At 46.6% G+C, this 42,668-nt stretch carries 40 protein-coding genes and 1 pseudogene; 21 read left to right on the top strand and 20 right to left on the bottom strand.

Annotation, left to right across the window (positions count from 1 at the left end; translation table 11 throughout):
* Window positions 1–93 precede the first annotated feature (93 nt).
* Window positions 94–1,452 carry an FAD-binding oxidoreductase gene (locus tag QUA42_RS22475; protein ID WP_333140208.1) on the bottom strand — a complete coding sequence of 453 codons (1,359 nt, stop codon included), beginning with the start codon at window positions 1,450–1,452 and terminating at the stop codon, window positions 94–96.
* 145 nt (window positions 1,453–1,597) lie between these two features.
* Window positions 1,598–2,347, bottom strand: coding sequence for a methyltransferase domain-containing protein (locus tag QUA42_RS22470; protein WP_333140206.1), 750 nt, complete (start codon window positions 2,345–2,347; stop codon window positions 1,598–1,600).
* Window positions 2,348–2,650: 303 nt separating this feature from the next.
* Here QUA42_RS22470 and QUA42_RS27860 point away from each other — a divergent pair, with 303 nt between their 5' ends.
* The 6 genes from QUA42_RS27860 (at window position 2,651) to QUA42_RS22435 (ending at window position 10,056) form a co-directional block, all read left to right on the top strand.
* The gene (locus tag QUA42_RS27860; RefSeq protein ID WP_445301351.1) at window positions 2,651–4,120 is read left to right on the top strand and encodes an adenylate/guanylate cyclase domain-containing protein; all 1,470 of its coding nucleotides are present in this window, start codon (window positions 2,651–2,653) and stop codon (window positions 4,118–4,120) included.
* A 251-nt stretch (window positions 4,121–4,371) separates the two neighbouring features.
* Window positions 4,372–5,784 carry an adenylate/guanylate cyclase domain-containing protein gene (locus tag QUA42_RS22455; RefSeq protein WP_333140204.1) on the top strand — a complete coding sequence of 471 codons (1,413 nt, stop codon included), beginning with the start codon at window positions 4,372–4,374 and terminating at the stop codon, window positions 5,782–5,784.
* A 215-nt stretch (window positions 5,785–5,999) separates the two neighbouring features.
* Window positions 6,000–7,304, top strand: coding sequence for an adenosylmethionine--8-amino-7-oxononanoate transaminase (gene bioA, locus QUA42_RS22450; RefSeq protein ID WP_333140202.1), 1,305 nt, complete (start codon window positions 6,000–6,002; stop codon window positions 7,302–7,304).
* A 17-nt stretch (window positions 7,305–7,321) separates the two neighbouring features.
* Window positions 7,322–8,365 (top strand): biotin synthase BioB, encoded by a 1,044-nt coding sequence (gene bioB / locus QUA42_RS22445; RefSeq protein ID WP_333140200.1) that lies wholly within the window; start codon window positions 7,322–7,324, stop codon window positions 8,363–8,365.
* A 233-nt stretch (window positions 8,366–8,598) separates the two neighbouring features.
* The gene (locus QUA42_RS22440; RefSeq protein ID WP_333140198.1) at window positions 8,599–9,210 is read left to right on the top strand and encodes a class I SAM-dependent methyltransferase; all 612 of its coding nucleotides are present in this window, start codon (window positions 8,599–8,601) and stop codon (window positions 9,208–9,210) included.
* A 171-nt stretch (window positions 9,211–9,381) separates the two neighbouring features.
* The gene (locus QUA42_RS22435) at window positions 9,382–10,056 is read left to right on the top strand and encodes an SDR family oxidoreductase (RefSeq protein WP_333140197.1); all 675 of its coding nucleotides are present in this window, start codon (window positions 9,382–9,384) and stop codon (window positions 10,054–10,056) included.
* A gap of 153 nt (window positions 10,057–10,209) precedes the next feature.
* On the opposite strand, the gene QUA42_RS22430 is transcribed toward QUA42_RS22435, so the two are convergent.
* Window positions 10,210–10,689 (bottom strand): hypothetical protein, encoded by a 480-nt coding sequence (locus QUA42_RS22430; protein ID WP_333140195.1) that lies wholly within the window; start codon window positions 10,687–10,689, stop codon window positions 10,210–10,212.
* Window positions 10,690–10,771: 82 nt separating this feature from the next.
* On the opposite strand from QUA42_RS22430, the gene petN reads away from it, so the two are divergent.
* The 5 genes from petN (at window position 10,772) to QUA42_RS22405 (ending at window position 12,547) form a co-directional block, all read left to right on the top strand.
* The gene (gene petN / locus QUA42_RS22425) at window positions 10,772–10,861 is read left to right on the top strand and encodes a cytochrome b6-f complex subunit PetN (protein WP_071883976.1); all 90 of its coding nucleotides are present in this window, start codon (window positions 10,772–10,774) and stop codon (window positions 10,859–10,861) included.
* A gap of 92 nt (window positions 10,862–10,953) precedes the next feature.
* The gene (locus QUA42_RS22420; protein WP_006631014.1) at window positions 10,954–11,553 is read left to right on the top strand and encodes a DJ-1/PfpI family protein; all 600 of its coding nucleotides are present in this window, start codon (window positions 10,954–10,956) and stop codon (window positions 11,551–11,553) included.
* Complete coding sequence (locus QUA42_RS22415) at window positions 11,550–11,792, top strand: DUF167 domain-containing protein (RefSeq protein ID WP_333140192.1); 243 nt, start codon at window positions 11,550–11,552, stop codon at window positions 11,790–11,792. The genes QUA42_RS22420 and QUA42_RS22415 overlap by 4 nt, the downstream gene beginning before the upstream one ends.
* An 84-nt stretch (window positions 11,793–11,876) precedes the next feature.
* Window positions 11,877–12,065: a CsbD family protein gene (locus QUA42_RS22410; RefSeq protein ID WP_333069342.1), complete on the top strand. Its 189-nt coding sequence runs from the start codon at window positions 11,877–11,879 to the stop codon at window positions 12,063–12,065.
* A gap of 302 nt (window positions 12,066–12,367) precedes the next feature.
* On the top strand, window positions 12,368–12,547 hold the full coding sequence (locus QUA42_RS22405; protein WP_333140190.1) for a hypothetical protein: 180 nt from the start codon (window positions 12,368–12,370) through the stop codon (window positions 12,545–12,547).
* 40 nt (window positions 12,548–12,587) lie between these two features.
* On the opposite strand, the gene QUA42_RS22400 is transcribed toward QUA42_RS22405, so the two are convergent.
* From QUA42_RS22400 to QUA42_RS22390, 3 genes are all read right to left on the bottom strand, one after another.
* Window positions 12,588–14,576 carry a calcium-binding protein gene (locus QUA42_RS22400; RefSeq protein ID WP_333140188.1) on the bottom strand — a complete coding sequence of 663 codons (1,989 nt, stop codon included), beginning with the start codon at window positions 14,574–14,576 and terminating at the stop codon, window positions 12,588–12,590.
* Between the two features lie 6 nt (window positions 14,577–14,582).
* A complete protein-coding gene (locus QUA42_RS22395) occupies window positions 14,583–14,759 on the bottom strand; it encodes a hypothetical protein (RefSeq protein WP_333060313.1) in 177 nt (58 codons plus the stop codon).
* A 280-nt stretch (window positions 14,760–15,039) separates the two neighbouring features.
* On the bottom strand, window positions 15,040–16,173 hold the full coding sequence (locus QUA42_RS22390; protein WP_333039380.1) for a cob(I)yrinic acid a,c-diamide adenosyltransferase: 1,134 nt from the start codon (window positions 16,171–16,173) through the stop codon (window positions 15,040–15,042).
* Between the two features lie 227 nt (window positions 16,174–16,400).
* Between QUA42_RS22390 and fraC the strand changes: the two genes are divergently transcribed.
* The 4 genes from fraC to larE all read left to right on the top strand — a co-directional run bounded on the left by fraC (window position 16,401) and on the right by larE (window position 20,135).
* Window positions 16,401–16,928, top strand: a complete 528-nt coding sequence (gene fraC / locus QUA42_RS22385) for a filament integrity protein FraC (protein WP_333140186.1) — start codon at window positions 16,401–16,403, stop codon at window positions 16,926–16,928.
* Window positions 16,925–17,923 carry a DUF5357 family protein gene (locus QUA42_RS22380; protein WP_333140184.1) on the top strand — a complete coding sequence of 333 codons (999 nt, stop codon included), beginning with the start codon at window positions 16,925–16,927 and terminating at the stop codon, window positions 17,921–17,923. The genes fraC and QUA42_RS22380 overlap by 4 nt, the downstream gene beginning before the upstream one ends.
* A gap of 254 nt (window positions 17,924–18,177) precedes the next feature.
* A complete protein-coding gene (locus tag QUA42_RS22375; protein ID WP_333140182.1) occupies window positions 18,178–18,951 on the top strand; it encodes an ABC transporter permease in 774 nt (257 codons plus the stop codon).
* Window positions 18,952–19,307: 356 nt separating this feature from the next.
* A complete protein-coding gene (gene larE, locus QUA42_RS22370) occupies window positions 19,308–20,135 on the top strand; it encodes an ATP-dependent sacrificial sulfur transferase LarE (RefSeq protein WP_333140180.1) in 828 nt (275 codons plus the stop codon).
* Between the two features lie 475 nt (window positions 20,136–20,610).
* Here larE and QUA42_RS22365 read toward each other — a convergent pair whose 3' ends face one another.
* Window positions 20,611–22,482, bottom strand: a complete 1,872-nt coding sequence (locus tag QUA42_RS22365; RefSeq protein WP_333140178.1) for a polysaccharide biosynthesis/export family protein — start codon at window positions 22,480–22,482, stop codon at window positions 20,611–20,613.
* Window positions 22,483–22,812: 330 nt separating this feature from the next.
* Here QUA42_RS22365 and QUA42_RS22360 point away from each other — a divergent pair, with 330 nt between their 5' ends.
* Window positions 22,813–23,514 carry a class I SAM-dependent methyltransferase gene (locus QUA42_RS22360; RefSeq protein ID WP_333140176.1) on the top strand — a complete coding sequence of 234 codons (702 nt, stop codon included), beginning with the start codon at window positions 22,813–22,815 and terminating at the stop codon, window positions 23,512–23,514.
* Window positions 23,515–23,521: 7 nt separating this feature from the next.
* Here QUA42_RS22360 and QUA42_RS22355 read toward each other — a convergent pair whose 3' ends face one another.
* The 3 genes from QUA42_RS22355 to QUA42_RS22345 all read right to left on the bottom strand — a co-directional run bounded on the left by QUA42_RS22355 (window position 23,522) and on the right by QUA42_RS22345 (window position 24,552).
* A complete protein-coding gene (locus tag QUA42_RS22355) occupies window positions 23,522–23,878 on the bottom strand; it encodes a DUF4864 domain-containing protein (protein ID WP_333140174.1) in 357 nt (118 codons plus the stop codon).
* A 46-nt stretch (window positions 23,879–23,924) separates the two neighbouring features.
* The gene (locus QUA42_RS22350; RefSeq protein WP_333140173.1) at window positions 23,925–24,293 is read right to left on the bottom strand and encodes a hypothetical protein; all 369 of its coding nucleotides are present in this window, start codon (window positions 24,291–24,293) and stop codon (window positions 23,925–23,927) included.
* A gap of 148 nt (window positions 24,294–24,441) precedes the next feature.
* Complete coding sequence (locus QUA42_RS22345) at window positions 24,442–24,552, bottom strand: BrnT family toxin (RefSeq protein ID WP_333140171.1); 111 nt, start codon at window positions 24,550–24,552, stop codon at window positions 24,442–24,444.
* A 63-nt stretch (window positions 24,553–24,615) separates the two neighbouring features.
* Here QUA42_RS22345 and QUA42_RS22340 point away from each other — a divergent pair, with 63 nt between their 5' ends.
* The 4 genes and pseudogenes from QUA42_RS22340 to QUA42_RS22325 form a co-directional block, all read left to right on the top strand.
* Window positions 24,616–25,254: a histidine phosphatase family protein gene (locus QUA42_RS22340; protein WP_333140169.1), complete on the top strand. Its 639-nt coding sequence runs from the start codon at window positions 24,616–24,618 to the stop codon at window positions 25,252–25,254.
* Window positions 25,255–25,399: 145 nt separating this feature from the next.
* Window positions 25,400–26,167, top strand: a complete 768-nt coding sequence (locus QUA42_RS22335) for a YebC/PmpR family DNA-binding transcriptional regulator (protein ID WP_190738112.1) — start codon at window positions 25,400–25,402, stop codon at window positions 26,165–26,167.
* Window positions 26,168–26,287: 120 nt separating this feature from the next.
* On the top strand, window positions 26,288–27,790 hold the full coding sequence (locus QUA42_RS22330) for a hypothetical protein (RefSeq protein ID WP_333140167.1): 1,503 nt from the start codon (window positions 26,288–26,290) through the stop codon (window positions 27,788–27,790).
* 183 nt (window positions 27,791–27,973) lie between these two features.
* Window positions 27,974–28,123 (top strand): annotated as a pseudogene (locus QUA42_RS22325) (YebC/PmpR family DNA-binding transcriptional regulator); the annotation flags it as partial.
* Between the two features lie 9 nt (window positions 28,124–28,132).
* On the opposite strand, the gene QUA42_RS22320 reads toward QUA42_RS22325, so the two are convergent.
* From QUA42_RS22320 to QUA42_RS22285, 8 genes are all read right to left on the bottom strand, one after another.
* Entirely contained in the window at window positions 28,133–28,735 is a 603-nt protein-coding gene (locus QUA42_RS22320; protein WP_333140165.1) for a Uma2 family endonuclease, read from the bottom strand.
* A gap of 119 nt (window positions 28,736–28,854) precedes the next feature.
* Window positions 28,855–30,729, bottom strand: a complete 1,875-nt coding sequence (locus QUA42_RS22315; protein WP_333140164.1) for an adenylate/guanylate cyclase domain-containing protein — start codon at window positions 30,727–30,729, stop codon at window positions 28,855–28,857.
* A gap of 159 nt (window positions 30,730–30,888) precedes the next feature.
* Entirely contained in the window at window positions 30,889–34,197 is a 3,309-nt protein-coding gene (locus tag QUA42_RS22310) for a PAS domain S-box protein (RefSeq protein WP_333140162.1), read from the bottom strand.
* A 375-nt stretch (window positions 34,198–34,572) separates the two neighbouring features.
* Entirely contained in the window at window positions 34,573–37,692 is a 3,120-nt protein-coding gene (locus tag QUA42_RS22305; RefSeq protein WP_333140160.1) for an AAA family ATPase, read from the bottom strand.
* 64 nt (window positions 37,693–37,756) lie between these two features.
* Window positions 37,757–38,098, bottom strand: a complete 342-nt coding sequence (locus QUA42_RS22300; RefSeq protein ID WP_333140158.1) for a type II toxin-antitoxin system PemK/MazF family toxin — start codon at window positions 38,096–38,098, stop codon at window positions 37,757–37,759.
* Window positions 38,091–38,366 (bottom strand): hypothetical protein, encoded by a 276-nt coding sequence (locus QUA42_RS22295; RefSeq protein WP_333140156.1) that lies wholly within the window; start codon window positions 38,364–38,366, stop codon window positions 38,091–38,093. Before QUA42_RS22295 ends, QUA42_RS22300 begins: the two co-directional genes overlap by 8 nt.
* Before the next feature lie 232 nt (window positions 38,367–38,598).
* The gene (locus QUA42_RS22290; RefSeq protein ID WP_333140154.1) at window positions 38,599–39,708 is read right to left on the bottom strand and encodes a hypothetical protein; all 1,110 of its coding nucleotides are present in this window, start codon (window positions 39,706–39,708) and stop codon (window positions 38,599–38,601) included.
* A gap of 213 nt (window positions 39,709–39,921) precedes the next feature.
* Window positions 39,922–40,218 (bottom strand): hypothetical protein, encoded by a 297-nt coding sequence (locus QUA42_RS22285; RefSeq protein WP_333140152.1) that lies wholly within the window; start codon window positions 40,216–40,218, stop codon window positions 39,922–39,924.
* Between the two features lie 148 nt (window positions 40,219–40,366).
* On the opposite strand from QUA42_RS22285, the gene QUA42_RS22280 reads away from it, so the two are divergent.
* A complete protein-coding gene (locus tag QUA42_RS22280) occupies window positions 40,367–40,906 on the top strand; it encodes a cyclic nucleotide-binding domain-containing protein (RefSeq protein ID WP_333140150.1) in 540 nt (179 codons plus the stop codon).
* A gap of 81 nt (window positions 40,907–40,987) precedes the next feature.
* Here the strand turns inward: QUA42_RS22280 and QUA42_RS22275 are convergent, their stop codons facing one another.
* Window positions 40,988–41,401: a hypothetical protein gene (locus QUA42_RS22275; RefSeq protein ID WP_006631038.1), complete on the bottom strand. Its 414-nt coding sequence runs from the start codon at window positions 41,399–41,401 to the stop codon at window positions 40,988–40,990.
* A 114-nt stretch (window positions 41,402–41,515) separates the two neighbouring features.
* Window positions 41,516–42,376, bottom strand: a complete 861-nt coding sequence (locus QUA42_RS22270) for an FAD-binding domain-containing protein (protein ID WP_333140148.1) — start codon at window positions 42,374–42,376, stop codon at window positions 41,516–41,518.
* Window positions 42,377–42,668: the final 292 nt, after the last annotated feature.

Below are 42,668 nucleotides of genomic sequence, written 5' to 3'. Positions count from 1 at the left end.
GTCGCTTTTATCAACAAGGTATGGGGGCTGCAACCCTTATTCGGTCTATCTCCTAGACCTTTTTGTCACCCCCCCAGCTAAAAACCATTCCCCTTAATCCCGTTCCAACCACCCCCGCATTTTACCCGGATTAAGCAAACCGTAAGGATCGACCAACTCTTTAAACTGCAACTGTTCCACATTAATACTTTTCATCCCTCCATCTTCCAATATATAAGTGTGAGGATTAGCAATCAGTGCGCCTTGCTCTTCGTGATAGCGAATAATTTCATTGAGCCGTGATTCCGTAGTGTAGCGAACTATTTGCAAAGCAGCCGCGATCGCCCTGCCATTCATCCGCAAAAACTCCAAGTGCATCATCACCTCATCCCCATAATAATGGTACAGTTCCTCAATTAACTTCAAACCTTTATCGGGGGGAAAAAGCGTCTGCAAATAAGTCAGAGATGGGTCAGCGCTGCGAGCGTGCAGAGTTGTATGATTCCAAGTAAATTCAGCAATTGCTGCGCCTTTGCTCGCTGCTTGCGCGTTTTTTTGATAGCAAATTGTGCCACCATATTCGCGCACCAAATCTTGCAGCGGTTCCAGACAAGATTCAGCTACCATTAACAAAGCGCAGTGCTTACCTTCAGGAATCTCCTCGCGGAAAGCAGCAAAATAAGCAGGAATCGGCCAAGCACAAACACAAATTAGTTTTTTGATAATTCCGTCAGCATCGCCCAAAGCTTTACCGAAGTTAGCCGATGTCATAAAATCGTCAAAAGCGACGATGATTTCCGCCCAAGGATAAGCAGGGGCGAGGGGAATTTCTAACTCCGTAATAATCCCATTTGTGCCGTAAGCGTGATTGACTTTTTGCACTTCATCGCCGCGCAATTCGATGACGCGGGGATCGTCTTCCATTGTAACGACTCGAACGGCATGAAGATTTCCTCGATCGCGCAATTGCCCGTAAGTTATCGAACCAATTCCCCCGCTACCGCCGCCGATAAATCCCCCAATCGTTGCGGTGCGATAGGTTGAGGGAACCATCCGCAATTCCCAACCCGTTTCTCGCGCTTGTTTGTCGAAAACCGACATTTTCACCCCTGGTTCTACGCAAGCTAAACCCGGTTTGATCCAGCGGATACTGTTCATTTTGCTGGTATCTAAAATGACGCCGCCCTTGAGGGGAATGCACTGCCCGTAATTGCCCGTTCCTGCACCTCTAACAGTTAGCGGAATTTTGGATTTGACGCAGGCTGCTGCAATCCGCAAAACTTCGGCTTCGCTGGCGGGACGAACTACTAAATCTCCTGTTTTATCACTTAAGAGAGGTTGCAAAACTGGACTGAAGTGATAATAGTCTTGAGATAGCTTGACAACTTGCGCGCGATCGCTAATTATTTCAATTCCCGAGAGTTCCGAAGAAAAAGCATCCCAGTCAATACTTTGAATCGCAGTTGCAGTCATTTTGTTTCCTCCATGCTGGCAGTATTATATATTTTATCAAGCAGAAATTAGTAAGATAAAATACTAACTGCAATCTTTATTTAAGTAGTAAGGTGTGCCGAAGCGCACCCTACATATAGAAGTTCTGCCTCCAAGACTGCTTTTTTCAATTAACAAATCCCCCAAACACTGCCATACCGTAGTATTTCCAAGGAACTGCAACAGTCTCAAACCCTGCTTTTGCCAGCATTTCCAAATGTGCCGAAAGTGTAGCTAGGCGATCGGGATTAGAATACCCGTAAGAGACACTCGTCCCCACATTTGCGCGAATTTGTGCTAAGGTTTCCCCCTGATTTCGCGCCCAATCTTCTCGCGCCGCTTGATAAATATCTTTCATTGCTGCCGATTCTGCTAAAAGAGGATCGGCATTCCAAAAACAGCCACCAGCATTTAAACTTTCGCGAATGCGTTGAAACAATTTCAACTTCATCTCATCCTCAAGATGATGAATTGCCAGAGAGGAAATGCAAGCATTGAATTTATCGCCCAAGCCTGATAAATTTGGATTGTTTGCCCATTCTCCAAAATCCATTTCTAAACCAGTCCACCGGGCTGCGTATCCTGCCGACTCTATTTTGGCGCGGGCAAAATCAAGCATTCGCGGCGAGTAATCGACAGCAACTATTTCCGCCGATGGGTAGCGTTGGAGAACTTTTAAAGTGAGTTCCCCCGTCCCGCAGCCGAGTTCTAAAATGCGATGGTTTGTGTTAGCAATGCAGCCTGCTAATACATCCAGCATTTCGTCATATTTAGGTAAAAGTCGCCGAATGCCGGTATCAAAATCAGCAGTATTGACGAAAACTTCTCCCGGAAAAATTTCCTTGTTAGTAGGTGAGACAGTAGAGTCAGAATTCACGATCGCCAACTATAGACTACAATTGCTATCCTAACCGAAATAGAACAAAAAATGCGTGAACTAGGGACACGGCACTGCCGTGTCCTTACACGATCATCTGTACTTTACTTAACAGAAAACCACTATCAAGTTATGCGTATTCTTACGGATAAGCGAAACACTCGCGGTAATCAATAATTAACCATCCCTTGCACTCTCCAGTCTGGCTTTACCCCTGACGCCAGCAAAACACTCTGAACAAGCAGTGTTATGTTAGTAGTGCATAAATTCCAATCAAGATTAAACCTCACGCTTGAGGATACCATGCGCCAGTTGATTTCTAGAATTCCGGCTGCCATCAGCCAATTAATTTACAAGCGAATTCTGCTTGCGGTGACAATTTTATTTTGTGTAGGTGTAGGAGTAGCGATGGCAAATATGTCTCGTCTTTCCTCAACCCTAATTGAATCGCAAGCCCTCCAAAATGCCACCCTCTATGCCCAAGCTGTTAAAGAAGCCCGCACCCTTTATAGTTCGGATGTTGTCAATCCTCTCAACACCGCTAAAGCAATTAACTTTACTCACGACTACAAGCCGACAAAAGTAACTATTCCGGTACCGGCAACTTTCTTAATAGAACTGGGCAACCAGATCACTAACAAAAATCCCGAAGTGTTACTTCGTCTATACAGCGACTACCCGTTTCCCTGGCGGCGAAAAGAAGGCGGAGTCCGAGACGATTTTGAACGGCAAGCTATTACCTACTTGACGAAAAATCCGACACAAAAATTTTTCCGAGTTGATAATTATCGCGGCAAGCCAGCCTTTCGATATGCCGAGGCAGATATTCTAAGTCCTAGCTGCGTTAACTGTCACAATACTCACCGCGACAGTCCTAAAAATGATTGGAAAGTGGGCGATGTACGGGGAATATTAGAAATTATTCAACCTCTCGATACCATAACTAAAACTACTCAAAGTGAACTTAAAAACCTGTTTTTACTGTTAGCAGGACTTTCATTTTTAGGAATCACAGGATTGACTTTATCGATCAGCAGGTTGCGCCAAAATGCTAAACAATTAGAACAGCGCGTCAGGGAACGCACGGCACAATTGCAAGAAACTAATGTAGAATTGCTGAAAGAACAGGAAAAGAGCGATCGCCTGCTGCTCAATATTTTACCCGAATCCATTGCTGCCAAGCTAAAAAACGGTCAAAGCAGTATTGCTGACGGCTTCGCAGAAGTCACGATTTTGTTTGCGGATATCGTGGGCTTTACGGTGCTTTCATCACAAATATCTCCCGAAGAATTGCTCAAGTTTCTCAACGAAATTTTTTCAGCCTTCGATGGTTTAACGGAAAAGTACGGCTTGGAAAAAATCAAAACAATTGGAGATGCTTACATGGTAGTGGGAGGTTTGCCAAATCCCAGCACCAACCACGCGGAAAGCATTGCGGAAATGGCTTTAGATATGCAGGAGGAATTAGCAAAATTTAATCCCAAACATCATACAGAAATTAACATTCGCATCGGCATCAATACCGGGCCTGCAATTGCGGGGGTTATTGGCACTAAAAAATTTATTTACGACCTCTGGGGCGATGCCGTCAATACAGCATCCCGCATGGAATCCCACGGGATTGCCGGGGCGATTCAAGTCACACAATCAACTTACGATATCTTGCAAAATAAGTATCTGTTTGAAGACAGAGGAATTATCCACATCAAAGGTAAGGGCGATATGAATACTTATCTGCTTGCGGGCAGGCTAGTCAGCGCAGTTTCGGTTTAATTTGTTTATTATATTATTAAGGGGTATGCTACTTAGTCCGAAGTCATCAGTCATTCGTTGTTAGTCGTCAGCCAAGAACTAACAGTTAATAACTGCTGGCTGTTGACTGCTGAACATTACAGGAATTAAACAGGGGATGTGAGAAACCCGGTTTCTGCGCGGTTGCTTCATTGACACACCCAAAATTGATTACCAGAAACCCGGTTTTTTTCCTATGTCCTACATTAGCCATTGGCAAAATAGTAAATTTTATGCGATCGCGGATTTTATCATTCTTAAAATTTTTCCAATCTCGCTTGTCTAGGCAAATAGCTTTGTGGGTATTTGCTAGCATTCTTGTCATAGAGGGAATTATTTTAGTTCCCTCTTATTTTCGGCGAGAAAATGAACTTTTAAGTCAACTAGAACAGGTATCTCGCGCGACTGTTGATTCCCTAGAGTTTTTGCTTCAACAAGATATTTCCGATCGCACTTTCTTGCAAGAAGAAGTAAAAAATATTATTAAGGATTCTCAAGTAGTATTAGGACTATCTATTTACCAAGCTAACGGTCAGCTAATATATACACTTGGCGAACCCCCAGAAATCAGTTTAAAGCAACTAAAAAGAGCTCGTATAGTTCACAGTCACAATTTCGATGGCAAGCGCTACGATATTGCTTGGACAGAGCGACATTTTGGAGGCGATTACATCTTAATTGTTCGCCACGATGCTTCCACCGTTCAACCGGAACTCTACGCATTTATCGGGCGGATTGCCGTTCTAGTCATCATTATATCAGCCTTTGTCACTTCTGTTACTATGTTTTTTTTAGGGGTGACAGTAATTTCACCTCTCTTGAGATTGCGCGATGACTTGATCGCCGCCGGAGACGCTTTGAGCAAAGATCGAGAACAACCTGATTTCTACTCTCTGTCTGTCAAACGGGATGACGAGTTAGGAGAACTCATGGTCGCATTTAATCAAATGTTTCACCGAGTTTACAAGGAAATCGCACAGCGGAAACAAGCTGAGGAAATATTGCGCGCCGAACAAGAAAAGTCGGAACGTTTATTACTAAATATATTACCGGTAATGATTGCCGATCGCCTAAAACAAGGTCAGATAAATATTGCGGATGGATTTGCCGAGGTTACGGTTTTGTTTGCTGATATTGTGGGCTTTACCGAAATATCTTCGCGCACGTCTCCTGAAGAATTAGTAGAATTACTTAACAAAATATTTTCATCTTTCGATAGGTTGAGCGAACAATACGGCTTAGAAAAAATTAAGACGATAGGCGACAATTATATGGTAGCAGGCGGTTTGCCACTTCCCTGTACAAATCACGCTGAATCTATTGCCGAAATGGCTCTGGAAATGCAGCAAGAAATTATGAAATTCCGCGACGAATGCGGTAAACCTCTCAATATCCGCATTGGCATTAATACTGGGCCTGTTGTAGCAGGTGTTATCGGCACTAAAAAGTTTATTTACGATTTGTGGGGAGATGCTGTCAATACAGCAAGCCGCATGGAATCTCAGGGACTTCCGGGTAAAATTCAAGTTAGCAACTCAACTTATGAGTTGCTGTGCGATAAGTATTTGTTGGAAAAGCGCGGTAAAATCAATGTTAAAGGCAAAGGATCTATGACGACTTATTTGCTCAAAGGCAGAAAATTGTAACTGACAATTTTAACCATCGCCCGCGAATACGTGGTATGGGGGCTGACGTTTCCAGGCAGCCCCCATCGACACCAAACTAGATTTTTTTTGAAGGAACCGCGAAGACGCTAAGGACACGAAGGAAGAGGAGAAGAAAGAATCAAAAATAAAAAGTTTATAAGTGAGTTAAACTTGCTATATTAAAAGACAACTTAATATTAGTTTGATTGGTAAAAATGACTGCGAATCAGGAACAGAATTCTTCAACTTCACCGATTTGGCAGCCCTTCACGCAAATGAAAACGGCTGCCCCGCCGCTGAAGGTAATTCGCGGCAAAGGATCGGTGCTGGAATTAGCAGACGGACGGCAAATTCTCGACTGCATTTCGAGTTGGTGGGTGACTGTTCACGGGCACAGCCATCCGGTTCTCGCTGAGGCTCTTTACGAACAAGCCCAAAAGTTAGAACACGTAATCTTTGCGGGATTTACTCACGAACCTGCCCAGAAACTTGCTAATAAATTGCTAACTCATACGCCTGCTTCTTTAACGCGGATTTTCTTTTCTGATAACGGATCGACTGCTGTTGAAGTTGCTCTGAAAATGGCTTTTCAATATTGGCGCAATCTCGGAGAAACTAACCGCACTAGCTTTATTAGTTTTGAGGGAGGTTATCATGGCGATACTGTGGGCGCGATGTCTGCTGGGAGAAGTTCGCTGTGGTGGGAATCTTTTGCACCTTTAATGTTTGCTGGGGATGTTGTTCCTTTTCCCGCGACTTTTGACGGCGATGAGGAGGTGGAAAGCAAAGAGGCGGCGAGTTTGGAGAAATTGGAGTTTTTGTTAAAGCAGGGCGGCTATGCGGGAATTTTTATCGAACCTTTGGTGCAAGGTGCCGGGGGAATGCGAATGTGCCGCCCTGAGTTTTTGCAGGATCTCGCACAACTTGCCCGCCAGTTTAATGTATTGTTGATTTACGATGAAGTAATGACTGGTTTTGGCCGCACGGGCGAACTGTTTGCCTCTGTTAAATCTGCAACTTCACCGGATATCCTGTGTTTGTCTAAAGGATTGTCTGGCGGCTGTTTGCCACTTGCTGTCACAATGGCATCGGAGGATATTTATCAAGCCTTCTGGCGAGATGAACCGGACAAAGCTTTTTTTCACAGCCATTCTTACACCGGAAATCCCTTAGCTTGTGCGGTGAGTGTAGCATCCTTGGAGCTTTTGGAGCAAAACCCAAATGTGTATCAAGGAATGGAAAAATTGCACCGCCAATACCTGAATCAATGGCTGAGAAATCATCCTAAACTCGAACGGATTCGGACTTGCGGCACCATCGCAGCAATGGATGTGAAAACGGAAAGCGTTTCCGGTTATTTTAATGACATCGCTCCTGTATTGAAAGCCAGATTTCTCGAAGCGGGGTTTTTGCTCCGCCCCTTGGGAAATACGCTTTACTTGATGCCTCCCTACTGCATTTCTCCTGATGAACTAGAATCGATTTATCGGGTAATTCGTCAGGTTTTGGATACTCTGTAAACCCTTTAATTTTAGTAATGAATTTACCCAATTGGAACGATTTGGCTGACGACGCGCTGGCGGGCAAATGTATCTCTCGCGAGCAATCTTTAGCCGTATTGCGCGCACCGGATGAGGTTTTGCTGGAACAACTAAACGCAGCTTATCGGGTGCGCCGCCACTACTGGGGAAACCGAGTCAGGCTGCACTATTTGTTAAATGCTCAAAGTGGTCTTTGTCCTGAAGATTGCCATTATTGTTCTCAGTCAAAAATTTCGACTGCGGAAATTGAGAAATATCCGCTTTTAGCTAAGGAGAAAATTCTAGATGCCGCCCAACGCGCAGCAGAGTTAAAAGCTGGTACGTTTTGTTTGGTGATTTCGGGCCGCCAACCCAACGCATCTACTTTCGATCGCGTTTTGGATGCGGTTGAGACTGTGAAGGCAAATTATAACCTGAAAATTTGCGCTTGTTTGGGATTGTTGAGCGAGGAGCAAACTCATCGGCTGGCTAAAGCTGGAGTCGATCGCGTAAATCACAACCTCAATACTTCCGAATCATATCACTCGGACATTTGCACGACTCACACTTTTGGCGATCGGGTTGAAACCGTCGAACACGTAAAAGCAGCGGGAATCACAACTTGTTCCGGCGGAATTTTGGGGATGGGCGAATCGGATGATGATGCGATCGATTTAGCGCTTTCGCTTCGCAACTTGGGCGTTACTAGCGTGCCGGTCAACTTTTTCATTCCGATTCCCGGCACGCCATTTGCAGAGGTGAACAGGTTAACTCCCCGCCAATGTTTGCGAATTCTCTGTTTGTTCCGATTTTTGCTTCCCAGTCAAGAAATTCGGATTGCTGGGGGACGCGAGGTGCATTTGCGATCGCTGCAACCTCTGGGACTTTACCCGGCTAATTCTATCTTTGTGGGCGATTATCTGACAACTCCCGGACAAGCTGCCCATCAAGATTGGGACATGATTCGAGATGCGGGATTTGCGATCGAATCCCCGGAAGGTTCTCTTTTAGAAGTTGATTCAGCAGTTACCAAACCCGAACAAAAAACCCTGGTTGTTTAACTATTATAGTAGTTTTCAATCGGATGAAATAGAGTAGGACACGGCTGTGCCGTGTCCCTACCCAATATCTATATTTCACGTTTACGCATGGGAAGAGAAACCGGATTTCTGAGGTAGCAAATGCGTCAGCCGTAAGTTCTTAGATTGTAGTCAGAAATCCCTATTATCCGGTTGACATTCTTCAATCTAAAATCTAAAATCTAAAATCTAAAATCTTACAAGGGGGGGAAATTGTGGACAAACGCGAAGAAATTACGATCGCAGAATACCAGCTAACTGCCGAATCTTTCCGAGAAGGAACTTGGCATCACGACGTATCCCAAAATCGCGAGGCACTGACCGCTGCTATGCCCCGCAATCCCGGTAAAATTCTCGATATAGGATGCGGCCCGGGACGAGATTTAGTAGCGTTCAAGAGCCAAGGACACACAGTTGTAGGCTTAGATGCAACTCCGGCTTTTGTAGAAATAGCTAAGAAGTTATCGGGATGCGAAGTTTGGCAGCAGTCTTTTCTGAATCTAGACTTGCCAAAAGCAGAATTTGACGGTATTTTTGCCAATGCTTCCCTGATTCACGTTCCCAGCGATGAGATGGTAAAAGTGCTGCAAGATTTGCACAAAGCCTTAGTTGTTAGCGGTGCAATTGTCATGTCAATGTGCCGGGGAAATTGGGAGGGATACGACGAGCGGCCGACTGGAAAACGCTATACTGCTGGATGGGAATATCATACTTTAGCGCCTTGTTTAGAACAAGCAGGATTTGCAATTGTCAATCACTACTATCGCCCCCCCGGCTTACCCCGCGAAGCTCAATCTTGGGTAGTAATGGTAGGCAAAAAAATCTAACGTAAATTGGAAATTGGGAAGAGGTAATTGCGAATCCTTCCCCTCTCTTCCTCTGCGCCCTCTGCGCCCTCTGCAGTTAAAAAAAACTAATTTAAAAATTTACAGAGGATTGTTGTATACTGTTCCACAGTCAAATAAACCAATTTCTGCACCACTTAAAACACAATTAATATGACAGAGAAATCCCACATTTTTTTAGCTGGTGCTAGTCGAGGAGTCGGCTTAGAAATCGCGAAATGTCTGATTGCACAAAATATGCAAGTAACTGCACTTTTGCGATCGCCCGCTACCAACACCGAATTAGAAACCATGGGCATCAAAGTCGTGACAGGCGATGCTTTGGATGCTGCCGCTATGGAAGCTGCGATGGCTGGCGGTGAGCCAATTCATGCCGTAATAAGCACAATTGGCGGCTTGCCAAAAGATGGAGAAAGATCCGATTATTTGGGCAACAAAAACTTGATTGATGCGGCTGTCAAAGCAGGCGTGCAAAAATTTATTTTAGTTTCATCCATCGGTAGCGGTAACAGTGCCACTGCTTTGCAACCGCAAGTTTTGGAAACTTTGGGCCCGGTCTTAATTGAGAAAGAAAAAGCCGAAAATCATTTGATAGAAAGCGGGATGATTTATACAGTGATTCGTCCGGGCGGACTAAAATCGGAACCTGCCACAGGCAACGGCATTTTAACAGAAGATTGTCGAGTTGCTGGAACTATTCACCGGGCGGATGTAGCGCAGCTAGTTTGTCAGTGTTTAGTTTCTGATGCTGCTAACAATAAAGTTTTGTCGGCGGTAGACAGGCAAATGCTTTACGGCAATCCAGAATTTGAGGTGTTAAATCTTTAGGGGCGGGTTTAGCGCAAAATAAGCTGTTTGGCATCTAAATTGTATTTTTTGGGCGGGCTAGAAGCCCACCCCACAATAAATTAAACTTTTGTGGAACAGGCATCTTGCCTGTTCCACAAAATGGTGCCTGATGTGAGTAAAACCCGATCGCACTCAAGAATCGAAAGGCTTAATCCACGATCGCCCGATCGCCCAATCCAAAACCAAACCCGCGATCGCAAACAATACCACACTCTCGACACCGCGAACCGCAAACGGCAATAACTCCTGTAGTGCGGGCATCTTGCCGGGTTCAAAAAACAATCCAGCATCCAATTGTCCAAAAGCCCGCACCAACCCAAAAGCCAACACCGCACCAGATTTAAGTTGCGGGTTAACATCTCGGCGAATCGCATAGCGGTAAGTCACGCCGAACAAAAAACCGCCCAAAAGTGCGATCGCCCCTCTGAAGGCAAAATTTAGGTCAATTTCCCTTACCTGCAAACTCGCCAGAGAATCCAACCTATCCGCTAGAATTAAGCTATTACCAAGGGCGATCGCCCCAAAACCCAGCAAACAAGACAAAGCAGCAACACTCCCTGCCTTCAAAGATTCTACCCGTTCAGCGGCACTAAAATTTGACGAATCCTTCACAGCGCCCTCATTTCAAAAATGGCTCAAATTGACTTATCATAAGGTTTGGAGTCACTTTGTACAGTTTGTTCAATAAATAGCTATGGATATTTTGTCACTCGGTTGGGTTTCGGTGCTAGTTCTGTTCTCCTTCTCAATTTCAATGGTCATTTGGGGACGCAACGGTTTCTAGATTCCAGAATAGCTTGCGGGGCAAGCTTTTTCACTGCCCCGCATTTTTTTTTAATCCTATTTAACACACTCAAAATAACAGGAGTGGGAAACATGACAGCCAAAAAAATCTTAATGTTAGTCGGCGACTTTGTAGAAGACTACGAAGTAATGGTGCCTTTCCAAGCACTGCAAATGGTAGGTCACACCGTCCACGCCGTCTGCCCGGACAAAGCTGCAGGCCAAACAATTCGCACCGCTATTCACGACTTTGAAGGCGATCAAACATACAGCGAAAAACCCGGTCACAACTTCACTTTGAACGCGACTTTTGACGAAATCAACCCGGCCGACTACGACGCTTTGATTATCCCGGGAGGACGCGCCCCAGAATACATCCGCCTCAACGAACAAGTGCTGCAAATTACCCGCTACTTTGCCAACAGCAAAAAGCCGATCGCATCTATTTGTCACGGCTTACAGGTTCTAACAGCAGCAGGCGTACTCGAAGGCAAACGCTGCACCGCATACCCCGCTTGCAGCCCCGACGTACTCCGGGCCGGCGGCAAATATACAGAAGTTCCAGTTACCGAAGCCGTAGTCGATGGCAATTTAGTCACCGCCCCCGCGTGGCCAGCACATCCTAACTGGCTGGCTGAATTCCTGAAAGTTTTGGGAACGAAGATCGAACATTCAGAGAAAGTCGAAGTGTGACTATTTTCACAGTCAAAGTTAAACCGAATTCCAAACAGCAAAGCATCGAAGAGCAACCAGACGGCAGCCTCACAATACATCTCAAGTCGCCGCCAGTCGATGGTAAAGCCAATCAAGAATTAATCATGCTGTTGGCGAAAAAGTTTAAAGTGCCGAAATCTGCGATCGGCATTAAATCCGGTTTTTCCTCCCGAAATAAACTCGTGGAAATTCCAATGGAACCTTTCACTTACAAATAAACGTAATACCAAATCTATCTAAAGAGGGATATAGACTCAGCTTTAAAAGTATAGATTATAGTTGTAGAGTTAGAATATAAAATTATGAGCATTGAAAATAGAGTCGAAGCAACAGCCAAGAATATTGAAGGCAAAATCCAAGAAGCTGTTAGCGAAGTTACAGGCAATCAGAAAGATAAATTAGAAGGTCAAGCCAAGCAGGACGAAGCATCAGCAATTCACCTGAAAGAAGATCTCAAAGATAAAGCAAAAGAGATTGTAGACAAAGCTTAGTAACAGTATTTGCTACAAGTTTCCTGCCTACTAAATCCCGCAAACGATATGTTTGCGGGATTGTTTTTATAATGAGCTTAAATCATTAGTAACAATATCTTGGGACGGGTTTTACACACCATAATTGCCCAAAACTAACCATCTCATAAACCTACCTCCCCCCAGCCCCAAATTCAGAATTAATTGAATTGAATGGTTGGGCGACGATGCTTAATCGGGGTTATTTGTTGGGTGGGGGCGGGTTTATCAACATTATTGGTGCGTGGCAAAATTCATCGGCGAATTGAGGGGTGGTAAAATTCATGGGTGAACGCGCCCCTACAGATTCTACTTTTTTGCCCAATCCCTCCGCTACGCAGGGCGAAGATGCTGTTTGGCCAATGCCCTGTTTGGCCGATGCCCAATTCCCAATGCCAATAAAAAAGCCAGGGATGGATATCCCCAGCTCGAAACAAAGCAGAATTAGTTTTGAGAGTTGGTAGGGCGATGTTTCACAATCGACCCCACCCACTTTTACCCAAATTAAATCAGGGTAATGTCAGCAGCCGTAATGCCCGGTCTGCCATTCAGATTGGCCAGCGTCACGCCTGGGTCAGCACCACCAAAACCGTCAGAGTCAAATCCTAGTCGTCCAGTTGAATTCTCATAAAAGACGAACGGTTCTGTCGGGCCCGCCCCGGCAGGACCAAAACTGCTCTTGTAAGACCCACTCTCAATCGCCAAGAACGCCTGCGAAGAAATTCGATTCGTATTTGGCACTACCCTCAAGTTGGGGAAGCCGTTGGAGCCATTGATTTGGAAGATAAACTTGTCTTGGCCGATCGTAAAATCGCCGATTTGGTCTGTGTCGGTACCCACGGCGCCCTCGCCGAAGTTGTTGTAGTAGAAGTTGTCATTACCCGATCCGCCAATCAGGGTGTCAGCACCAGGCCCGCCGCCGAGAGAGTCGTTGCCGTCGCCGCCGATCAAATAGTCCTTACCAAAGCCGCCCAGCAGGGTGTCGTTTCCGGCAGCGGCATTTAAGGTATCGTCCCCGGCTCCTCCGAGGGAGTCGGTAGCATTGGATGAGTCGCCGAACAGGATGTCATCCCCGTTACCAGTAGTGACCACATCAGTGCCGTTGCCACCAATAATGAAGTTGCTGCCTAAGGTATCGCTAATCAAGTTTGGCGCTGTAAGACCGGTAAAGCTGACGCCGCTAGCGTAGGAGATGAAGTCGTTACCCGCAACGTTGCCAATCACGCGATCGCGCGCGCTGCCAAAGATGATTGTGTCACTTCCCTCGCCACCGTTCATGAGGTTGGTGACGGTGAAGGTGCTGCCAGTAGTAGGATTGGTGTAGCCAATTAACAGATCGTTGCCCAGCGCGCCTTCGAGAGTAATCAAAGCAGTACCAGTACCAGCAAAAATGGCCTTGGTAGCATCGATAGTATCGTTGCCATCTCCACCGGCTGCATTAGTAAAGGTACCGCTCAGGTTGTCGTTGCCTTCACCGCCGATCATTGTATCCGTCACAAAAGCTGCAACGATCGTGTCATTGCCTACTCCGCCGTCGAGCAAGTTGCGACCCGCGAAGCCTCCAAATGAACTCTGGGCGCCTCCGCTCAAAGTTAGATTCGATACCCTGGATGACTGGATGAAGTCGTCGCCTGCACCTCCCAAAGCGGTATCCTGCGTGGCAAAAACCGTGATCGTGTCGTTGCCGTCGCCGCCCTCAAAGAAGTTTCGGCCGGCTTCAAACTCGCCGATCGCGCCGTAGAGAGAATCGTTGCCGCCACCGCCAATCAAGGTGGTTCTCTCAATGCCGATCGTAATGACGCTCCCCGGAGCAAACGGGCTTGTCTGGGTACTGTTGGTAATGAATAAGATGTCGTCGTCAAGATCGCCCGACAGGTAGCTGTTGCTTGCCACACCTCTTAGGGTGTCGTTGCCTCTACCGCCAAAGAGACTGTCTCTTACATTGATACCTACAACTAAGTCGTCGCCCAAATCACCCCGCAAGTAGTTGCTGCCTTCATTGCCAGCGAAGCCAATACCCAAACCACCGTCTAAAGAGAGGTTGTTGCCACCGCCTGCGATGAAGAAGCCGATGGCGTCATTGTCCTTACCGCCGTAGAGGGAATCTCCTCTCTGCGCCCCTCCCAGCATCGTATCTGCGCCCTGATTACCAAACATCAGGTTAGCTTCGACAGTACCTTGGAGGATGTCTTCTCCCTGGCCGCCGGCCAAGGTAGCGCGGGCTTCAGCGATTATGGTGTCCGAGCCTGCGTCGCCAAACAGCAAAGCCGGAGTCCGCTGGGATCTGATTGAATCTTCGTCGTCGCCGCCGTATATGGTATCGTTCGGGCCAACTGAAATCAGAGTATCGTTATCGCCTTGGCCAAATATTAAGCTGCCGCCCAGGGTGGAAGTTCTAACGAAATCCGCCCCCTCTCCGGCGAATACTGTATCCGGCCCTAGTCCCGGAAGGTTTAAATCTAGTTGATTAGGATTGTCATCTAACGTTGTCATAAAGCTTCACTCCTCTACTTGTTGGTCATCGCTGGTGCGACTACAGACACTGCCTAGAACACCGAATGTTTGGATTCCGCTGTAGTTTAACCTGTTTGCCAGCCGCAAGTCTAGCCTACTGGCGTTAACCCTGTCTAGACTTTCTCCCTCGCGGATTTTTTGCTTGTAAGCTTTTATTTTCAAAGTCTTCACCCTTTAATAATCCTGGTGCACTGTCTCAGGTGCTCACGCTCAATAAGACGCGGCTCATATTCTTAATGTTCCATTCTGGATTGGCGGTCGGGGATCGCCTCCGGAGGAGGAAATTAAAGATTAAAAAAGGCAGATCTGGGTGATCGGGAAGACAAGGGAAATTGGGAGATTTGTTACTTGGTACCAAGGCTTTGTGGCAATTTCCGGTTTTCCAGGCAGGGTCGTCATTTAATAATTCTGACCCGGATTGAACTGCGTACCGCTCCGGGCTTTAAAAGTCTACGCCCCGCTTTAGTTCTACGCCCCGATCGCCGTAGTGTTTGTGACAGTATACCTCGGAGTGTACGCTTGCCAAGTCAAAGTAAGCGTGGGGTTTGTGGCAACGCCCGGTGATAATAATTTCTGTATCCCGCGGCTTGCGTAGCAGGGCTTCGACGATCGGCTCTACCGGCAGCAGTTCTAAGTCTACTGTGGGATTGAGTTCGTCGAGAATAATCGTTTTGTACCAGCCGCTGGCGATCGCACATTTGGCGATTTCCCAGCCGCGTTCTGCTTCTATGCAGTCTAGCTCTTGCTGTTGCCCCCGCCAAACTATAGCATCTCGGCCGCACCGCTGGTGGTCTACTAGCTGTGGATAGCTTTGGCGCAAAGCTGCGATCGCCGCATCTTCTGTATAACCGGTGCCACCTTTGAGCCATTGCACGATTAACACCCGGTGAGATTGGTCTTGACTGATACCCCTACCTATTGCCTGCAAAGCTTTGCCCAAAGCGCTCGTAGACTTGCCTTTGCCCGCTCCCGTGTATATTTCGATCCCCGAAATATGATGCTCTGCCGCTGCGGGGTGATAGTGGGGCTTCATTTCTGAGTGTAAGTCGGCAATCTCCAGCAAAGCTTCGGGGGCCGCTCGGCCTGTGGCGATGACTTCTAAATATTCTGGTTTGTTTTTGAGGGTTTGGACTACTTCGTCAACTGGCAGCAAACCCAAGTCCAATACGGGGTTTAGTTCGTCTAGTACCACTACGGAATAGAGTTCGCTGGCGATCGCTCCTTTGGCGATATCCCACCCTCGCTGAGCTTCTGCGCGATCGAAGCGGGTGATTGCTTCGGCCCCAAAATATTCGGCACGGCCGGTGCGCACTTGGTCGATCAAGTGCGGAAACGCCCGTTGCAACGCTTCTATTGCCCCGTCTTCGTCGTAGGAGCGGCCGGGGCCTTTGAGAAAGCGCAGCAACAAGACTCGCGTGGGCGAGTCAGAATTGATACCCAGCCCGATCGACCGCAACACTACTCCCAAAGCTGCCTGAGACTTGCCTTTACCAGCGCCGTCGTAGACGTGAATCTGACCTGCGGCGCGTTCCGACCGGGATGAGGCTGTCCGAATACCAATGCCATTCCTTACCATAATCAGCAGTTGTTTGAGTCTGTATCGGGGTGGGTATTCGATCGCGCGCCTTGAATGTTTAATTTTTCCATTCTGTTGGCGGATCTCAACAGATTATACGATAACTTCTAACCCCCAATCTTTTAAGCAGCGATCTAACGCAATTAGGTACTAAAACCTCCGGTTAAGATTATTGCGTTTGTGCTGTACAATTAAAATTTAACACGGACTGATATACCTAAAGGCTTATGATTGCGAGTGTTTTCCCATTTCGGACTGTTTTGGTGCAAATTTTAATTATGTTTTTGGCGATCGCGATCGAATCGTGGTTTTTGCAAAAACTACTTAAACTCGGCCCCAAAACCAGCATTGAATATACCGCCATCCTCAATCTATCTTGCACTTGCGTAGGCTGGTTAGTTTTCTTCGGAATTGAAAGCGTTCTTAGCAAAGAGTTGCGGGAACAGCTTATCGGTTATATTTTATTAGGACGTGGGGATAATGTTTACGCTCCAATAACTATGATAGCACTCTCAGTATTAGCAGTAACTTTTCTAGCTAAATGGCAGGGATTAGAATTCATAGAAAACATGGTTTCCGGCAATAAAAAAGCTTCCAAGCCTCAGTTTTTAGGACCACCAACCCTCACCCGCCGTCCTCCCAAAAGAACTTTTCAAGTAACTACCCAGTTTGGGGGAATTTTAATCGCTCACATTGTTAGCAATGTCGTTATTTTAACCGTGTTGTTTTTGCAAAGCGTGTATTCAAATTTATGATGAAGCAATTGTTGGATGTCACTCAGCAACTCACTAAGCTGACGAACAACCTTTGGGAAACCAATAAAAAAATCCAAAAGGCGATGATTCCGCCTAAAGTTGTTCACTGGAAGACTCCTTTACTACTCAGCATCTTTTTAGCTTTGCTGACAGTGGCGGCAGTCACTGACTGGCGGACGAGAACTCTACTTTTTGATATGAGCTGGTTATTTTTTACACTTTCAATGGGTTTGCTGACCAGCCAGCAACCTTTTGTGATTAAAGGAGTAAGTCTGAGTCCGTGGGTGACAAGCATCTTAATTGGCTTGTGGTTGCTGGTAAGATTGCCGTCGGATAGGAAGGAAATAGCGTGGATATCCGGCCCACTGATAGCAGTAGTAGTTCTTGCTACAATAGAGGTTTGGAATAGCGAGTCAAAACGGGAAGGTATCAGGTCGTTGGTGCGCCCTCAGTTTTTGATCATTACTCTAGTTCACCTGCTGTTTTCCTGTTGGTTTGCTTTTCACTTTTTAATTCAAGGTTGGATACGACAGTACCCGAGCGTTTTATCCCAGGATTTGAGGCAAAGCGATTATGTGGTGACATTTCAACAGCCAACTATTAATCGCTCCCGAGGAGTTGTCATCCTCAATGGAATGGAGGGATATTTGCGAAATGAAGCCCGCACAAAACCGTGGGCGCAGGTAGAGCAAATGTTAATAGATATGGACAACGAGCGGTTTTTTCTGCGGAATCAAGCCTTAAAAACAACTGGGGTAGTCGCAGAAGATGCGAAGTGGGATGTCAAAACTTCGATCGTCCAAGGAGATTCCCGCTATCAGTTAGAGATCGAGGCAATTTGGCTGGGGCTGGTTTTTAGACCGGAAACATATTCGTTTACCAAATCTTGCGAGGTGTTCGAGATAGGCAATAGGGCGACTGTAACCTGCGGTGCCATCAAACGCTCTCAACCCGGACAGAAAAAAGATGGAACGGCGGGGGACAGTCAAGTTTGAGCCAGTCTCACGCAGTTAGGAAAGTGTTTCAGAAGAAAGGGGAAGACGGGGAGATGGGGAGAGTATCCGAACCTGAGAGGCGCAGATGGGGAGAGTAGGATATCGGGGAGAATCTTCCCTCGAACCTCGGACTTCTTCTTTCAACATCCAATCCGTTAAATCCCTTAAATCCCCTACACTGCTTCCTTGCCGAACTTCCTTCTTCCTTATATTAAAGTATTGATTGCGAAAGTTTCCAGCGGGTTAATAATTAGATGAACTTGAGAAGAATCTTGACAGTCGCGACCAATGTATTTTGGGAAGTAATTCGCGATCGCATCCTTTACTTAATTATTATTTTTGCTCTGTTGATGGGCGCCTCGGTACGGTTGATACCGGAATTGGCGGCGACAACCGAGAAGAAAATTATCTTAGATGTCGGTTTGGCTGCTATGAGCCTTCTCGGTCTAATTGCCACAGTTTTTGTGGCTACCGGATTGGTCAACAAAGAAATAGAAAAGCGCACTGTTTACCTGTTAGTTGCTAAGCCGATAAGTCGGGCTGAATTAATTGTGGGCAAGCACTTAGGGCTCTCGGCGGTGCTGGCAGTGCTTGTAGCGGCAATGACTGTTATCTATCTGGCTATTCTGAGTTTGAGCCGCATTCCTTTCCCTTTGGGAAGCATTTTAATCGCTTCGCTGTTTATCTGGTTTGAGCTGTGTCTGATGGCTGGTGTCGGGATTTTATTTGGGGTTTTTAGCAGTTCCCTGCTGGCGACTTTACTGACATTTGGCGTTTATTTAATGGGACATTCGACGCGGGATTTAGTGGCTTTGGGCAAGTTAACTAAAAATCCTGGCCTTGAACAATTGATGATGGGACTTTATCTCGTTTTGCCGGATTTAGCCAGATTCAATTTGAGAAACGATGCTGTTTACGGACAAGTTCCTTACTTAGCAGGTTTGATTACAGATGCTGGCTACGGTTTGCTGTATGTGGTGCTGCTGCTGTCAATAGCGATCGCCATATTTTCCCGTAGGGAATTTTAAAACGCGCCTGCCCTACTTTCAAAAGTTTGAGTATATCTATCAAATTATCACGCTAAAATATCAAGGAGGCGCTAGCTCAGAAATCTCGACTAAAACTCAAACTTTTAATTGATCCCGAATAAGCTGTTCTGTATTTAAATAGTACCTTTGGGCGGGCTTTTCTTCCCTCCCCACAATATCGGGACTTACGCATCGGGGCCCAGAAACCGGGTTTGTTACCGAATATGCGGTCTACAACGCGTCTTTTCGTAAAAAAACCCGGTTTCTAAACAATCGTGCGTAAGTCCTAAAGAGGTTAAATAGAAATACCCTGTAAATTAGATTACGATAGCTTAGCAGTAATAAAAATTGAAATTATGTTAGTGGAAAAACTCGAACAATTAAAAGATATTTTCGCACAAATGGAACGGGCTTTGATTGCCTACTCCGGCGGAATTGACAGCACTTTGATAGCCAAAATCGCTTTTGATGTATTGGGCGATCGCGCTTTGGCAGTGACGGCAGTTTCGCCGTCTTTACTGCCAGAAGATTTAGAAGATGCGCGGATTCAAGCTGCAGAAATTGGCATTGCCCACGAGGAAGTAGAAACTCAGGAAATGGCAAATCCCAATTACACTTCTAACCCGGTTAACCGCTGCTATTTCTGCAAAAGCGAACTGCACGATACTTTGAAACCCCTAGCACTAGCAAAGGGTTATCCTTATGTGGTTGATGGGGTTAATGGTGACGATTTAAAGGATTATCGTCCCGGAATTCAGGCTGCGAAGGAACGCGGCGCGCGATCGCCTTTAGCCGAAGTAGGAATTACTAAGTTTGAAGTGCGGCAATTGGCAAAAGAATTGGGTTTGCCTTGGTGGGACAAACCGGCTCAACCTTGTTTGAGTTCGCGCTTTCCTTACGGCGAAGAAATCACCGTTGGAAAGTTGCAAAGAGTGGGGCGCGCTGAACGGTATTTGCGGCAGTTGGGACTGAAAAATTTGCGAGTGCGATCGGACGGAGATACGGCACGCATTGAGTTACCTGCAGAGGAGATTCAGGAGTTTGTGCTAAATACGGATTTGCCTGCATTGGTGGCGGTGTTTCAGGAGTTTGGTTTTGTGTACGCGACTTTGGATTTGGAGGGGTTTCGCAGCGGCAAATTAAATCAGGTTTTGCAGCCACAGTTGTTGCAGGCAGAAGGTTGATTAATTTTCACAAATACAAAAAATTCTCATGATTGATGTAGTTTGGGACATGGACAAAGGGGAACAATGTCAATCGAACCTTTACCTTTGATGTACCAACTTATACCTTTCAAGGCTCGAATTGTTAGGATTACAGGATTCACGCAAAAGTAACGTATTTCTGTCGCCCAACGAACTCAGTGAAGCAATCTCAAAGTGGCGTTGCTTAATCAGGGTATGAAGAAAATAGCTTTAAAATCCAAAAGCTTTGTTGATACTGGTTTCTATGACGGGCATATTTAGCGTTTCATACCGTAAATCAGCAAAGCCTAGGATGTTTGCCGTAGATTTGGGATGTGCCCTGTAATAGCAAATCCGGTTTTAATACCCCCTTTATTTCTTAGTCCCCCTTTGCTTGGACTTCGTTTGACTCGATGCAGCGGTTTCAACTGCCGATTCATAAAGAGGGTGGCTAGCTTTCAACGCCTGAGTCTTATCAAGGAGTAGTTGGCTGAATTTGCTGTGGCTGCATTTGCTGCTGCTGATTCTCGAGCAGGAGTTGCTGCTCCTGGATTTGAATTTGCCGATTCTCAAGATCTATTTGCCGCTGTCTGTCTTCAAGCTGCAGTCTTCTGTCTTCAAGTTGCAGTCTTCTGTCTTCTGCTTGCTGCAATCTATCTTGACGTTGTTGCTCTCTTTCTAGCAACCGGTCTTCACGTTGCTCTTGTCTGTCTTGACGTTGTTCGCGAAGCTGTCTGAGCTGATTTCGCCGATCGAAATCCCCTCCCAAAAATAAGTTTTGAAAAGCGTTGATAGTTGCTTGAAACCCAGTAAAAACGCCGCTAACAGTGTTAACCCCAGTTGCTACTCCTGCTATTGGCTGCAAGAAACTGTTGATATTATCTGCTACCCTAGCATAGCCCGATCGCGCTACCAGAATCACATCGTTGTTGCGGAGAGTGGGGTTATTATTAGGATTCAACCCTTGAGCAAAATCCACCTCGATCGTGCGGCGAGAAACAGTACCGTTGGGGTTCAATCGCAATAGTTCTACCTTGTCTTTTTTAGCCCGCAATTGATTGAAACTACCTGCGGTCAGTAAAGCTTGGTGCAGGGAGGTACTAGGCCGCACCTGCAAAGCCCCAGGCCTAATTACTTCTCCTACAATATTGATGCTAATCGCGTTCGGAGAAAAACTGCTATTTGCGACTTGAGAAACTTCAGCTAAGTCTACAGTAGCTGCTGTCGGGATAATTACGCTATCTCCTTCTTGCAGCAAGATATCTTGAGTTGCGTCGCCTTTTTGCAGCAAATCCCACAGATTTACCATGATAGTTTGTTCATTGCCACCTCTGACTCGGCGGCGGATTTGCACGCGGCGAATGTCAGCTTCTGTAGTGATACCACCAGCAATTTTCAGTGCTCTAGTTATTGTTGGTAAGCCCACAACTGCTCCTTGCTGTTGGTCGATAGATACAAAACTCAACTCTGTTTGTTGGTTGCTCGATCGCACATCCGAAGCAAATACAGTATAAGGCCCCGGCCGGTTTACTTCCCCGACAATTACTACCCCAATTGGTTTAGTAATATCAGCGGAAAAATTAGCACTGGCTCTTTGACGGACTTCTTGAGTATTGAGAGCACTTGCTGTCGGTACAAAAATTGTATCTCCATCTCGAATGGTAACGTCTTGACGCAAATTTCCCGTGTCTAAAAAATCCTGCAAATCAACAGTAGTAACTTGAGCCGGCCCGCCTCTGCGGGGACGGCGAATTTGGACATTTCGCATATCTCCTGCTGATGTCACCCCTTGTGCAAGTTGCAGCATTTCCATCAAAGTCGGGAATTTTACTCCTCCTCCGGTTCCTTCTCTAGTGGGATTAATCTTGTAGGAACCCGGGCGAGTAACTTCACCGGCAAGACCTATATTTAGGGGGCGAGCCGCGACCAGAGTCACGGTAACAACGGGAACATTGATGAAGGGTTCGTATCGCTGGGTAATCACGTTAGCAGCTTGTTGCAGGGTCAACCCTTGAATTGAGACGCTGCGAATGATTGGCAAATTGAGCGTCCCGTCAACTAACACTTGATATTCTCTGCTGAATTCAGGGACGCCGAATATCTCTAAAGCAATGCGATCGCCCGGGCCTAAAGTATAAGCTGCTTCTTGTGTCAGCGAACCAGAATTGCCACTCGCCGGCAAACTCGAACCCGGAGGCGGTGGCGGCGGTACTCTCGGTTGGTTTGGGTTCCTAGCGGGCGCAGGATTTCTGACGGCAGGCAACTGAGCTATAGTGGGCAGCGAACTCAATAGCACCAGGAGTGCTGACAAACTCAGACTTGTAGCGGTTTGAACGGTATGTTTCATCTTTCTTCCCTGGTTGCAGCCTGCCAATGAACGAGAGCAATTTAGCTAGTTGATTTTAGTTTATTTTCCCTGCTGTCCAGTGTAGCCTCGCTTCGCTGCAAAATCCACAGGTGGAAGCATAAAAATTGTGCGATCGCACTTAACTATTTTGCACCTTGTTTGTAAAGAAACTGTAAAGCCTGCCAACTGCGATCGGGATTAGGATCTCGTTTGAGCAAAATTCTTAATACATACCTCGGGATACAAATCAACCCGCCAAAGAAATGGATAAAAAAAACGTGCTGATTTGAGGTAAAATGTTAGATAATTCTCTCTGCAGGACAAAGACAAGTGTCACTAAAACTGGAGCAAGTAATTCCCTGGGGACGCTGCTTGGATGAATACATAGGAATGTTTAGCTTGACCTCAACTGACCTCAAGCTAAACATTCTTGATTGTGCGGCCGGCCCGGCAAGTTTCAATGCCGAAATGACTCGCCAAGGTAAAAAGGTAATTTCTTGCGATCCAGTTTATCAGTTTACTGCGGTGGAAATTGGCGATCGCATCCAAGAAACATATCAAACTGTCATTGATGGGGTTAAGGCAAATCTAGACGGCTATCTGTGGAACAATTTTGAATCGCCGTACCAGCTAGGCGAAGTGCGAATGAAGGCGATGCAGGAATTTTTAGAAGATTTTCCCTCTGGTTTGCAGCAAGGCCGGTACATGACTGCTGAGCTGCCAGTTTTGCCTTTCGAGAACCGTCAATTCGATTTAGCTTTGTGCAGCCATTTCTTATTTGCTTATTCTCACCTGCTTTCCGAAGAATTTCATCTGGAAGCAATTACAGAAATGTGTCGGGTTGCGAATGAAGTCCGGGTATTTCCTCTATTGCAGAGTTTTAGCGGGGAGGAATCCGAGCACTTAAACCCGATCGTCACCGAATTGAAAAAGAGAAGTTTTAGTGTAGAAATTCAAGAGGCTCCCTACGAATTTCAAAAAGGCGGAAATAAGATGCTGCGAGTTAGCAAACAAAGCTCAGCCGAAAAGTAAGCATAACTTATTCTTCAGGAAGGGAAACTAAATAACAGCCATTAATTCGCCAACTCTTATCAAACTGTTTTTCCATGAGATAAATGGCTCTGATTGGGATGCCTTCCGAGTCCAGAAACAGCACAGGCTGAGCGGGAATTCCTTCTACAGTGCCGAGGTTTTCAAATAATACCGATCGCGGACGGTAGACAGCTTGATAGGCAATTTTTACCATGTGCATAAAGTTTTCTGCTGTGCGAAACTGCTGCTGAATTCCGGGACTGGCGAAGGCAAAAGCCCCAGCAGCATCGTCTTTTTGAAATGCTTGCAGTTGCTGTTCTATGACTGAGCGAATGGTAGCGCGATCGCTATCAGTAATGTGCATAATTAATTTTGATAAGAAAGTGCTGTTAGGGCTGGGCGCGTCCAAATTACGGAGGGCATGGCAATTCCCGATCGAGCCCTAGACTATCTGCCCATTGCTTAACCCGATCGTGCCCAATGCCCGTCTTGTTTGTCTGGTAATTTTGCAAGGCTGCGAGACTTTGGGCGATCGTTTGTTCTTCGCTGAGGGGTTGAAACTCGTTGGCTGTGTCAATTTCTCCAGTAATTCTAATCAAAAACCGCAGAGCTTCATTTACAGCTTCAGAATCGGGAAACATCTCTGCAACATCCGGTTCTAAACGAATATTTACACCACCAAAGGTCTTTCCTCCAGATCCTACCCTTCTTACACGCAACTTCCTCAAATTATATTCCGACCGAAGATCATCGTCCATCCCTGTTTCATCCTTCTTCATAAACTTCTCGTTCCACTGTTGTTACTTTTCTGCCGCTAATCATAGGAATATAATCTGCTCTTTCTGTATACGATACTATCAATAAATTACATTGCTAGGACTCTCGAACAATAATATAGTGAGCTTCTTCATCAGAGCGATCCGGAGCTTAGAAATCGATGTAGAGGGGATCGTCAAAAACCGTTCTGGCTTCCTCAAATGAGAGCCCATGCTTGGACAAATTTACCGCAGCCTTGTTTTCATCCCACTCGAATTTCATAAAGATCCCAAATCAGCATCTTTGATATAATATTACACCTAGAAGCAAAACTAAAACCAACTCATGCCACAAACAGTCTGGATCGCACGACACGGAAACCGCATCGACTTCGTTAACCCCGACTGGTTTCTCACTGCAGAACGTCGCTACGATCCCCACCTTTCCGAAGACGGTCACATTCAAGCTAAACAACTCGCCAATCGCCTCAAAGGTGAAGGAATTTCTCATATTTTTGCTTCTCCTTTTCTGCGAACTGTGCAAACAGCAAATCACGCTGCCGAAGCTCTGGATTTGTCAATTAAACTAGAGTGGGGACTGTGCGAATGGCTGAATCCGGAATGGATGACAGAAATGCCGGAAACTGAGTCCGTCGAAGCTTTGTGCAGGCGTTTTCCCAGGATTGATGCTTCCTACAAAGGCGGTATTGCTAATTATCCCGAAACTGGGGAAGCTTGTCTTAAAAGGGCGGGGGAAACGGCTAAACGCCTCGCGGCTGAGTTTCCCGAAGATATGTTATTAGTAGGTCACGGTGCGTCGGTTTTAGGAACTGCGATCGGGCTGGCGGGCTGTGCTGAAACGGAAATTAACGCTTCTTTGTGCTGTTTGGTGAAAGTGGTGCGGGGTGAGGGAGAATGGTCGATCGCACTTAATGGCGATACTTCTCACCTGACTGACTCTGAAACCGTGCTCCGGTTTAATTAAAGTTCAGATTCGTGCGAAAAATCGCATTTTATGCTATTTGTGTAAGGTGCGCCGAGGTGTACCCTAAGTTAATCTGATTTGTCGGAATCTAGGTGTTATTGTTTAATCTCGATCGCACATTTTAAATCGAAAATCTCAAATCGGTATGGCTGGACACAGTAAGTGGGCGAATATTAAACGCCAAAAAGCTAGAGTTGATGCCGTTAAAGGCAAAGTTTTTGCTCGAATATCTCGCGAAATTATTGTCGCCGCCCGCAGCGGAGTTCCCGATCCCGCTGGCAATTTTCAACTGCGGACGGCTATAGAAAAAGCCAAGGCGGCGAGTATTCCTAATGAAAACATAGAAAGGGCGATCGCCAAAGGTGCCGGCTTGGCGGGAGGGAGTTCGGATTTAGAAGCTATTCGCTACGAAGGTTACGGCGTTGGCGGGGTTGCGATTCTGATTGAAGCGCTGACAGACAATCGCAACCGCACAGCGGCTGACTTGCGAGAAGCTTTTACTAAAAATGGCGGCAACTTGGGGGAAACTGGTTGTGTGGGCTGGATGTTTGACCACAAAGGAGTTTGTACGGTACGCGGCCCGATTGATGAGGAACAATTGTTTGAAGCGTCGCTAGAGGCGGCTGCCGAATCTTATGATTTGATATTAATTGATGAGGATACTGAAGGTGCAGAGGTATTTACAAGCGTGGCTAATTTGGAACAGTTGGCTGATGTTTTGAAACAAAAAAAATTTGCAGTTTTGCAGTCGGAAACTCGCTGGATTCCCAGCAATACAGTGGAAATAGACACTCCTGAAAAAGCTCGATCGCTCCTTAAGTTAATGGATGCACTGGAAGATTTGGACGACGTGCAAAGTGTGACGGCGAATTTTGAAATGACAGATGAATTGATGTCTTCGGTGATGGTTTAATGGTTGAAAGATGAGGGATGGGGAGCGTCCTGTTGGCACTGGAAAAGACTAAAAATCGCCAGCGGGACATCGCGCTACACTATTACCAGGAAACGAATCGCCATCTGTACGCGAGGGGGAGTGTCAATCCAACGCATTGCTCAAAAAGCTGCATTGAAAGTCTCAACTCACAGTAAAGCCATGCTAGATAAAAACGAAAGCAAAAGAGACAGCACCCACTCAGAAGAAGTTCTCTCAGCAACCGAAGTATCAGAAACCAAGGATCGAGCCAAATCGGAGGTGCAGGCTGAACCAGGGGATAAATCCAATTGGTTCGGTTCCGTTTTCGGAGCCGTCTCTGCAACGGCAAGTGCTGTAGGGAATGCGGTAGGCAATGCCGGAAGTGCGATTGTTAATACGGCGAGTGTGGTGGGGAATGCAGCAGGCAGTGCTGGAGATGCGATTGTTGTTAATACCGCGAGTGCGGTAGGCAATACCGGAAGTGCGATTGTTAATACTGCGAGTGCGGTAGGGAATGCGGTAGGGAATGCCGGAAGTGCGATCGTTAATACGGCAAGTGCGGTGGGGAATGCAGCAAGCAGTGCTGGAGGTGAGATTGTTGTTAATACCGCGAGTGCGGTAGGTAATGCGGTAGGCAATGCCGGAAGTGCAGCACTCCAATTTCCCAATTTTTTTGGTTCCGCTTTTGGTTTGATTTCCCAGAGCCCTATCCTGAAAAAACTCACTGAAAATTTCAAAATTGATTGGTTAGTCAGTGCGATCGATAAAGTTGATGTCGTGAATGCCGAGGCGCAAGTTCGAGAGTTGCAGCGCCAATATCCTCACGAGAAACCTCAAGAAATCGCACATCGCTTAATGGTGGAAAAAGCCTTGCTAGCGGCAGGAAGTGGCTTGGTTAGCAGTTTAGTTCCGGGCGCAGCTTTGGCATTTGCTGGCATGGATTTAGCTGCAATGACGGCGTTATCCGCCGAGTTGGTTTATCAAATAGCTGCCGCCTATGGAATGGATTTGCAATCGAGCGATCGCAAAAAAGAAGTTGTCGCTATTTTCGGTTTATCCTTGGGGAGCAATTTAGCGATCGAAGCTGGAGTTACGCTGGTCAGCAATATTCCCTTGGCGGGTGCGGTGATTAATGCTAGCGCCAGTGCGACAATGATTTACGCGCTGGGATACGGTGCTTGTCGGTTTTATGAAGCGCATCTCGATTCCTCGAAAATCGAAACCAAGCTCGAAGATTTACGAGAAGTCTTGCAAGCGGAAAGTGAGCAATATTTAGAGAAAGCGATCGCACAAGAAACGGTGATGGATTGGATTTTGGTGTATGTCGTCTATACCACCCAAAAATTCACCCGATGGGATGAGTTATTACCCCAATTACAAGCTGCCAATTTAAATCCCAAGTCTTTAGCTGAGATTGAAGCTGTGAAAAATAAGTCTAAATTGCCTCCCAAGTTGGATATTTTACTCGAACAACTCGAACTCGACTTTGCCGAACCACTTTTAAAGCGATGCACTGAGATCATCGAGGCTGACGGTGAAATTAATGAACAAGAGGGGAAAATTTTGCTGACAATTCAACGGGCTGTTTTGAGCAAAAGAAAGCAAGCTCAAAAGCAAGCCTAGCCAACTTCGATATAGGATGCGGTATCGGAAGCCACGCTCAGTACAAACTGAAGTCTAAGCTAGATCACAAACTCCCCCGTGCGTTCACGCCCGGAAATGTCAAATCCAATGCTCATAAACTGGCTCAAGCGAATGGGGTACAACTCTGGGACGATAACAGTTAATTGATTTAGTGCTTCGAGGATTCGCAGCAATACAGTGGAAATAGACACTCCTGAAAAAGCCCGATCGCTCCTTAAGTTAATGGATGCACTGGAAGATTTGGATGATGTGCAAAGTGTGACGGCGAATTTTGAAATAACAGATGAATTGATGTCTTTGAGTATGGTGTAACCATCTAAATCACCAGATTTTTGCCATCCGCAAGACAAATCCCGGTAACTCTGGATCGCCGCTGACTGTTTCAGGATTATCTAAGATTTCAGGTTCGCGATCGGGACGGTAGATGTAGACTTTTCTGTTTTTGCGATCGAGCAAAAAGCCGAGCGATACACCGTTGTCAATATATTCTTGCATCTTGTTTTGCAATCCCTTGAGAGCGTCGCTAGCAGACCGCAATTCAATCACAAAGTCTGGACAAATCGGTGCGAATGAGGCTTTTTGTTCTTCAGTTAAGGCATTCCAGCGCTCTAGTTTAATCCATGAGGCATCGGGGGAGCGGGTTGCTCCATTCGGCAAGGTAAAGCCTGCACTGGAGTCAAACGTTTCACCTGTGCCATCTTGTTCGGCCCAGTTCCCCAATTGTAGGGCAATCTTGAAGTTGCGGTTCCCTGTATCTGAAAAGGCGGGTGACATAATGATAACTTCCCCACTGGCAGTACGCTCAATTCTCAAATCGCGATTAACTAGACAGAATTCATAGAACTGTTCAACAGTCATCGATGGGATCGCAGGGAAATTGACCGTCAGTGGGACGCTTTCGGTTTGAATTAGCAGCGTCGTCATGGTTTTTCCTGAGTTGGTGCAGGGGTGATAGAATACCTTGAGCTTAAACTATTGTAGCTTGGCGATCGAAAGTCTTAGTCATCGCGGATTCGGAGGCTTGTATCCGTTTGCGGGCGGTGTTAATAATCTTTTTTCCCAGTTAGCAAATAAGTAACCATGTATCCCTTGCCCTTAACTTGAATGGCGCCGCGCTTCTGAAAAGTATATTTATCTTTTAATAGCTGGTAGGTTTCTGCGGTGACTTGAATGCAGCCAGTAATCCCGTGGGATTCCATGCGCGAAGCAATATTTACTGTGTCGCCCCAGAGGTCGTAAATAAACTTTTTTAAGCCGATGACGCCGGCAACGACAGGGCCACTACTAATCCCAACCCGAATGCTGAAAGGTTCCGAATGTTCTAAACTCAGGAGCCGAATTTCGTGCAGCATATCGATCGCCATGTTCGCAACCGCCTCGGCGTGATCCTCTCGGGGCGTAGGCAAACCGCCGACAACCATGTAAGCATCACCAATAGTTTTAATTTTCTCCAAACCGTGGCGATCGGCCAAGTGGTCAAAAGCCGAAAAAATATCGTTGAGCACTTCCACCACCGCCGTCGCTGAAATTCTCGACGAAAGCTCTGTAAACCCCACAATGTCGGCAAACATCACAGTTACTTCCGCAAAACTTTCGGCGATATTGTGTTCATTGTCCTTCAAACGCAGGGCGATCGCTGCCGGCAAAACGTTTAGCAGCAGTTGCTCGGATTTAGCTTGTTCGAGTTCCAACTGTAGGTAAGCAGCCTGCAACTGTTCAGCTTGGCGAATTCTTTCTCCGGCTAGCTTTTCGATTTGGGCCGTGCGGCTCAAAGATGTCAGCATATATGTCACCGGAATCAGAGTCCACAGCATCCCCATCGTCAGAGTTCCCCAAGAGCGCCAGTGCTTGCGAAGCCTGCGAATTTCCGGCGTTGCGGACACGTACATAGACCACTGGCGGCCGCTAATTTTCAGCCGTCTTCTGCAAGCTGTATAGTTCGGGCCTGGATTGTCAAGAATCGGGCAGTTTTGTAGGAGAGAGGGTTTCGCAGTGGCTGATGCTGGAAGCACTTGTTGGCTGGCGGATTGGAACTGCACCGCAAATTGCTGAATTCGCCTCTCAGCAGGGAGATTTTTGAGAACCGGGTTCCCCGTTTGCGGTAACAGCGACCCTGCTTCTTGCTTGTCTGGAGCCTCGCTAACGAGATAAATATTGAGGTAGTCGGTGTTGCGTCCTTTTAAAGAGGTTTGGAAAATATCTTTGCCTCGAAATACGCCCAGAACAAATCCTTGTAGCAGTTGGCGACGGGATTCCAGGGTAGTCGGTTTACTGCTGTTTTCGTAAATCGGAACTATAGCCAAAAGACCCTGTTCCGGGGAATTGCCCTGAGTTAAGCCGATGTAGTTGGTGACAATCATTTCTCCTGTATCGCGCCCTCGATCGAGCGCGAGGCGGATTTCTGGGTGGGAGGCGAGGTCAAAGCCTAATACTGTCTCGTTTCCGGCTGGTGGTTCGACGTAGAAAGCCGGGAAATATTCGGAACGCTGGAGGGCCTTGCGGAGTTCTCCTCGCGGGCCGCGCTCTGTAATCTCGAAGCTGGGCTCTGTTTCGGTTCTAGCTTTGGTTTCGTAGTTGCGCCGCTCGGAATTGGGAACGCGGGGGGCCCAAGCCAGGAGTTGCAGGCTGGGGTGGACGGATAGGGGACGGGCGACAAACCTAGCAAAAGAGGAACGCTCGACGGCGCTGAAGGCTTTCATGTAGTCGCTGAGGGCGAGAACAGTATCTAAGTCGGAGTTGACCTGGCGTTCGATGCCGATCGAAATATCGTCAATGCGGCGGTGCATTTCGTAGTCGCGGCGCTTGTCTTCCCAGTCCCAAACCAAGGCGAATGTCAAAACCGACAGTCCGACACCCAAAGCCAGCGTCAACCCGGCTGGAATGTAGCGAGACCAGGATAAAGGTAGTTTTTTCAGCATATTTGCCTAGCGAATAAGGGCAGGAGATTAGCACACCGCTGAGTGCGATTTGTTCCGGCCTCTGAGTGCGGTTAATTCAAAACCCTGATAACTCAAGCACCGACGGCAATTGGGAATTAAAAGTTAGATATTTAAACTTTTAGATTAATGGACGATCGCTCAGCAGGGGATTTCAATCCAGAATTCCGCTCCCTGTCCGGGCGCTGAGATGCAACGCAGGCTTCCCTTATGTTTTTCTACCACAATCTGATGGCTGATGGATAATCCTAAGCCGGTTCCAGCCCCTACGGGCTTGGTGGTGAAGAACGGGTCAAATAGCCGCTTGCGAACCTCTTCGCTCATTCCCGGGCCACTGTCGGCGATGCAAATTACAATGCGATCGCAGTCACTGAGCTGGGTTTTACTGTGGCTTTTCAACCCAGCTTTTTTCATGAGGGTGCGAATCACGATCGTCCGAGGTTCCGGTTGGTTTTCTAGAGCATCGATCGAATTGCTGATAATATTTAGAAATACCTGGTTCAACTGACCTGCACAACAGTAAACCTTGGATATTTTTCCGTATTCTTTAATGATTTCAATCCCGCTTTTTATACTTGCCTGATGCAATCTGTGCTGCAAAATTAACAGTGTACTGTCAATTCCTTCATGAACGTCTACCAACTTCATTTCTGATTCATCCAGTCGCGAAAAGTTCCGCAGCGACAACACAATATTACTGATTCTTTCTACTCCTACTCTCATGGAATTTAGCATTTTTGGCAAGTCTTCCTTTAAAAAGTCTAACTCTAAGTCCTTAACTTTTTCAGAAATCTGAGGTACTGGGGACGGATAGCATTCCTGGTAGAGACTTAACAGTTCAATTAAATCGTGAAAATAGTTGTAAGTATGAGAAATATTGCCGTTAATAAAAGTTGCGGGATTGTTGATTTCGTGGGCAATCCCAGCCACCATCTGACCGAGACTCGACATCTTTTCGGATTGAACTAATTGGATTTGAGCGTTTTGTAGCTGTTCGTAGGCTTCTTGCAATTGGGCGGCTTGTTTTCTTAATTGAGATTCGGAAGCTTGGAGTGCCGCGGCGGAAATTTTGCGATTGGTTATATTTTCAATCATCCCTAAGTTGTAAATAGGTTCTCCTTCGCCGTCTCGAATCAAAGTAGCTGTCACGTTTACCCAAACAATTTTACCTGTAGCGGTAATCTGGCGGAGTTCGATTTGATAGTGAGTAATTTCTCCCCGCTCAAGAGAATCAGCAACTTGGAGATTTTTTGGAGAATCTTCGGGATGCCCAAGTTCAATAAATGTTTGGGCGAGCAATTCTGCTGCGGTATATCCCAGCATTTCGCAGTAAGTTTTATTGACTCGCACTAACTTTTTATCGTCTAAATTAGCTAAGTAGATAGCGATGGGTGCATCTTCAAAAATTGTGCGAAATAGTTCCTCGCTGGCCCGGACTTTAGCTGCTAGGGAAAGCCTATCGGTGATGTCTTCAAACGTAGACAAAATGCCGACAACATTGCCGGAATTGTCGTGTAAAGGTATTTTATTAGTATCCAGACAGCATTGGGTGCCGTCAGCTTGCATTTTGGATTCTATGATGTGATATTCTGGGGTGTTGGTTGCCATGATGCGGCGGTCGCAGGCTCGAAAAAATTCTGTTTCTTCCGGCTTCCAGGGCATATCGAAGTCGGTGAGACCGGCGATTTCACTGGGGTGATTGAAACCTGCGACTTTGGCAAAGTTTTTGTTGCCTCCCAAGTAAACTAAATCTCGATCTTTCCAGGCGATTAACTGAGGGATGTTATTGATTACCGACCACAGCATTTTTTTGGAGGTTTCCAAGGCTTCCGTGCGTTCTAGGACGCGCTTTTCAAGTTCTTGATTGGCTTGTTGCAGGGCCATTTTTGATTCGCTGAGGGCGATTTCTGCTAGCTTGCGATCGCTGATGTCGATTGTCACCCCTTCCCACAGTATATCGCCCCCCGGTTGCAGTTCAGGGCGAGCGATACCACGAATCCATTTCTGTTTTCCCGATCCGGTTATGATCCGCCCTTCATATATCCAAGGTTTGAGAGTTTGGCCTGAAATTGCGATTGATTCTAACAGATTGTTTAGGTCTTCTGGATGCACCATTGACCACATTAAATTGGAGTTTTGTTGAAGTTTTTCAGGCTCTAATCCGTAGAGTTCCCAACAGCCGGAACTCACATAAATGAATTCATTTGAACCGTCGGGATGCAGCAAGTATTGATAAATCATTCCCGGCACGTTGGCGGCCATTTTTTGGAATCTGGCTTCACTTTGCTGCAGTGCTGATTCTGCAAGTTTGCGATCGCTAATGTCAATCAACAAGCCATCCCAAATAATGTTATCTTTTTCGCCCTCTTCTGGTCGCGAAGCCCCGCTAATCCACTTCATCCGATCGCCTGGAAAAACAAATCTGCCTTCCCACCGCCAAGGCTCTAAAGTTTTAGCTGAGATAGCAACAGACTCCTTGAAGCTTGGCGCATCGTCTGGATGAATCATTTCGATCGCGGGAATAGCTGAGTTTTGGAGTACATCTGGTTCTAATTCCCAGAGTTCGCGGCAGCCGGAACTGACGTAGGGGAATGACATAGTGCCGTCTGCTGCTAACTGAAATTGATAAATCATTCCCGGAACGTTGGCAACGAGTTTTTGAAACCTCGCTTCGCTTTGCCGTAGTGCTGTTTCTGCTTCTACGCGATCGGTAATATCGTAAAATGCCGATAAAATTGCGGCTTCGCCATTAAAATTAATCGCTCGCATCGACATTTTTACCCAAAAAAAACTGCCATTTGCTTTCTTGAGGCAGATTTCTTCGCGGTCGGCCAAGCCGTTTTGTTTGACTAATTCTATCAATTGACTGCGGTCATTGATATTGGCATAAAGTTCCTTTTTTTTGCGTCCGATTAGTTGTTCGCAACTCACACCTAAACTTTCTCCGAGGGCAGAATTTGCATACAAAATTACGCTATCTTCTAGGCGCGTAATTGACATGGGAACGGGAGTCACAGTGGCGATCGCCCGCAATCTTTCTTCGCTTTCTTCCCTGGCTGTTTCGGCTGCTACTCTTTTGCTAATATCGTTCTGAACTCCGATAAAATGAGTTAATTTTCCCTCATTGTCTAGGATGGGGGAAACCATTAATTCGTTCCAAAAAGGAGTTTTGTCTTTGCGATAATTTTTGAGAACTACCTGAATTTCCGTTCCCGCTTCCAAGCTGCGGCGGAGTTTGTTTAATTGGGTCTGATCGGTATCGGGGCCCTGCAAAAATCGGCAGTTGCGTCCAATAACTTCTTCGGCACTGTAACCGGTCAGCTTCTCAAAAGCAGGATTGCAGTAAATAATAGGTATGTCAGGCTTGCGAGCATCCGCGATGAGGATGCTGTTGCTCGACGCTGCGATCGCCCGTTCTAGGAGAGACAGGTTGAAAGAGTCTGTTGTCATCGGTGGCAAGCTCCAACCTCCCAAGGAGGGGACAGAACAATAAACATTTATAAATAGCTTGAGCCATTCTTATTCTATAATTTTATTTTTAATTTAGCCTTGTTAACAAAGCCAGCAGCCAAAAAAAGCCCGCGGGGGAGACGAGTAATACCATTTTAGATTTTAGATTTTAGATTGGCAATGACTGATTAGATCATGGTTTGAAGCTTTCCTACAGTTGCCTTCTGGTTTAAAAGTAGTATAACCGAAGGCATTCGGTACTTATCCAGAAAACAGCAGGTGAAAATACCGAATAGGGCAAGAAAACAGAAGGTGAAAATACTGATATTTTAAACTTTTTTTCTTCTTTTCCTTCCATCCGGCTCATCAACCCTTTTAAATTGACAAGCTGATGGAAGAACCCTGAGCAGTTTTGCTTACTTCAATCCTGGCTTGAAAAGCTTCTTTCAGGTGGGGCATATGGGTAACGGTGAGGATGCAGGCGAAGTCGGAGGCGATCGCATTAATTGCAGCAATCAGCCGATCGCACCCTTCCGCATCCTGAGTCCCGAACCCCTCATCAATAATCAACATTTGCAAAGCCGTGCCCGCCCGCTGAGACAGCAGTCTCGCCAGCGCCAGCCGAATCGCAAAATTAATCCGAAAAGCTTCACCGCCCGAGTAAGTTTCGTAGGCGCGAGTACCGCGAGCATCAGCAATTAAAATGTCTAAAGTGTCAATCAATTTAGTTGCTTTTTTAGAAGCAGCAGCCCGCTGAGTAATAAATTGAACGTGCAATTGATTCGCGCTCAATCTCGACAATATCTGATTTGTTTCAGCTTCAAGTTGAGGCAAAACATTTTCAATCATTAAAGCTTGAATGCCGTTTTTACCAAAGGCTTGACCCAACTCTTGATAAACTCGCTGCTGGCGTTTGGCAACTTGCATTTGCTCTTTTTGAGCTACTAGCTGAACTTGCAGATTTTCCAGATTTTGCTGCTGCTGCTGGAGGCGTCCGAGACTTCCCAAATGTTGGTCTAGCTGCTGGCGGCGGCGACTTATTTGCTGTTCGATCGTACTTATTCGTGCTGTGGGATCGGGATGTTCTTGCAACTGCTGGTTCATCGCGGCAGTTTGAGCGCTGACAGCTTGCAAATCTCGATCGCGCACTGCGATGGAATTTGCTATTTCATTAACCCGCTGCTGCACTTGCGGGTACTGCACAGTTGCCGAGCGCAATTTTTCGGCGCGGGCGATCCAAAACTGCGATCGGCGCATTTCGCTCCGCACGTGTTCGTGCTGTTCCAAATTATAGCCAACTTCCGCAATGTATCTATCTAAAGACAGAATTTGCTGCTGTATTTCCGAGCTATTTTTTTGCTGTTCTAACTGTTGCTGTACCGTGGCTAATTGAGTTTGCAAATCCGGGCGGCGGGCATTAATTTTATTCAGTTTCTGCTGAGCGTCTTTGATTTGAGCTTGCTTAATTTCCGCCCACCGCAAGCGCTTTTCATCGCTGCGGGCGAGGGAGTGGCTGCGATCGCTGTAATTGAGCTGTTGCAGTTGCTGTTCGATTTGCTGGAGTTCGCCCAAATCATCGGCTGCATACTCGCCGGTGCGTAGCAACCGCTCTATTTCTGCAGCGTCTTGACGCATACTTTGCAGTCGGTTCTCATCTTGGCTCAGGCTATCTAATTGTGCTTGCAAATGGCTGCGGCGTTCCCGTAATTCTTGGTAGGGCGCTAATTCCTCTTCTAGTTCGCGGTATTCATGTCTGAGGACTTGAATTTCGCGCTCGGAGACGGCCAACTGTTCGCGCACAACCCAAAGTTGGTTCCAGATTTCCTGCTGTTGGGTGTGGTGTTTTGTGACTACCAAATTCCAGTAGTGTTCGTCTAAAGGCCGATCGCACAAAGGACAATTGCCAAAATTTGTATCTCGCACCATTAAAGGCGAATTCGATGGCTCGTTTTCGGCAAAATTCGAGGCTTTACCTTCACCTGCGCTGGTTTCTCCTTCATGTTTCCGCAGCAGTTGCAGTTTTTGGTCGATCTCGGCAAGTCTGGTTTGATAGTCGCGGCTTTTGGCTTGCAGGTTTCCGAGAAAGTCGTGCCTTTCTTGACCTTTTTCGCGGACTCGCTGCTGATAAACTCGCTTGTTTTCCAACTGCAAAATTTGATTGGCGATGGCCGAGATTTCCTGCTGTAATTGCGGTTGTCGCTGCTGCTGCTGAACTTGCACCTGTCGGTTGATTTCCTCTAACCGGGCGGTTAAACCGGCGCGGGCGCGATCGAGCTTTTGTTGCTTTTGCTGCTGCTGTTGTAACAGTGGCGAAACTTGCAGTTGCAGTTGCTCTAGTTCGTTGAGGCGCGATCGAACTGCTTGCAACTGTGCGAGCCCTCTGTCAACATCGGGCTGCTGTTTGAGAATTTCCAGAACATCTTTTTCATCTTGTTCTAAAACCTCTAATTGAGCTTGCAACTGCTGAATTTTGCTTTGCAAAAAGCTCAGTTCTTGCCGTTGCTGTTCTTGCAATTGCTGACGCTGATTTTGGGCTTGTTGGTTGGCTTTGAATTTGCCAGCCAGAGTCTCTTCTGTGGCTTGCAAGCTGTGGAAATACGCGATGCCTGCTGTTATTTCCTTTTCTTGCCCTAGGAGGGCTTGTAGCTCATTTTGCTGCTGTTTGGCTGCGCTGAGTTCTTGCTGCAAGCGGCGGCATTCTTGAGTGATATTGTAGTGCTGTTGCTGGTGGCCGGCGAGGAGTTTTTGCCAAGTTTGACGGTTGTGGTGCTGGAGTTGCAGTTGCTGTAACTCGGTTGTGTCGGCTTGCTGCTGCTGCTGAAGCAAATCGGTTGCTTGCTGCAATTGAGTTTGTTCGGAGGCGAGATTCTCTTTTTGTTGCAGTTGCTCTTGTACGGTTAGCAAACTCTGTTTGAGCACTTCGACTTGAGCTTTAAATTGTTTGGACGTATCTTTGGCTTGGTCGGATAAAGTATCGTAGGAGTCGAGTTTGAGCAGGTTGGCTAAAACTTGTTTGCGTTCGATCGGCTTTTTGAGCATAAATTCATCAGCTCGCCCCTGCCGCAAATACGCCGAGTTGATGAAGGTATCGTAATCTAGTTTGATGTGTTCGAGGATTTTTTGCTGAGTTGTTCTCAAACCTTTGTCTGTGAGCGTGCGAAAATTAAGTTTTTCCTCACTCTCGGCAGAATTCAAGCTGACTTGAAATTCCAAACTTCCCGATTGTCCGCGTCGGCGGTTGCGAATCACCCGGTAGATTTGGCCGCCGGTAGAGAAAGTGAAATCAACGCGCACATCTGTTTCGCCGATATGGATGATATCGTCTTCCGTATCGCTGCGGCAACAGCCCCAAAGTGCCCAGGAGAGGGCTTCTAAGAGGGAGGATTTGCCAGCACCGTTAGGCCCGCAAATGCAAGCGGTGTGCAGGCCGCGAAAGTCTAAAGCAGCTTCGCGATAGCTGAGAAAATTTTTGAGTGTAAGTTGTATAGGAATCATTTAGGCCATCGCGCCATACAATCTATCTATAAATAACACTATTTGTACGCTGTTGCCTAGTTATTCAATCCAGATCCAGAACAATTGTCAGTGCTTCTGCAATTTCTTCCATAATTGTCTCGGACAGGGTTCCGAGTTGTCGGACAAATCTTTGTTGCGAGACGGAACGGACTTGAAAAGTATCGGCGGCGGAGACTTTAGTCAAGCCATTTTCGCCACTCGGTTCTAGTCGAACCATCCAATTTCTCTCGGTGTATCGCTCTTTCCAGTCAGTGATGGGAACAATAACTTCAAGCAGCAAAATTCCAACCGTTTCATCACTGACAATTACTACCGGACGGGTTTTGCCGATTTCAGCGCCCACAGTAGGTTCAAGCCCAACCAGCCAGATTTCGCCTCTACGCATTAGTTTTTATCCCTGCGTTAAGGTATTCTTCCTCGGATTCAAAATAGGGTTCGCTATCAGCCGACCACAAATCATGTAAAGCACCTCCCGGCATATAATCTTTGACTGCTGCTTCTGCTGCGGCTCTGAGTCTCCGCTTTCTCTCAACTTTGCGCTGGGCTTTTTCTTCTATTTCTTCGCGCATCATCCGCGAAGCTGCTTCGATGATTTCTAGGCGTTCTTCTGCTGTCAGATTTTTGAGTGCTGCTAAGATTTCTGTTTTAGTCACGGTTTTTTCGGGTGGTTTGTGAGAAAGTGCGATCGCACCATCATTATATCTTTCACAAAAATCAATATCGCCGCTCTGTGCTGATGACGCATCCTACATTACCGGTCTGTGCTGATGGCCCACCCTACAGGGATCGCATTAACAGATTTTCCATCATCAAAAAGGGTTGACTGTATTCCTACAGCCAACCCCGCACATATTTATTTTTCCTGCGTTTGCTCAAACAGCAACACTACCTGACAAGATTCGGGAACGTATAGCCGACACCGACTAACAATCCCACGTCAGCTCCGTCAACAAAACCAATATTCAATCCCGCTGTTGCTGTTAAATTTGTCGTCAGCGGCACATCTACACCCCCCGAAATCAGGAAGCCAAAATTACCGTCATCCCCGGTAGTAACTATCACGCCAGCACCTGCATAGGGAGCAGCACTAATCACAAAATCCTCGCTGACTTCGACGGTCTCTTGAGATACAAAATCGAAGGTAACGGGAACTAGAAGAGTTAAGTTGTCGCGCAACAAAACAGTCGGTCTCACCGACAAATTGTTCGTCAAACCGATTTTGCTAATAATCGCAAATGAACCGTCGCCTAAGGCTGAATCTCCGCCAAAACCTACATTGCCGCCAATGCCGATGTAGCTGGGCCCAGAACGGGTTGCTCGGCCTGGTCGGATTTGAGTTCCCTGAGCCACTTTTTCAGTTGCTTCGGAGACAGTTGCAGGTTTTTCAGCAACTTTGGGTTGGTTTGTCAAAGCTGAGGCGGAAGTGCTGACAGGATTGCTCAACAATTCTTGTGCTGTGTGGACTTCTTTTTCTGCCTTCGTTGCTGTTACTTCAAAATTATTGCTCTCGGCAACAATTGAGGTAGGTCGATCGCTCTTTTTGGCAGTCTCGACTTTTGACTGCACTTCGACACCATTATCAGCAATTTTAGCGGTTTCTTCAGAATTTTCAGTCTCAGCAGCAATGGAGGTATTTTGCGCTGTTTCTGTCTCAGCAATTTCAGATGTTGCTGCTTCCGATTTTTCGGGTGCAGCAATAGATACTTGCAAGTTGGCGTCCGGTTCGGAGGCTGCTGGCTCTGCTGATTTTGTTAGTTCGCTCCAACTGATAGAATCAATTTTTTTATTACTAGCCGTTGTTTCTGCGTCGGGTTTAACTGCTGAAGTTGCCGTCGGCTCAGAAATTTGGTCAATATTTTGAGCGGCTATTGTTGCAGTTGTAGCGACCTCGGGCAAGTTGCCAGTTTCAGCTTTCGCTGACATGGTACTGCAACAAACAGCTAAAGCTGCAAGATTTATTAACGCAAAAGTAGACTTGGAAAATAGACTATTCATAGAAACTCCTCAATGAAGGGTGTGTTAAAAGTGTAAGTGTTTGAGGGCGACCGTCGAGAGCTTTGCTAAGAAAAGACACAAATATGAGTTGTGTTGTTCCTAGATTGCCATTTTACCGTTGAATAGTCAACTCTCAAGCTGATTAGATTCAAGAACGGACGATGGGTTTAGAGGCTAATTTTAATTTACAGATCGATCGGCAAAAAATCAATCCTAGGGATGATTGCACCCTTGCTCCTGTTTAATTGAGGGGTCGATCGCGTGTCTGGCTGGCATTCTCCAATACTGTACTTGGGGGCGCTGCACTCGCAGCCACGCTGGAAAAATCCGGTTTTTGAGGGCGCACCAGCTCGAAATCAAGAGACAACAAGCTTTCAAAACAGTTTTGGCAGCCCCGCCGTCCAAAGCAAGTGCAGTTAAAACAACGCGATCGGCTGCTGCACAGTCCGTGACAATTAATGTAGAATAATACCACCGATCCGAGAAATATTTGTGGCTCGATCGTGTCAAAATTACTGAATATTATGAAAATTGTGTAAAATTTAGTGTTCTATTTGTAAAGTTTAGCCTTCGCTTTCGCTCAGGGTCTGACCATCTAACAACAGCACGCAACTAAACAAGTAAAAAAATACAAATTATCTGATCTCAACCTGACTTTATGAGCAAAGTTCTAGTCATATTAGGCGAATTGAGCGATCGCGACATCGATTGGATGCTCGCCAACGGCACCCGCACCCAAGTCCTCCCCGGCACCACCCTGATCACCGAAGGTAAGCCCTTAGACGCCATGTACATAGTTCTGGATGGAACTTTGAGCGTTTCTGTATCATCTTTGGGCGACAAAGAAATTGGAAAAATTATTTCCGGGGAAGTGTTAGGCGAAATGTCTTTTGTGGACGGGAGGCTTCCTTCTGCTAGCGTCACGGCAATTGAAGAGTGCCTCATCCTGTCAATTCCCCGACGGCTGCTAACTGAAAAACTCGAGCAAGACGTGCTTTTTTCCCTGCGGTTTTATCGGGCGATTACCAAATTTCTGTCGTCGAGACTGCGGGGTACAGTCAAACGCTTCGGCGATGATAGTGATGGTTTAATATATCAAGAGCCCGACGACGAGGACGCCATCCCGCAAAATGTCGAAAACCCAGATTTGGCTGAATCGAGATTTCAATGGCTGTTGGAGCGTTTGAAGGGGAGTTGAAGTTCGGCAACGAGCAGTGTACAGGATTTAATGGATTTAACACCAATTTCTAGTTACCATTTCCCAATTCCCAATTTCCAATTAGAAAACATATTTTTCAGCGACGCGCCAATAGCGAGAAAAACGCTTCAAATCAATATAACCATCGTAGCGGACAAAGGGTTCCGGTGGCAAAACTTCTACAGGGTGCGATCGCTTAATTTCCCGGCAAATATCCTGAAACCGAGGACTGGGACTTTCCGCAGTCACCACTTGATTCGCGCCGGATTCTTTAGCAAAAGCGATAACTTCCGCAGCCACATCGCCCCGCCGAATAACTACCGGCAACTCCAGCAAACATTCGTAAATAAACACCATTCGTTTGAGACTCAACTGCCATTCATCAATGAGTGCATCATCCCAAACCCAGATGGCCGGTGCCTCTGGATGCGCTTTAAAAGCCGGGCCTTCAGGACTCAAACAGTCGCCGTGCAGCCAAATAATCGGATTGTTCATAAATTGGGAATGGGGAATGGGGAATAGGGAATGGGGAATAGGTAATTGGTATTTGGTAACTAATTACAACAGTTAACCGTCAACAGACAACAGTCAACAGTCAACAATAAATTTTTAATTTGTGCGACCTTTTTTAGGGCGTTCCCAACTTTTAGAACCGCCGCTACGATCGACCTTTTCTCCATGAGGAAACAACTGCCCTTCCAAATATTCGTAAGTTCCCTCAAAATCGCATTGCCCATAAAAAGGACAATCGCGACAATAAACCGCCTTAGTGTAACGCTCCAAATTTTCCCGATTAAAAAAATAAGGTTTGTGACTAAAAGTGCTTGCTACCCACTGCCAAGAAAGATTATTGCTCGCCGGATCTCCATCTAGCAAATGTTGCAAAAACCAGCGAGCTCCGGCTTGCCAGCGCACGCGGCGCCAGTGTACGAGATAAGCGGCAGTCCACATCCGCTGGTGATTGTGCAAATAACCAGTTTCTCGCAACTCGCGGCTGAAACTGTCGATGCAAACCAAACCAGTTGTGCCCTCAATGACATCCTCCGGCAGAGTTTCGCTGTAATCTTTAGCACTGTAGCCAGTTTTGTAAGCTTCCCGGTCTTGCCAAATCCCGTTGCCCAATTCCGCGTACAGTCGCTGCCAATAATCCCGCCAACCCAACTCGTTGACGAGTTTTACGGCCTCTTCTCGATGCCGCACCTTCTCCAGCACAGCATCCCGGACTTCGGCAAGACTCAAAACGCCGTAGCGCAAATAGGGCGACAAGCGCGTTATCGCACCGTTGAGGAAATTGCGGGTTGAGGCGTACTTGCCGGGATCGACTTGTTGCAGAGCTGTCTCGGCTGCTTTCCGCCCGCCTAGGGTTGGGGGTACGCTGCTGTCCCGGGCGGCGGCTTCGGGGAACTGTTCACGCACGTAGGCAATTAATTCGTCGCGGTTGGCAAATTCCCGCCTCATGTCCTGACTCATTGTTTTTTCAAGCGCCTGCTATTCTTTCCTCATGTTAAAGCTATTCGATCGGGCGTGGGGGTCGATCGCCCTAAATTGCTTTTCGCTCGTAACTCACATCTTGCACCATTATCAGCAACAGGCTTTCGGGCCTGTTCCACAAAAGATAAATTTTCTTGTGGAACAGGCCGGAAAGCCTGTTCATAAAAGGCTAATTGAGAATGGTGCAATATCTCATACCAATTTAATATGAAGCTGCATAGAATAGGGCTTCAAGAATAAAATTGTAAGATGACAACGAACAGATTTGCTC

The sequence above is a fragment of the Microcoleus sp. Pol11C2 genome, from assembly GCF_036701505.1.
Taxonomy (GTDB): Bacteria; Cyanobacteriota; Cyanobacteriia; order Cyanobacteriales; family Microcoleaceae; genus Microcoleus.
This window is presented reverse-complemented; position numbering and strand designations above follow the sequence as displayed.

Bases quoted from the DNA above. Each gene is read 5' to 3' on its own strand.
- QUA42_RS22475 (WP_333140208.1), bottom strand. From the start codon at position 1,452: ATGACTGCAACTGCGATTCAAAGTATTGACTGGGATGCTTTTTCTTCG.
- QUA42_RS27860 (WP_445301351.1), top strand. From the start codon at position 2,651: ATGCGCCAGTTGATTTCTAGAATTCCGGCTGCCATCAGCCAATTAATT.
- QUA42_RS22455 (WP_333140204.1), top strand. From the start codon at position 4,372: ATGCGATCGCGGATTTTATCATTCTTAAAATTTTTCCAATCTCGCTTG.
- bioA (WP_333140202.1), top strand. From the start codon at position 6,000: ATGACTGCGAATCAGGAACAGAATTCTTCAACTTCACCGATTTGGCAG.
- bioB (WP_333140200.1), top strand. From the start codon at position 7,322: ATGAATTTACCCAATTGGAACGATTTGGCTGACGACGCGCTGGCGGGC.
- QUA42_RS22435 (WP_333140197.1), top strand. From the start codon at position 9,382: ATGACAGAGAAATCCCACATTTTTTTAGCTGGTGCTAGTCGAGGAGTC.
- petN (WP_071883976.1), top strand. From the start codon at position 10,772: ATGGATATTTTGTCACTCGGTTGGGTTTCGGTGCTAGTTCTGTTCTCC.
- QUA42_RS22420 (WP_006631014.1), top strand. From the start codon at position 10,954: ATGACAGCCAAAAAAATCTTAATGTTAGTCGGCGACTTTGTAGAAGAC.
- QUA42_RS22410 (WP_333069342.1), top strand. From the start codon at position 11,877: ATGAGCATTGAAAATAGAGTCGAAGCAACAGCCAAGAATATTGAAGGC.
- QUA42_RS22405 (WP_333140190.1), top strand. From the start codon at position 12,368: ATGGGTGAACGCGCCCCTACAGATTCTACTTTTTTGCCCAATCCCTCC.
- QUA42_RS22400 (WP_333140188.1), bottom strand. From the start codon at position 14,576: ATGACAACGTTAGATGACAATCCTAATCAACTAGATTTAAACCTTCCG.
- QUA42_RS22390 (WP_333039380.1), bottom strand. From the start codon at position 16,173: ATGGTAAGGAATGGCATTGGTATTCGGACAGCCTCATCCCGGTCGGAA.
- fraC (WP_333140186.1), top strand. From the start codon at position 16,401: ATGATTGCGAGTGTTTTCCCATTTCGGACTGTTTTGGTGCAAATTTTA.
- QUA42_RS22380 (WP_333140184.1), top strand. From the start codon at position 16,925: ATGATGAAGCAATTGTTGGATGTCACTCAGCAACTCACTAAGCTGACG.
- QUA42_RS22375 (WP_333140182.1), top strand. From the start codon at position 18,178: ATGAACTTGAGAAGAATCTTGACAGTCGCGACCAATGTATTTTGGGAA.
- larE (WP_333140180.1), top strand. From the start codon at position 19,308: ATGTTAGTGGAAAAACTCGAACAATTAAAAGATATTTTCGCACAAATG.
- QUA42_RS22365 (WP_333140178.1), bottom strand. From the start codon at position 22,482: ATGAAACATACCGTTCAAACCGCTACAAGTCTGAGTTTGTCAGCACTC.
- QUA42_RS22355 (WP_333140174.1), bottom strand. From the start codon at position 23,878: ATGCACATTACTGATAGCGATCGCGCTACCATTCGCTCAGTCATAGAA.
- QUA42_RS22350 (WP_333140173.1), bottom strand. From the start codon at position 24,293: ATGAAGAAGGATGAAACAGGGATGGACGATGATCTTCGGTCGGAATAT.
- QUA42_RS22345 (WP_333140171.1), bottom strand. From the start codon at position 24,552: ATGAAATTCGAGTGGGATGAAAACAAGGCTGCGGTAAATTTGTCCAAG.
- QUA42_RS22340 (WP_333140169.1), top strand. From the start codon at position 24,616: ATGCCACAAACAGTCTGGATCGCACGACACGGAAACCGCATCGACTTC.
- QUA42_RS22335 (WP_190738112.1), top strand. From the start codon at position 25,400: ATGGCTGGACACAGTAAGTGGGCGAATATTAAACGCCAAAAAGCTAGA.
- QUA42_RS22320 (WP_333140165.1), bottom strand. From the start codon at position 28,735: ATGACGACGCTGCTAATTCAAACCGAAAGCGTCCCACTGACGGTCAAT.
- QUA42_RS22315 (WP_333140164.1), bottom strand. From the start codon at position 30,729: ATGCTGAAAAAACTACCTTTATCCTGGTCTCGCTACATTCCAGCCGGG.
- QUA42_RS22310 (WP_333140162.1), bottom strand. From the start codon at position 34,197: ATGACAACAGACTCTTTCAACCTGTCTCTCCTAGAACGGGCGATCGCA.
- QUA42_RS22305 (WP_333140160.1), bottom strand. From the start codon at position 37,692: ATGATTCCTATACAACTTACACTCAAAAATTTTCTCAGCTATCGCGAA.
- QUA42_RS22300 (WP_333140158.1), bottom strand. From the start codon at position 38,098: ATGCGTAGAGGCGAAATCTGGCTGGTTGGGCTTGAACCTACTGTGGGC.
- QUA42_RS22290 (WP_333140154.1), bottom strand. From the start codon at position 39,708: ATGAATAGTCTATTTTCCAAGTCTACTTTTGCGTTAATAAATCTTGCA.
- QUA42_RS22280 (WP_333140150.1), top strand. From the start codon at position 40,367: ATGAGCAAAGTTCTAGTCATATTAGGCGAATTGAGCGATCGCGACATC.
- QUA42_RS22275 (WP_006631038.1), bottom strand. From the start codon at position 41,401: ATGAACAATCCGATTATTTGGCTGCACGGCGACTGTTTGAGTCCTGAA.
- QUA42_RS22270 (WP_333140148.1), bottom strand. From the start codon at position 42,376: ATGAGTCAGGACATGAGGCGGGAATTTGCCAACCGCGACGAATTAATT.